This is a genomic window from Streptomyces pyxinicus, from assembly GCF_024753135.1.
Classification (GTDB): Bacteria; Actinomycetota; Actinomycetes; order Streptomycetales; family Streptomycetaceae; genus Streptomyces; species Streptomyces pyxinicus.
This window is the reverse complement of record NZ_JANUGP010000036.1, coordinates 1-57671: the sequence shown is the minus strand read 5'-3', so window position 1 is coordinate 57671 and position 57671 is coordinate 1. Positions and strand designations below refer to the sequence as shown.

Below are 57671 nucleotides of genomic sequence, written 5' to 3'. Positions count from 1 at the left end.
GCCATCGGCCAGCTCACCTCGGGCTACCGCGCCCCCACCGCTCGCCGGGCCTCGCTCACCGGCCCGAAGGCCGCCCCGGGAGACCGTCTGCCCCTCCTCCTCGGCGAGGAGCCGGTGCTGAGCGGGGCTCCCTGGGCCCGCGTCACCGGCCGTTCCCATGCCGTGCTTCTGCACGCCGGCTGCAGCAGGCCGGCCGGGTGGAGCGGCACGTGCGCGGCGATCCGCGCGGCCGTGGGCGACGCGGCCGAGGTGGTCGAGGCCCCCAGCCGCCCGGAGGGTCCCCTCGCCGCGGCCCTCGGCCGCCGTTCCGTGGCGGCGATCGTCCGCCCTGACGGTCACCTGTACGCGCTGGTCACCGATCCCGGTGCCGTCAGTGTCCGCACGGCCCTCGACCATGCCCGCCGCTCGGCCCTGCCCCACGACGGACAGGCCTGACCTCCACGCCGCTCGGGCCTTGCCCCTCGACGGGGGGCACGCCTTCGCGGGCGCATGGCGGCGGCCCCCGCCGTGTCACCGGCGGGGGCCGCGGCTGGTGACGGCTGGCGGGTTCAGCCGGCCATCGGCAGGGCGTGCTTGCTGTGCGGCCGGATGATCTGGAGTGCGGCCGCCTTGTTCACCGCGTCGAGCCGGGAGACCGCGTCGAGCTTGTCGAAGATCTTCCGCAGGTGGCGTTTGACGGTGCCCTCGGTGATGCCGAGGCGGGCGCCGATCTGCCGGTTGCTCAGGGCCTGCGCCACGAGGGCCAGTACCTCCGTCTCGCGCTCGGAGATCGCCGCGGCCCGCTGGACGGCGGCCCCCTGTCCGGGCCCGGCGAGCGGCGGCATCGACACCGTGACCACGGCCCGTCCGCTGCCGGGCCGCTCCCGGATCGCCGCGAGCAGCGACTGCCGGCTGGCGCTCTTGTGCAGATACCCGCGCACTCCGCAGGCGAGCAACTGCCTTACCAGCACCGGGTGGTCGTCCATGCTCAGGACGATGACGCGCAGCCCCGGCCGCCCCTCGAGCAGCAGCCGTACGGTGGCTCCCGGGTCCTCGTTGTAGGGCATCTGCACGTCGATCAGCGCGACGTCGGGCCGTAGCTGGGCCGTGGCCCGCACGGCCGCGCGGGCGTCGCCGACCTCCGCCACCACCTCGATGTCGGGCTCGCTGCGCAGGAGTTCGACCATCGCCTCGCGCAGCAGGGTGTGGTCGTCGGCGACGAGTATGCGGGTGGGGGCGTCAGACATGGCGGGAGTTCCTCTCCTTGACCGGGACCCACAGCGTGATCCGGGTGCCGCGCCTGGGGGCGCTGGTGACCGTGGTGACGCCGCCGACCGCCTGGATCCGCTCCCGCATGCCGAGCAGGCCGTTGGTGGAGCCGCGCCGGGCGACGGTGGCGGGGTCGAAGCCGTCCCCGTCGTCGGCCACCGAGGCGTGCAGTTCCCCGGCGTCCCAGGTGAGGTGGACGGCGACGTGTCCGGCGTTCGCGTGGGCCACGGCGTTGCGCAGGGCCTCGCGGACCGCGAGGAACACGGCGTCCGCGACGGTGGCCGGCAGCAGACCGTCCATGCCGTCGACCCGCAGGTCCACGTGCGGCTCGCTGATCTCCATCGCCCGGACGAAGGAGCGCAACGCGTCCTCGACCGAGAACCCGGCGGCTGCCGGCGGCGAGTCCCGCAGCGCCGAGGTCACCTGACGGGTCGCGCACAGCACGTCCACCACGGCGGCCCGTACCTGCCGCAGACGCTCGGCCGCGTCCGGGTCGGACCCCGCCGCCGTGGTCTCCAGCATGTCCAGCCGGCGCAGTGCCAGAGCCAGTCCGCTGCCGATCCGGTCGTGCACCTCCCGTGCGAGCACCTTGCAAACGTCTGCCTGTGCCGTCTCTGTATCCCTCACCGGGTCCTCACCCTCCCCCGTACGGATCCTGGCCGTGTAGGCCCTGCACACAAGAAGAATATAGAGAACTCTCTTTTTTTCCAGCCGGATTCGGCCGGATCACCCCCATAGATGGCAAAGAAAAAAGAGCCTTCTCTTTGCTTCAGGCGGGTGCCGCGGCGATGCCGTGGCAGACCAGGGGCCACAGCCGCGACACGGCACCCGCCGCCCCCCGGAACACCTCGTGGTCCGCTCCGGTGCGCGGATCCATCTCGACGGCCGCGAGCAGGTGCATCGCCAGTCCCGCCACCACGGGCGGCCGAACGCCGTGCCGCAGCTCGCCCGCCGCCGCGGCCTCCGTCAGCAGCTGCCACAGCGTCGGCGTCCAGGAGGAGTGCCAGGCCGGAACGATGTCCGGCCGCTCCCGCGCCAGCAGTGAGCCGGCCCGTACGACGGTGTCCTCGTCCAGCAGCCGGGCGAGTGCCTGCAGCAGCCCCCCGACGGCACGCAGCGGGGACCCGTGTGCCACCGCGGCGTCCGCGGCCCGCTCGCCGGCGGTGTCCGCGGCCCGCCCGACCACGGCTTCGGCCAGCTCGCTCTTGCTGGCGAAGTGGAAGGTCAGCGCGCCCATGGAGACCTGGGCGGACCGGCAGATCTCGACCAGGGTGGCACCCTTGTAGCCCTTGTCGCCCATGACGTCGGCCGCGGCCCTGATGAGGGCTTCGCGCGTGCGCTCCGCCCTGGCCTGCATTGCCATGCATCCTCCGAAGTCCGAGGCCGATCAACAAATCAAAGAGATCGCTCTATATTATTCTGCCAGCTCGGACGGCTCCGCAACCGACCGGAACGAGCCATGCGACGCGGGCCCGGAAACAGAAAGAGGCCCCCTGTCCCGTAGGGGACAGGGGGCCGGGAGGAGACCGACGGCCGGGCAGCGCCCCAGGGGCGTGGCCGGCCGGCCGAGGACGACGGAGGACTACGGCCGCCCCGCGAGCCGCGCGAGCGGACCGGGGCCGGCGTCGACGGACAGCACCTGCCAGATCAGGTCGCTGCGGTAGTGGTGATCCCTGCCGAGCAGCTCCAACTGGCGCCGGCCCCAGCGGCCCTCGGTGCGCGCCAGCAGCGCGAGGCACTGCTCCCAGTCGGCGTCCCCGCGCGCGGGGGCGGCGAGGCCGTGTTCGGCCAGCACCCGTCTGAGCTGCCCGCTGGCCACCGGCACGGGATGAGCGGCGTGGTGCACCCCCCGCACCGGGGTGCTCGCGGTGACGGCCGCCGCCGCCAGCCGTGCCAGATCGTCCACGTCCACGAGGGAGAGCAGTCCGGTGCCGCCGTCCCACTCCGGCGGAACCCGCGCGGTCAGCTCCGCGAACGCCGGCCCGACCCACCGGTCGCCCGCGCCGACCACCAGGTTCGGCCGCAGCACGAGCGCACCGGCCGCCAGGGCGGGCCCTTCCGCGGCGAGACGGCTGCGGCTGGCCTCGGACACCGGCTCCGCGCCGACCTCGTCGACGTCGATGCCGCGATGCGGGCCGGCGCCGTAGACGGCGGCCGTGGAGAAGTGCACGATCCGCTCGATCCCGGCCCGGCGGGCGGCCGTCATGACGGCGGTGGTCCCGTCCAGGTTGACGGCCCAGGACCGCTCGGCGTCGCCGCCCACGCGGGAGACGGCGTGCACGAGGGCGTCGGCGCCCTCGAAGGCGCGGTCGAGCGACGCCACGTCGGTGACGTCCGCCCGGACCCGCTCCACCACACCGGCATGGCCACCGGCACCGTCACGGCCACCGGCGCGGTTACGGTCCCGGTCACCGGCACGGCCACCAGCGCGGTCACGGTCACAGTCACCGGCACCGTCGCCCGGAGCGCCGGCGGCCTCGCCGCGCGCCAGGGCCCGCACCCGCAGGGGCTCTCCGCCGGGCCCCGCGCACCCGGCCAGCCGCCGCACCACCGCGGAACCGATGAACCCCGTGGAGCCGGTCACCGCGACGGTCCACGGCCTCACGTGCCCGTCTCCGGCCCCCGCGTCCCGAACTCGAGCTTCCCGATCACTTCGGGACGGGCGACCGCGGGCAGGAAGTACTGCCACAGCTCGGTGATCCGCTCCGTGAGGTCGGCGTGGCCGGTACTGATCCGGGACAGCAGCTGGGTCCCGCTGTAGGCGCCCACCAGCACCCGGGCGAACGCGCCGGGGTCCACGCCCTCGCGCAGCTCGCCGAGGGCGTCGGCGACGATGAGTTCCTCCTTGAAGCGGGTGATCCACAGCTGGTAGGCGGTGTCGTCCTGGACGCCGAAGGCGCCCTGCTCCACGGCCAGCCGCACACCGGCCCGCAGCAGCACGTTGCTCCGCAGCTCCTGGGCCAGTTCGAGGGTGAGGTCGACCAGACGCTGGAGCCCGCTGCGGCCACTGAGCTCCGGCAGGTCCGCGGCCTGTTCGGCCATCACCGCCTTGGCCACGCCTTCCTTGGACCCGAAGTGGAAGTAGAGGGCTCCCATGGTCGACCCGGCCCGCTTGATGATCTTCGTGGTGCTCGTGCCGGCGAAGCCCGCGAGATCGAACTCCTCGGCTGCCGCTTTGACGAGAGCCGCCCTTGTCCGCACGGCACGCTCCTGCTGAGGCTGCGCCACTGGATCCCCTTGCTAAATAAACAGAGCACTCTCTTGGCTAGGTCGAACCCCAGGTTACGCACGGTCTTCAGGGGTGTCCAGCGCGCCGACCGACGGCACACCAGGCGAAAAAGGCTCGATCCGGAGGGCGTTGCCCCACAACCCTTGGCTGCTCCGTGAGTGACCCTTTACCCTCCCTTAATCCAAAAAAACAGAGCACTCTCTATGTTCGTGGTGCTGCGACTGCCAGTCGCAGCGCTCACATACGCTGCAGGGGGATTCCGTATGTCCAGCACCATCGAACACGTCCACACCACCGCCCCGGCCTGGATGCCGGTGGCCCAGGAACGGGTGCACAAACTCAGCGCCGCGGACGTCCTGCTGACGAAGTGGCGCCGGCAGGCGGACGACACCTTCACCGTCCACGCCGACTGGCCCCAGGAGCACGGTTTCTACAAGCCCCGGCACGGCCTGCACGACCCCATGCTGCTGGCCGAGTCGATCCGCCAGTGCATCCCGCTCCTCAGCCACGCCGCCTACGACGCCCCGGCGGGCCACCGCCAGTCCTGGAGCCACTTCAGCTTCTCGCTGACCCCCGCGGCACTGGCCACCACCGCCGGCGCCACCTCCGTCGAACTCCGCGTCACCTGCGAGGACGTCATACGGCGCATGGGCCGCCTGGCCTCCATGCTCATGAAGATCGACGTCCTGCGCGACGGCATCCAGGTCGGCACCGCCCAGACCCGCTTCGCCAACCACGCCCCCGCCGTCTACCAGCGCCTCCGCGGCACCTACGCCGACCTCGCCGACGCGACCACCCGGGCCCTGCCGCTCCCCCCACCGGCAGCGCCCGCCCAGGTCGCCCGCGAGGACTTCGCCGACGTCGTCCTCTCACCGACCGACTCACCCCGGCGCCACCAGATGCGCGTCGACCTCAACCACCCCATCCTCTTCGACCACCCGGTCGACCACGCACCCGGCATGCTCCTCCTCGAAGCGGCCCGCCAGGCCAGCTACACGGCGGCACAACAGCCCACCGCGATGCTCGCCATGGACGTGGTCTTCGCCCGCTACGCCGAACTCGACACCCCCTGCTGGATCCACACCGACCCGTTCCTCACGGACCAGCCCGGCCGGCACCGCGTCCTGATCACCGCCGTACAGAACGACGTCTGCGTCTTCTCCAGCGTCATCACTCTCCTGAACCACGCCCGCCACTGACCCCACCCGGCGTGGCGTCGCGGCGGTGGTGTTCCTATGATTCGGCGGTGATCTTCGGCGTGGCGGGCCTGCCGCACGCCTCAAGGGGGAGGGGTTTCGGATGGCCTTGTCCAGACGGCGGAGGGCTGCCGCATGGGTGGTGGCATCGATCGCCGGTGCGCTGTTCGTACCGGGACAGGCGGCCGCCTCGCCGATCGGCACTCCCGCGGACTTCAACGGTGACGGCTACCGCGACGTGGTCCTGCCCGCACCGGCCGCGACGGTGTCCGGCAAGGAGGGCGCGGGCGCGGTGGTCGTGCTCTACGGCTCCGCGAACCGGGTGTCCGCGCAGAGGCGTGTCGTCATCACCCAGGACACGGCAGGCGTCCCGGGAACGGCCGAGACGGACGACTTCTTCGGCGCCGCGACCGCGTTCGCGGACCTGAACACGGACGGCTACGCCGACCTGGTCGTGGGGACGCCGTTCGAGGACGACGGCACCACGGCGCAGGCCGGCGCGGTCACCGTGCTGTGGGGCGGCCGCACAGGACTCTCCAAGGCGACCACCCTGCCCACCCCCGTCACCGAAGGCGCACGTTACGGTCTGGACGTGGCCGCGTTCCCCCGCGGCAAGGCGTTCGCACACGTCCTGGTCGGCGGCTGGGGCGGGTCGGTGCTCTACCGCGGGCCGTTCGGCACCTCCACCGCTCCCGGCGGAGCGCCTGGCTCGGTGCTGACCGACCGCGCCACACCGAGCCTGGCACACGTGACGCTGGGTGACCTCGACGGGGACGGGAGGCCGGAGCGCGTGCTGAGCACGGTCCGGCTCGGTGGCCGCAGCGGCGGCGACGTACTGGTCGACCACAACCCGGACGGCCTGTACGAACCGCAGCGGGGCGGGGACGGGCTCGTCGCGGCGGTCGGCGACATCAACGGCGACGGCTACGGCGATCTCGTCGCCGGTGACCCGGACGACGCGCACGCCACCGCGCCCGACGGCTCGCTGGGCGGCCGCATCTCGATCTGGTACGGCTCCAAGAGCGGTGTATCGGCCACGGCAAGCCCTGTCCGGATCGACCAGAACACGCCCGGTGTGCCGGGAGCGGCCGAACGCGGCGACAAGTTCGGCTCCTCCCTGACCATGAGCGACCTCAACCGCGACGGTCTCGCCGACATCGTGGTGGGAGCACGCGGTGAAGCGATCGGCACCAAGACCGACGCGGGAGCCGTCACCGTCATTCCCGGCCGCAGGAGCGGCACCCCGGGCAGCGGCTCCTACACGATCACTCAGGACAGCCCGGACGTACCCGGCGGCTCCGAAAGAGGCGACGAGTTCGGATCGTCGCTGGCCGCCGCCGACCTGAACAAGGACGGCCGCCCGGAGCTGATCATCGGCGCCGGCGGCGAGGACGGCTACCGCGGAGCCGTGTGGGTACTCCCCGGCGGCGCCTCCCGCCCGGCCACCGACCACACCGCCATGATCACCGCCAAAGCACTCGGCCTGAAGGGCGACTCCGTATACCTCGGCGCCGACACCGGAACCTGACCGACCCGCCGACACGTCGTACGGGAACTAAGGGCTCGGGCCGCCGTATGCGCCGGGTACAGGACCCTGGCGACGTCGCAGGGTGAGACGCGTGAAGCGAGTGGAAACCTTCACGCGTCCGCCAGGTGGCTCACGACCCGGTGCCTGACCGGGCAGGGGAGTTCCTCAACCACGATCACCACGAACATCAGAATCCGCAGCCCCCGTAACGCCGTCACCGGCGGACACGCCCTCGTCCACAGCGGCGCGCCCGGCCCCGATCGCCTTCTCGCCGTTGGGGAACACACGGGTCACCATGCCGTGCGGATGGCTCGCGCGGGCGCTCTACTGGCTCATCCTCACGGCCTGCCCGAGGACCGTGGCGTAGACGGCTCCGGTGCAGCCGTCGCGTGGTGGCAGTGGAAATGCGCACCGATGTCCTGCTGGGGCGCCTGGAGCAGGACGTCCTCGCTATGCGTCGGCTTTCGGCCGTTCGTCTCAGGGTTCGCGGAGTGCGCTTGCCCCTTGGGTGGGTTGTGCGGCGCGAATGTGCTCCCGTTTTCCGCGTATTCGCCCATCTGAAGAGGAGGGGCGGATTCCGGCCCGTATGTGAACGGATTCGGTGGGAACAGCACGGAAATTTGTGCGAATCCTGTGACAACGTGTGCGGGCCCGGTGACCGCTGGGGTTGCCGGGGTCCAACTTCCTGCGGGGGGAAGCATGCATACGCGTGCCTTCGGCACGTCTCTTCGACGTGCCCGGAAACGATCCGGATCGGCCGCGACGATCGCGGCGGTGGTGACGACCGCACTGGCTGCGGCCGTCCTGCCGGCCGCGAGCGCGACCGCGGCCGACGGCAAACCCATCTCCGCGTGGGGCAAGAACAGCCCCGACTACGCGATGCCGGCGGTGAAGGTGGGCCCGAACCGGCCGGTGACGTCCAAGCCGTCGAAGAACCCGACTGACGAGGCGTGCGTGCCATGGCTGCGCGAGCAGCGGGCGCACGCCAAGAACGCCGCGTCCGGCAGGGCGGCGAAGCCGGCCGGTGTCGCGGCGGGCGCCTCGGTGCTGAACCTCGTGCCGGAGGGGCAGGGCAATGTGCCCTGGCACCGTTACACCAGCTTCGCCATCACGGACGCGCTGACCGCGAAGATCGACTACTCGACCGGCAACCTGATGCTGACGGCGACGGACTTCGATATCGCCGGCGTCGGCCAGCGCCTCCAGCTGGCCCGCACCTACAACTCGCTGGACGCTCCCTTCGGACGCGTCTCGCAGCGCTGGTGGCAGCAGTACGAGCGCTACCTGTCCGTCTCCAGCAGCGAGGTCGTCTTCTACGACGCCTCCGGCGCGACGGTCCGCTTCAAGAAGAACAGCGACGGCTCCTTCACCACGCCGAAGGGCTACTCGCAGGACCTGAAGAAGAACTCCGACGGCACCTACACCCTCACGAAATGGACGTCGGGCGCGAAGGAGACCTACGACGCGGGCGGAACGCTGACGAAGATCACCGACCGCAACCACGGCGCCGTCACCGTCACCCAGAACACCGGCGGCGGCTTCAAACTCACCGAGACCCGCTCCGGCCGCTGGATCGACCTCAACAAGGTCAACGCCACCGTGTGGCAGGCCAAGGACAACTCCGGCCGCACCGCCGCCTACGGCCTCGACGCCGGCGGCAACCTGACCACCACCACCGACACCGAAGGCAAGACGACCACCTTCGGCTACGACACCTCCGGCCGCATCAGCAAGATCACCACCGCCGAGGGCCGGGTCACCGTCTTCTCCTACGACGACGTCAACCGGATCACCTCGATGCTGCGCGCCACCGGCTTCAACGCCTCCGGCAGCACCGGTCCGACCTGGACGTACGCCTACACCAGCGACTCGGCCAGCGCGGCGGGCAAGACCACCGCCACCGACCCCGAGCTGCACGCCACGCAGTACGAGCACGACGGGGACGGCCAGGTCACCGACGTGACGGACGCGCTCACTCACAAGCGGTCCACGAAGTTCGACGCCAACCACAACATCGACACTGCCACCGACGCCATGGGCGTCGGCACCACCCCGGGCAACGTGGTCGACTACGGCTTCAACTCCCGCAACAACCTGGAGACCGTCGCCCTGCCGACCGGCGGCAAGACGGTCAACAGCTGGCAGACCATTGCCGGCGGTGACGTGCCCAAGGACTCCACCAACGCCGACGGCGAGAAGACGTCCTTCACCTACGACACGGTCGGCAACACCAAGACGGTCGCCCAGACCGGCACCGGCGGCGGCAACGTCACCTACGACTACAACCCCGCCACCCCCACCTGCGGCGGCTTCGAAGGCCAGCGCTGCGACCAGAAGACGAAGATGACGTCGTCGAAGACGGTGCAGACCGACTTCCACTACGACGCCAAGGGCAACCTCGACTGGGCCAAGGCCCCGGCGCCCCTGGGCAAGACGACGTACACCTACGACGACCTCGGCCGGACCAGGACCAACACCGACGCCCGCGGTGTGACCGTCACCTACACCTACGACAACCGCGACCGTATCCGCATCGTCGACACGACCAACAAGGCCCGCGTGCAGTACTGGTACGACGGCGACGGCAACCTCTCCCAGCGCACCGACGGCACCGGGACGGTGAAGTACCAGTTCGACCCGCTCCAGCGGGAGACGGTCCGCACCCTCCAGGACACCTCCCAGACCCTGCTGGCCTACACCCCGGCCGGCAACGTCGACTACTACCAGGACCCGGCCGGAAAGGTCGACTACACCTGGAACGAGGTCAACAAGCTCACGGAACTGAAGGACCCGCGGGGCGCGACGACGACGTACAAGTACAACAACAACGACGTCCGCACCACGACTACCTACCCCGGCGGCACCGTGCAGAAGGTCGACCCGGACAACTCCAACCGGCCCAAGAACATCAAGGTGACCTCCGCCCAGGGCACCCTGGTGAACCTGGACTACACCTACGGCTACGGCACCAACAACGCCACCGACGGCAGCAAGATACGCACCATGACGGACAACGTCACCGGCCGCAAACGCACCTACACCTACGACGGCGCAGGCCACTTCTCCTACGCTACCGAGATACAGGACGGCAGCACCGTCGACTCCTGGCAGTACTGCTACGACCTGGCCGGCAACCTCACCTCCCAGGGCACCGACCCCGGCTGCCCCCGCACCACCACCTACACCTACAACGACGCCCAGCAGCTCACGTCGAAGTCCGGCACCACCGGCCCCTGGTCCTACGACCCGATCGGCAACGAGACCGCAGGCTCCTCGGCCGACGACTACCTGCGCACCGGCGAGATCTGGACCGACCACTCCCAGATGTCGTCGATCACGGTCAACGCCAAGACGTACGCGGGGCAGTACGGCTCCACCGACCAGAGTGAACGTATCCGCCTCGGTGACACGCTCTTCCACAACGGGCCGCTCGGCCTGTCGGCGAAGTCAACCGCCGGTGCGGACATGGGCTTCAACCGCGAGCCCGGGGGCACGCTGAACTCCATGACGACCGGGGGCAAGAGCTACTACTACCTCACCGACGCGATCGGCTCGGTCATCGGCCTGGTCGACGTGGACGGCAACAAGGTCGACACCTACACCTACAGCCCCCGAGGCGTCCGCCTCCTCGCCCAGTCCAACGAGCCGGTCGACCAGCCCTACCGCTTCGCCGGCAACTACCAGGACCCCACCGGCCTGTACCACCTGCAGGCCCGCTACTACGACGCCAACATCGGCCGCTTCACCCAGCCCGACCCCTCCGGCCAGGAACAAAACCCCTACCTCTACGCCGAAGGCGACCCCGTCAACCGCATCGACCCGAGCGGTCTGATCACCGGCTCCTTCAGCGGAGAGGTCTGCTTCGGCGTCTGTGTCGGCCTCGGCGGCAAGACCGACGGCGACACGGCCAAGCCGACCGTCTCCTTCGGGTTCGGAAGCCCTGGTGCCAGCGCTGAGATCTCCGCGGACACCGGTGACATGGACAGTGGCTTGTCGGGCGAGGTGTCCTGCGGTTACGGGCCCGGAAACGTCAAGGTCTCGGGTGATGCGAGTGGCGCCGACGTCGGATACGGAACTGGGGCCAGTACGGGGAAGTGCTCGGTGCGCGGGCAGTACACCTTCTAGACGCGAGGAGCATCAGTGAACGTCGCTGTCGGGATCTTCATGGTCGTGTTCGGTCTGTCATTCGCCGTCTTCGCTCCTCGCTTCTCACGGGCGAGCGCCGCCAGCTCCAAGGAGATGTTCGGGACGACCGGCGGAAAGCCGATGCGGGTCTGGAACCGGACAGTCTTCACGGTGATCGGAATCGCCCTGGCCCTGTTCGGCATTCTCTACGCCATCGGCGCGGTCGGCTGAGCGGAACATCACGCACTCACGGAAGGAACCAATCACATGATGCTCTACGCGATGACACTGGCCGAGCGGTGGGACGGCCCGCCATGGTTCAAATGGGCCTGGCTGGCGCTGGCAGCGGTGGGCGCGGTGTTCGTCTTCACGATGCTGGCGCGCCGGGGCGGGCGCAAGTAAATCCTGTCGGGGTCGAGTTTCGGTGGCCCCGGCGCATGCCCGGGCCACCGAAACCGCAGGGCCCGGAGCAGTGCGGTGAGCGCGCGGGCCAGGCATTCATCCTCGAGCAGCCCACCGTGTCCCTCGGCCAGCTGCTGGGCCCCATCGATCAGGGTGCCCACGAACGTTCCCAGCTCCAGACCGGCCGCGCCCCGGATCAGATCGAGTGTGGCGTAGCTGGTGAGCCTGCTTATTGATCTTGTTTGTGGTCTGCTGTTGCTCAGTTGTACTGAGCGGTATGCCTGTTCGCCGGGGGAGGCTTACGCGGGGCCATGGCGCTGACTAGGCCGTTTCTGATGGCTCTTGGACGGTATCGCGGAGCCAGATGACGATCGCGGTGACGGTGAGGGTGCCGTTGAAGATGTAGGCGCGCTTGTCATGCCGCGTGGCCACGGCTCGGAACTGCTTCCACTTGTTCACGCACCGCTCGACCGCGTTGCGGCGGCGGTACTGGGTCTTGTCGAAGGCCGGGGGGCGGCCGCCAGAGCGTCCGCGGTGCCTGCGGTGGGCCCGTTGGTCGTCGGGCTGCGCGATGGTGGCTTTGATGCCGCGCCGTCGCAGGTAGGCGCGGTTGTCGCGGCTTGAGTACGCCTTGTCGCCACGCACCCGGTCCGGCCGGCTGCGTGGGCGGCCTGGACCGCGGCGCCGGATGCGTAAGCCGTCCAGCACCGGGGCGAACATCGGGCTGTCACCCCGCTGGCCGGGCGAGGTCAGCCAGTGCAGCGGGCGGGCGCGGTCGTCGGAGAGCAGATGGACCTTGCTGGTCAGCCCGCCCCGCGAGCGCCCCAACGCCTCGCGCCCATCTGCCTCCTCACACGCCCCGCCCCTTTTTGCGGGTAGTCGGCCGGGGGCTTGCGGGGCGCCCCGGCCGCGTGCTGGTGAGCCCGGCAGGACGTCGAGTCGATGTTCACGGCCCACTCCTGCCCGGACGCCCGGCGGGCGAGCGCCCCGTCGGGGTCACCGGCATCCGCCTCGATCTGCAACTCCTCAAGGACGGCCTTCCAAGTGCCGTCGGCCGACCAGCGGCGATGACGCTCGTAGACGGTCTGCCAGGGACCGTACCGTTCCGGCAGATCAGGCCAGGGCACCCCGGTCCGGGCCCGGAACAACACCCCGTTGATCACCCTGCGGTGATCCGCCCACTGCCCGCCCGGCCTTCCGTTGCCGGGCAGCAGGGGCTCGATCTTCCGCCACTGCGCGTCCGTAAGCTCATGTCGCCGCACCATACGGGCGTCCTGCCCGGCAAGCCACGAGATCCACCCAGCCCACCAAGAGCCATCAGAAACGGCCTAGCCGTCCCATCCAGGGTGAGGTTTCTCCGAGATGCGGAGTGTGGTGACAGAGGGTCAGATAGGACTCATGAGAGGAACATCGACCATGGCTGCCCCCAGAAAAGTACTCGCTGGAGTTGCGTGAGCGTGCGGTACGGATGTACCGGACCTCCGACCCGAAGCCGCAGATCAAGAAGCTGGCTGTCGATCTCGGTGTGCATCCCGAGGCCCTGCGCGGCTGGATCCGGCAGGCCGAGGCCGAGGCCGAGGCCGGCGAGCGCGACGACCGGCTGACCACCGACGAGCGGGCCGAGCTCGCGGCGCTGCGCAAGGAGAACGCCCAGCTCAAGCGGGCCAACGACGTGCTGCGGACGGCCTCGGCTTTTTTCGCGGCGCAACTTGACCCGACCCGGCCCAGGTGACGGCGCTCCTCGACGAGCATCCCCGCCTGGGAGTCGAGTGCGTCCTGCGGGAACTGCACATCGCCTCCTCCACCTACTACCGCTGGCGCCGCGCGGAGAAGGAGCCGTGCGAACGGCGGCGCCGCGACATCGAACTGACCGAGCGGATCAAGGAGATCCACGCGGACTCCGGCGGCAATTACGGCTCGCCGCGCGTGCACGCCGTCCTCAGACGCGAGGGCACGCGCGTGGGCCGCAAGCGGGTCGAGCGCCTGATGCGCGAGGCCGACATCGCGGGCATCAGCCCGCGCCGGAAGGGCTTCACACGCCGCGACCCCAAGGCCACGCTCGCCCCGGACCTGGTCGAACGGGACTTCACCGCACCGGCGCCGAACCGGCTGTGGGTCACCGACCTCACGATGATCTTCACTAGCGAGGGGCCGCTGTGGCTCTCGGCGCCGCCCATGGGACCACACGTACCCAGACCGGCTGTCCAGGGCCGCAGTTGCGCCCCGGCATGCGGGCAAACCCGACAGGAGCCAATAGGTGTTTTCTCTCGTCCGGGTGCGTCGCGGCTGTAGCGGCACGGCATCCGGGCCGGCCGCGCAGCCACGGCGTCAGGCGCGGCCGCCCAGGCGCCAGCCCCCAGGCGCGGGAAGCACCTCGGTAGTGATCATCTCGCCCAGCTGCCACCCCAGGCAGGACCGTGTGCCGAGCGGCGCCTGCAGCAACTCGGCGGTGTGCGGGGCGGCCATCGGCAGGCGCCGGTGGCGGCCGCGCGCCGGCCGGTCTGCCGGGGGCGGTTCCGCGCGGCGCGGCCGAGGCAGGAGGGGGTGCTGCACGGCCCAGATCCTGACCAGGTCCAGTACCTCGGCCACCGGCATCCGCCATTCGTCCACAAGCAGCGCGACCTGCTCCAGCCAGCCGTTGCCGTCCTTGTCGGTCAGGGTGCGCCGCAGGCGCCGCCGCTCCCGCGCGGCCAGCGCCTGCGCCAGCCGGACAGCCTCGGGGTAGAACAGCAGCGGTGCGACACGCAGTTCGTCCCGCCCGGTCCGGCCCAGCACACGTCTGCGGGCCTGCCACACGGGCGGGTTGAGGGAGGGGATGTTCCACCAGCACGACGCGAGGGCGTAGGCGTCCGCGAACATCGCGCGGCCGCCCGCGCCCAGCCGCCGCTCCAGCTGCAGCCGGAGCCGGTGCGCCTGAACGACCTCGGGCAGCGCGGCGAGATCGATCGCGCCGACTTCTTGCTCGCGCCGGTTGTCCAGCCAGCGTTCGTGCCGGGCGCACACGTTCCAGGTCGCATCACTGGCCAGATACGCCTGCGGGCTGGTGCCCTTGGTCTGGGCGCACAGCGCGCACACCCGTACCAGGAAGCAGCCGCGCCCGTCCCACGGCCAGTCCCACACCGGCGGCCCGTCCCCCTCCACCAGCCGGTGGCTGCGCAGGTTCGGCAGCGCGAACTGCAGCTGCGCCACCAGCCTGTTGGACATGACGGCCAGCCGCTCCAGCGCGGCCCGGTTCAGGTAGCCGTCGCTGCACAGCGGATCACCCACCACACCGCCCTTGCGCAGCGGCGCACCGAGCATGTGCCAGAACTCGTCGTACGGGATGGTGTTGAGGTCCGCCAGGCGCTGTGTGTACGAGCCGGTCGACTCACCGCCGATGAACGCCAGCTTCGACAGCCCCAACCGCCTGGCCGGCCGCCAGGTCTTCGTACAGCGGGACCTGGCCGCGCCGCTGCCGGATTCCCGGGCTGCCGCCATGCGCCGCCGCCTTCCCTCACCGCCGTGCCCCGGGCACGCCCACCTGCCCGCGGCCGCCTGCCGGATCGCCGCACCGGCGCGTCCGGCCCGGCAGGCTGTCCTGCCCGCTCCTTCTCTACGGCTTCCTGCGGGCGCCTGCGTCCCGTTTCACCGATCACGCCCCGCACGGCCCGCGCATTGGCCGAAAAACGCCGGACACGCCGCGGCCCGGGCGTGGCAAGCCGGTACATTCTCGCGATCTCAAGGACCCGAGGCGGGGTTGGGGGCGGTATTGAGGCTACGCAGTCACCAGACCGAGGCGCTCACCGCGATCGCGGCCGCCGCAGCCGCGGGGCATCCGCGCATGACGGTGGTGTCCGCCTGCGGCTCCGGCAAGACCCTGATCGCGCAGCAGGCCGCGCGGCGCCTGGCCCCGCAGGGCACGGTACTGGTGCTGATGCCGACCAAGGCCCTGGTGACGCAGACCGTCCGCCGCTGGCGCGAGGCCGGCCAGCCGGGACTGGTGCTCGCCGTGTGCTCCCTGAGCCAGAGACAGAGCGGACTCGCCCCCCGCGAGGGGCTCATGATCCGCCATCAGCGAGCGATTGCCCGCGCGATGCGGGTAGGCGGCCCCGTCACCGTGTTCGCCACCTACGACTCGCTGCACCGCATCCGCGCCGCCCACGACCAGCACGGCCTCGCTCCCTGGGACCTGGTCATCGCCGACGAGGCCCACCGCACCTGCTCGGCCTTCGGGGACGGCTGGGGCACCGTCCACGACGACGCCGCGATCCCCGCCAAGATCCGCATCTACATGACCGCCACACCCCGCGTCTGGGACACGCCCGCCCCCGACGAGCTGATGCCGTTCATGGAACGCCCCCCGCTGGCCACCATGGACCACCACGAGATCTTCGGCCCGACCGTGTTCGAACTGGGCATGTCCGAGGCCATCGAACGCGGGATCCTGGCCGACTACCAGGTCGTCATGCCGATCGTCGAGGCCGACGACGACGATCTGCACGCCATCCTCGCCGCGCGCACCCCGCACGCCAGTGCCCACCACAACGGACTGCGCAACGCAGCCCAGCAGGTCGCCGTCCTGCGCGCGATCGCCGAGAACCGGCTGCGCCGCGTCCTGGTCTTCCACAACCGTGTCCTGCTGGCGGAGGCCTTCGCCGCCCACCTGCCGGCCACCGCGCGGGAGGTCGGCCAGGACCTGCGCATCGAGGACCTGTGGTCGCGGGCGATCCACGCCGAACTATCCGCCGACTGCCGCCGTGACCTGCTGGAGGATTTCGCCGACCCCGACCGCTCCTGCGCGGTCCTGTCCAACGTGCGGGTGCTCAACGAGGGCGTCGACATGCCCGCCGTCGACGCCGTGGTCTTCGCCGCCCCCCGCTACAGCGTCATCGACGCCGTGCAGGCCATCGGCCGGGGCCTGCGCCAGCAGCCCGGAGAAGGGAAGAAGACCACCCTGGTCATCCCCGTCTACCTCCGCCGCGGAGCCGATGTTGCCGATCTGCTCAAGGACTCCGCCTTCGCGAGCCTGGTCAACCTCCTGCAGGCGCTGCGCGCCCACGACGAGTCCTTCATGGACCGCATCGCCCTGCCCACCGCGCCCCCTCCTCCGCCACCGCCGCGGCACGCGCCGTCTACTACGCCCAGCCCGAGCGCGCCGCCCAACTGGCCCGCGTGCTCGGCCTCGAACTCACCCTCCCGGCCATCGGCAGCTGGGAACAGGCCCACGCCGCCGCCACCGCCTACCGCACCGCCTTCGGACACCTGGACGTCCCCGCCCACTACACCGGCCCGGACGGTTTCGCCCTCGGCGAGTGCCTGGCCAACCTCCGCCTGCGGCACCTGCTGGACCGGCTTCCCGAAGAACAGCAGCAGGCCCTGGACGCGCTCGGAATGCTGTGGACCGTCCCCGTCCAGACGTTCGAGGGCATGCTCGAACACGCCCGGAGGCGGGCGGCCGGGCACGGCCACCTCAGCGCCCCCGTCAAGGAGACCATCGGCGGCCACAGGATCGGCGCCTGGCTGGCCGCCCAGCGCCGCCATGCCACCACCGGCCGGCTGCCCGAAGCCCACCACCGGGCCATCGACGCCATCGACCCGTACTGGAACGCGCCCTGGCCCCGCAACTGGCGGCGCAGCTACCTCCGTGCCCAGAACCTGATCCGCCTCATCCCCTGGCGGCCGGACACGCCCTTCGACACCGAGACGGCCGACGAGCACCGCTCGACGGTCGACTGGATCCAACGGCAGCGGCGCGCCTTCTTCAGCCTGGACGAACAGCAGCAGAACCTCCTGCTGCGGCTGGGTATCCCGCCCCTGCCTGACGGCGTGTTCCGCGACAGCGCCCACGACCCCGAACGCCACGCCTTCTACGAAGGACTCGGCTACCTCGCCGTGTTCCTCGCCCGCGAAGGTCATGCGAACGTACCCCGGCACCACCGCGAACCGCGGCGGCCCGCCGGCGCCGCAACGCAGCCGGCGCCCTACGCGCTGGGGGAGTGGATCCACCGGTGCCGCAAGCACCCCGAGCAGCTCACCGAGGAGCAGCGTCAGGCTCTCCAAGCCCTGCGCATGGTCTGGGATCCTGCTCTGGGACGCCGCAAGCGCCCCAGGCCGCCCCAGCCCGGGACACCCGGCTGCCCCGGCTGACTCCCGCCCCTTCGGCTGCTCACCGCCTGCTCCTCGCCCGCCCCCTGACCGCCGGCGCGGAGGTCCTGGCTGTCGCCACGAGGCGGGCAGGAGCAGGCGAACGGGTCACAGACGCACGACACCACCGAGCGGGATGGATTTCAGCAGCTGAAGGGTGATGCGCTCCTGCCCGGACCGGATCGCCGCCTGCGCCGCCTGGCAGATCAGATGGGACAGCGCCCGCATGTTGCCGCGGCTGAGGGTATGCAGTTCTGGGGACAGCTCCAGCAAGTCACCACGCTGGTGCCGGTACAGGCGCAACGCCTCGTCGAACTTGTCGACGACGAGCGCACACGTGAGTATCCCCTCATCGCTGAAGCCGATCCGGCCGGTACGCAGCACCGGATGATCCCCCCACGCCTCCTCGCCCTTCTCCAAGGGAGTGTCGGTGTCCCGGGTGAGCGGGTCGACGATCGAACGCGCCCCGCGCCCGCAGTAGATGAACGTCGCCCCCGTCTCCTCACTGATCTCATCCAGGTACTGGAACGCCAGTTCCGCCTCCACGGCGGTACGCAGCCGCTCGATGCCGTCGATGAGGACGAGCAGCGTACGGGCGTTGCGCATCGCGCCGATGACCGACGCCATCGGATTCCCGCTGTCGCGCTCCTGACCCAGGAAACGGGCGAACGCACCAGCCCAGTTGCGCATGTTGCCCCGGGCCGACGGCGGCACGCTCAGCATGATCACCGGGATGCGGTTCTCGTCGGGCCCGTACAGCTCCGAGATCCGCCGTTCCCAGTGCACACCGATCCACTTCAGCAGCGCGCTCTTGCCGGTGCCGCGCGGGCCCTCCACGATGATCCCGATCTTGCCGCCGTCGCGCTGCCGGTTGGACAAGACCTGCTTGGCCACCACCCGCAATGCCCGGGTGATCGCCGGGGTGACCACGATGCCCATGTGCCCGTGATACAGCAGCCGCGGGTCGTTGTCGGTGACCGTCGTGCCCCTCGGGGCGCAGTCCGCCAGATCCGGCGGGTTCAACAGCCTGGCGGCCGCGGTCCGCCAGGCATGGACGTTCTCGGGCCACAGGGGCGCCGGAGGGGCCAGCAGCAGCTGCTCCGGCTCGCTCAGGCTGCGCAGCAGCCGCTCCCCGTCACCCGCCAGACCAAGCTCCATCGCCGCTCCTCTCCGTTCGTCGTCGCTCCGGCGGCCGCCCGGCCCACCGGACCAGGAACCACCTGTCAGACGGGCTCACGCGCTGCCGGGGCCGTTGCCGCCGCCGTCGGCGGAAGACCGGCGGACCTTCGCGATGGCCCGGCGATACCGGGCGACCAAGTCGTCACCTTCCGCTTCCGCACTTTCCGCGCGGTCCGTCCCATCGGTCCGCTCACCCTCCCACTCCACGAGGGACATGTCCGGGGCCACCGGCCCGTTCTCCCAGTCGAGGTCCCCTGCCGCGCCCGTCGCATACAGGCCGGCATCGTCCAGGGCCAGCGGATCGGCGTCCAGCTCGGCGGAGCGGGCCAGCAGCTCGGAGGCATCGAGCGGGGCGCGCCCCGCATACGGGTCGAACTTCGCCGGGGGCGCCGGCGGCGGCAGCGGGGTGTAGCCGTCGGGCACCTGCACCCGTCCGCTCTGCTGCGGGCCGTCGGCCGCGCGGTCTAGCAGTTCGGCAAGCGCCTGCGCGATCGCCTCCTCGTCCTCCCAGCGGCCGCCCCGCTCCAGATGCTGGGCGGTGGCGATGTCCCACAGGAACTGCGTGAACGGCCGCCCGACCAGGTCCTGGTGCACCCAGACGGCCTCCACCCACTCGTTGCGGTGGTGATCGCGCAGCCACACCCGGGAGGGGTCGTTCGGCGTGTACCGCAGCTCCCACTGACCCTTGCGCTTGCCCTGCAGCCCCGACGGGGTGTTCCGGCAGGGGTTCAGGCCCTTGCCGGGAGCGCGCTCCGGGTGGTCGTAGGTGCGGTTCTTGAACCGGATGCCCTGAACACCCACGCCCACCCACGCGGTCGGCAGCAGCCGCAGGTAGTCGTCCCGGGTCAGCGGGATCGGCAGGTAGCCCTCGACGGCCACGCACGCGGCGTACATCTCGTTCGGCGTCAGCTCGGGCAGATACGCATCGTAGGGATCGGCGAGCTCGGGGTGCGGCTTGTTCTGCCACTCCAGCGCGATCCACTGCTGCAGCATGTCGTCGACCTCGGCCAGCGTCCACAGCCGCTCGCCGTCCACCGTCCGCCGTACCCGCACCGGATCGTTGCCGGTGTAGGTGTTCACGTGCTGGCTGAACATCGATTTGACGGACCCGAAGGTGCGCTCCACGATCGCCTTGTCCTGGCCCGTGCGCTTGCGGGCCGGCCGCACCGAGATGCCCAGATATTCGCAGGCGTCGAAGAAGGTCCGCCCCGCGAACACCGTGCCGTGGTCGATGACGATCAGATCCGGGATGATCACCGGCCGCGCTGCGGCGTGCGCGAACCGGGCATCGGCCTCGACGAGCTCCTCGAACGGCAACGTGGAGACGCTCGCATGGACGGCCGGATCGAACCCGGGCCGCATCGGCACCGGCACAAGAGCCTGCGCCAGCAGCTCGCAGGCGTCCACCGCCTTCGTCGCCCGCCCCTTGCGGCGCACGGCACCCACCACACCGCCCTGGCCGTCCTGGTCGCGTTTCTTCCCGCGTCGGCGCGGCTGCTTGGGGCGCACCACCGCGGCGATGATGCTGCGGGTCGCCACGCACACGGCACAGGTCAGCTCGACCCGGGCCGGCTGGCCGTCATCCCCCAGCACCCAGATGTCCAGGTCAGTGGAGTCGATCTGCACCAGCTCGCCCGGCATCGTCGCCGACGTCACCGAGTACGGCGGCACCGGCCCCGGACCCGGCCGGCCGCGAGCACCCCGGCTGCCCTGCAGATCCCGGGCCTCGATACCCAGCCGCTGCACCAGCTTGTACAGTGTCGGCTCGGCCGGCACCTTCACCGACTCCCCGTGCGCCGCACGCACCGCCCGCCGCAGCCCCTTGAACAGCTTGCGCGCGTCACTGGGCGCATCCAGACGCTGCCGCTGGCGGTCCACCAGCATCAGCAGCTGGTCCACCACCCGCGCATCGGTCTCCCCGTACAGGCGCCGCTTCTTGGTACTGCGCCCGTCCACCAACGAGGCCACGCTGCGCTTCTTGCAGTACGCCAGCCGTTTGGCCTGCACGGTCTGCCAGGACACCGACCAGCCCAGCACCGCATGCAGCTCGGCCGCCTTGGCCTGGTACCGGTCGATGAACGTGGTGGTGTCCGGGTCGTACATGGGCCGCGGCCGCGTCCCCGACGCCGCGCCGGGCGGCAGCCCGGAGTCGACCTCGACGACCGCCCGCCACCAGTGCTGCGCCGCTTCCGCCGCAGCGACGGGGACACCTTCCAGGGCGGCGAAGTCAGGCAATTCGGCCTGTACGACGGGCTGTCCCGCCTCGTCGAGGACAGCGAAGTCGGCGGCCGCGGCCAGCATGGCCAGCAGGACCGAGACCGGTGCCCGATCACCACCGTCGGGCACCAGGCACACCGTTGTCCCGTCCAGGGCGGCCACCGTGTGCAGGCCGCCGTCCCAGCTCACCCGGTCCCCCCGCACCAGCACCCCGCGCGGGGCGCGCCGCACCACCAGCGACGCCCGCTCCACCACGGCCGTGGTCATGACCGCTCCAGCGCCAGCGGCCGGCGCACCGCGTCCGGTTCCCCCGCAGCCAGCGGTCCCACCAGCGTCTGCGGCGACAGCGGCACGCTCCAGTCCATCCCCAGCCGCCGGTGCCACAGCATGTGGTAGAGCCGCGGCAGGGCCAGCATCCGCGCCACCCCGCACGTCTCGACGCCCTCCAGCAGCGGCCGGGGCCGGGCGAAGGCATGGGCCAGCGCCGCCTCCACCTCCTCATCGCCGTAGCGGGGATGGCGACGGCGCGACACCCACCGCAGATTCATCAGCGCCGCCGTTCCCGGCAGCCGCGGCGTGGCGAGCTGCCAGCCCGTGTGCTGGCACGCCTCGCGCACCACCTCCAGCTGCCGTTCGAACCTCGTGCTCGGCCCCGTCTGCGGCGGGCACATCACCACCAGCGTCTGCCCGGTCCCGGTGCGCGCGAAGAAGTCCGGCACCAGCTGGCGCTCGCGGCCCTTCTCCCGCCACAGCAACTGCGCCGACCAGGCGCTGAAGTCGGCCACCGCCGGATGGAAGTCCAGCAGCATCGCCGTCGACAGCAGGCCCAGCGACCGGCAGCCCACATGCCGCCGGTTCGTCGCCGCCCACCACCAGGTGACGATGCTGCGCTGGGAGGGATGCCGCGACGGCTTCCACACTTCGCCCCGTTCGGCGAGTGCAACACCGGTCATCTGCTCGACCGGCCGTGTCCGCTGTATCCCGCGCTGGTCCTGGTGGACCACCCGTAACTCCTGTGCCATGAACACTCCCTCAAGGCCGGCCGCCGGCGACAGGCTGCCAGACCTCATAGCACACCGCCCGCCTCGCCTCCCCGGCCGCACGGCACGTTCCGGACAGCATCCCCGCCCCGCACAAACCGGCCCGCACCGCACTGCACCGCCAGGCTCCCGCCAGCGTCAACTCCCCTCTGTTGACAAGTGATTCGCGATTCGCGATAAATGAAACATGCAGCGAGCGGAGGAGTTGCGGCGCCTGTCGGCAGGCGTCTTTGGCAACCGCTACCGGGCCGAACTCATCGCTGCCCTGGCCGCCGCCGGCGACGACGGCGTCTGCCTGGGGGACCTGGCCCTGTCCCAGCAGGTGACGTCGAGCGTCTACCTGCCCTCGGCGCACGCCCTGATTGCCCTCGGCCTGGCCGAACGGCTCCCCCCACGGGCGGGGGAGCGGCGGCGCTGGTACAGGCGCCGCGGCAGCGCCCAGGCCTGGCAGTCCCTGGCCGCCACCGTGGCCCGGCTCAAGGAACACCACACACCCGCCGGCGCGGTCTGACCCGCACCGGTCACACGGCACGCCGACCGAAGGAGGCCGGTCATGGCACCCGCAGCACCCATCAGGACCGTCGTCGAGGACGCCTCGGCCGGTCTGGTCGGCGAAGACGCGCAGACCGCGGAGATCAACCTCGAAGGCAGCCGGAACGTGCTCGTCTTCTACCGGCGTGACCCTGTGGAATGCGGGCGCCGCCGCCACCAGGACGCCGCCCCGCTGGGCATCGGCGACATCGCCGCCCTGCTTGAGCTGCCCTCCGGCATTCCCGTCCCGCAGGCCTCACTGCCCCAGACGCTGCAGGCCAAGCTGTCCCGCCTGCCGCGCGGCGCCGTGACCCTCACCGGCGACCAGGTCTGCCGCCAGGCCGTACGTCCGCTGACCGTGGATCTGGTCGTGATCCGCGCCCGCAGCACTCACTGGGAAGGCGGCCTGGCCCGCGCCAGCTGCTTCCGTCCGTTCGCCCGGCGCGCCCTGCTCGTCAGCCCGCCCGCCGCCGCGCGTGACGACCTCCTCATGCGCGCCGCCTACCTGGGTGTCGGCATCCTTGAGCCCACCGCCCAGGGCCTTGCCTGGGCGCTGCTGCCCGAGCCCTACCGGCCCCGCCGTCACACCGCCGTCGCCTGGCACTTCACCGAGCAGCTCCACGCCCGCCTGCCCTGACGGCGCTCAGCGCACCTGCTGCGCGCCCGTCTTCGGCACAGGCAGTTCGGCCCAGGCGGCCAGCTCGGCCGGAGCAGCGAACCTCTTCTCCTTGATCCGTTCATTCCACACCGCATAGCTGCTCAGCGCCTGCCTGCAGCGCCGACGCCACCACGCACCGCGGTCTGCCGCGTCTAGGGCGCACATCTGCCGCACCCAATCCGTCAACGTGCACGCGTTGTGCCCGGCTGCGGCGGTCTGCTCCGCCATGGTGTGGAACCGGCCCAGACTCGCGCCCTGGCACTGATCGCACCAGCAGTCCGGCACCTCGTCGGCGAGCCGCTTGGCCAGGGTGAAGCCGAGGAAGAACTCCATCAGGTCCGGGAACAGGACTGCGGGGCTGCCCGGACCGCCCCGCGAACCCTCGTCCTTCGGCGCCGGCGGCGCGGTACGGCGCATGCTGCCATCGGCGCCGAACGCGGCGAACCCGCCGCCCCGCGCCACGCACCCGAACGCGCTCAGGCCCGCACGCAGCACCCCGGCACCCGGCACCCGCTCCACCAGCCGTACCAGTCCCGACACGGCACGCGGCACATCCGCCGCCCCGCCGCCCACGATGAGCGCCTTGGGGCCCGGGTACCGGCCCAGCGCATCGGCCAGCCGCTCCAGCGAGCCCGCCTGAAGCCAGTGCACGTCGAACGGCACGGTCAGCACCACCCGCGGATCGCCCAGACGCCTCACGCGGTCAACAGCCGCCTCCAGCGCCCCGACCTGCCCGGCATGCAGATACCCGGTCGGCGTCAGCGCGGCGTCCGCGAAGGCCAGATGCGCCAGCATCTGGTGCTCCAGCGGATCCCCGAACAGCGGCGCGGGCCCGTCGTCCACGGCCGGGAACGGCGCTTCCTCGGTGGCGGCGGCATCCCGGTATCCGGCCTCGTCCACCAGCAGCGCGGCTTCGAACCCTTCCTCCCGCGGCTGCCCCGCCCGGGCCAGCGCGCCCGGGCCGGCCAGCACCAGCCCGCCCACGGCCGCATCGACCCGGTCCCGGTAACGTGCCGCGCGCCGGTATCCGGCGTGCAGGAGAACCCGGCCGGCCACGGCCGCAGGAACCTCACCGCCGAGCAGGCCCGCCACACTCGCCGTCATACCGCCTCCAGACATGCCGCAAGAAAAGAACTCAAAGCGCCTGAAAACGTCGCCACCGTCGCGTGCAGGCCGCCCTCGCCGCTCGGCTTACACACAAGCCGGACACGTCAACTCCCGGCACGGTAACACCACTTGCACCAGGCAAACCGCTCATCACGCATTCCCGTGACAGCACCCCCAATATGCTGCCCCGGGCCAGCCGGACCGCAGTAACGGGCGACATCTAATCTGTGCCTCGGAACATTTCGCGAGCACAACGGGGCAGGGAACGGCGTGGCTGACGCAGAGCAGACCAACTACCTCTACGAGCGGCTGACGGAGAAGAATTTCCAGCGGCTGTGCGGAGCACTGCTCGCCCACGTGTACCCGGACACCCGCTGCTATCCGGTAGGCCATTCCGACGGCGGCCGGGACATGACCCGCACCGAAAAAGACGCAATGGTCGTCTATCAGGTGAAATGGACAAGTAAGCCCCAGCAGAGCCCGGTGGCATGGCTCAACAGCGCCATCACCGAGGAAGCCGACAACATCCGCCGGCTCGTCGCCCAGGGCGCCACCACCTACATCCTGATGACGTCGGTGGCGGGTACCGCCGTACCCGCCAGGGGCTCCATGGACCGCCTCGACACCGAGCTGGCCCGGCACGCCAAGACCTTCGGCGTCCCCATCCAGGTGTGGTGGCGCTCCGACATCGACGCACGCCTGGACGCCGCGCCCACCGAACTGAAGTGGGCCTACTCCGACATGCTGGCCGGACACGATCTGGTCCGCTACCTCATCCACGGCGCCGACACCGCAGCCCACGACCACGCGCTGCGAGCCCTGGTCATGAAAGTCATCGCAGCCCAGTGGGAGGAGGATGCGAAGGTCAAGTTCAATCAGGTCGAACTGACCACACACCGCCTCGACGACCTGTTCATCGACGTCGAAGCCACCCGCCTGTCCGACACCGGCGCCCTGCACGGACTTGCCGAGCAACTGCAACTCGGCCAGGACCCCCACGAACTGGACGGAGCCGCCCAGTACCTGCTACACGCCCGTCGTCCCTTCACGCTCGTGCGCGGCGCACCCGGGCAGGGCAAGTCCACCCTGGGCCAGTACGTATGCCAGCGCCACCGAGCCGTCTACCTGAACGAAGCCGACGACAGCCCTGCTGCACCCGCACACGAACCCCTGAACGTCCCCCGCTTCCCGCTGCGGGTCGACCTGCGGGACTATGCGGCCTGGCTCGCCGGGCAGGACCCTTTCCACGACGAGGAGCGCCCTGCCAAAGAGCGCCTGCGCGCCGACGGCCAGCTGGAGAACTTCCTCGCCGCCTTCCTCGCCGCCCGCAGCGGCGGACGGCACGCCGACGCTGCGCTCGTGCACGACATCGTAGAAAGACTCCCCGTCCTGATCGTCCTGGACGGCCTCGATGAGGTGGCCCGCAGCAGGACACGCCAACGCGTCGTCGACGAGATCGACGACTTCACCGCCCGGCTCCGCACCGCGCTGAGCCCGCAAGTGATCGTCACCACCCGCCCCAACGCAGCCGGCCTGGCCGAGCCGTCAGCCAAACTGTTCGAGACCATCGCCCTGACACGGCTCAGCCCCGCACTGCGCAGCACCTACCTCCTCAAGTGGGCACGCGCCCGGTCCATGCCCGACCGAGACCGCATCGCCCTGGAGCGGACCTTCCGGCACCGGTCCGCGGAACCGCACATCGCCCAGCTCGCCGACAACCCCATGCAGCTGACCATCCTGCTCTACCTGATGCAACGGCGCGCAAATTCCGTGCCCGGCAACCGCACCGCGCTCTACACGTCCTACATGGAGACGTTCCTGGACCGGGAAGCGGAGAAAACCCCGACGGTGCAAGAACACCGCGCCGATCTGGAAGAGGTCACCGCTTTTCTGGGATGGCACCTGCAGGCACGCGCTGAAGCAGAAAGCGGAAACGGCCAACTGCCCACCCGGGAACTGCAGAAGGCCATCATGAACTACCTCTTCGACGTGGAAAAAGACGAGTCGATGTTCCGCGACCTGTTCACCGCCGTCACCGACCGGGTATGGGCCCTGACCAGCAAGGTCCAGGGGACCTTCGAGTTCGACGTACAGCCGGTCCGCGAATACTTCGCCGCCCGCTACCTCTACGAGTTCGCTGGCGCCGACCAGAGCGGCTTCGATGCCGGAGACGTCCTGCGCAGCCTGGTCAGGCGCGGATACTGGCTCAACACTCTGCGCTTCTACGCTGGGTTCGCCAGCCCCAACGAACTTGCCGGCATGGTCGAGGTACTGGAGGACGAACGCGACGCCCGGACCCACCCCAGCCAGATCCGTACCGCAGCATGGAGTCTCCTCGCCGACGGCGTGTTCACCGCCAGGGTGCGTTCCCAGAACCGGGCCGCCACTTTCTTCCTCGACGATTTGAGCGTGCGGCTCGTCTATGACGAGCTGACACGCACCCACGAACTGTCTGCCCTCAGCGGCGACCGCGGCGGCCGCCACCTCGCCGCCGAACTGCGACGCCTGGTCGCACGGGAACCTGCCTCGCGCGCGACCACCGAGCGCATCCAGCTGGCGTGGCGCCTTGACGAGCCCGCAGCCTTTGACGCGTGGTGGCATCCCTGTCTGCGCGCCGCGGTCGGCACTGAGAACGAGTACACCTGGCTGACCATCGGCGCAGGTACCCAGAGTCTGAGCCGTGCCGACGACGCGACGATGAACCGCCTCGCCTTGACGGACTCGCACGCGGCAACGGCTGCCCTGGCAGCAGGCGCCAACCCTCCGGCCGGCTCCCCGGCGGAGGACAAACTGGTCCAGGCCGTACTCGACGGCCACGCCAGCGACATCGACCATCCCGTCCCCGGCTACGCAGGCGATCTCCTGCGCGTTCTCGGCCCCCGATACTTCATCACCAAGGGCTCACCCGACAAAGCGGCCTCGGCGCGTGAGAGAGGCTACGTGCCAATCCCTCGTCGCGTGACTGACCCACAGCGCACAGCAGTGTTCAGGCGGCTGTGCAGCCGGGACGAACGCTTCACGCTCGTACAGAAGGCCATGCGAGCCGGCAAGGGACAGAGCGCCACCACCTCGGTATGGGGCAACACCGCCCGCGCCGTCAGCGACCTGTTCGGGCCGTGCTGGCTGGCTGCCGAGATCGCGGTCGTCGGTGCAGCCACGGACCGCCGCGCTTTCCTCACCAGCGGTGACATCACGCGGGACTCCGACTGTTTCGGCACGACGCCCGACTACGGGCGCCTTCTGCAGGAACTGCGCCGCAATCGCTCAGAAACCCGCTGGTGGACCGACACCTTCACCGACAACCCCGACCCGCTGTCCCGCGCCACCTGGGTGCTGGCACTGCTGAGCATCGCCGACCACGACATCGTCCTTGAACATCTCGGCCACGTGGACGAGGCGGTCAGCAAACTGCCCGACGAGACACTGTCCGCCCTGCGAGCGAGCTCCAGCCGACTGGGCGCCTCGGCCCTCGGCCGAAACCTGCCCAAGGAGGTACTGGCCACGGCACGGGAGCACAGCCTGGCCACCGTCAACCTTCTCACCCACCACGTCATGCCACTCCAACGACAGCGGCAACTGCTGACCGTGGACGAGCCGACGCTGACGGCCATGGCACAGTACGGCAGCGCAGCCTGGCCCGCCCTGCAAGCACTGTCCGAACGGATGAACAACACCCCCTCCCCGAGCCTGCTGGAAGCACTCAAAGCCTACGGACCCGCAGGAAACGCGCACGCCACCCTCGGGATGGACCAGACAGAGGCCGTAGCAGCCGTACTCGACGCCCCCTTCGACTACCCCATGGCCTGGGTCAGGGCCGCAGTCAGGACAGCTGAACGAGCAGCACTGCAAGACAGCACGTCCTACCTGCGTGACGTAGCCAGCCGTCAGCAGTGGTTCACCCCGCACGACGCATGACCGACCGCCTCGGCGGCGCAGCCCGTCTGCACCCCGAGGACCAAGCCCGCACAAAACGGAGGAACCCACCGGACACGTAAGGCCACAGCGACGGGCTGGGAGCTGCGGCGTGCACCGTTCCCGGCTCCGGAACACCCTGCCGCCCCGGTGAGGCCAGCGGCGGACGAGAACTGCGCACCAGGCCGGTCCGTCCGCCGCGGAGCACGGGTGTGGCCGCTCCGCGGCCCCGGGAAGGACACCCGTCTTCATCCCCGCGGGTGACGGCAGTTGGACACCAGACCTGAGGGCACGGTTGGCTGAACTGCCATGGAACCAGCCGTACCCCGGCGAGCCAGCCGGTGGCAGAACGCTGTCCGGTTGCTCCTGCTGATCGCGACCGCCGCCGAACCCGTGACCGGCGACGCCTGCGCGCCCCCCGACGCGGTCGGGGTGGTCCGAACCCAAGTACTCCTGCAAAAACTCGACTTCTGGGTGCGCTCCCCTGACTACCTCGCCTGGGAACTGCTGGTGGAGTACGAAGCCCACCCCGACGATCCGGCCCTGTGGCAGCTCGCCCGCACCATCCTGTCCTCCGACGAACCCGATGTGCGCCGCTATCCCATGCTCCGCCACCGTTTCGGAGCCTTCGAGCAGATGGACGAGGCACTGAGCATGCTGATCGAAAGGAGCATGGTGACCAAGCGACACACCCCGCGCGGCGGTCAAGTGGGCCAGCACGACTACTACCTCCGCGCCCGGGGCCGACAGGTCGCCGACACCATCGTGCGCCACGAACCCGACCTGTCCTGGTACGTCGAGCGCACCCAGACGGTGGTCAGCCTGTTCAAAGGCCTGAGCCCCAGCGGCGTCAAGAACCGCCAGTACCTCCAAGGCGACTACGCCGACACCCCTGTCGGCTCCTACATCGTCTCCATCACCGAGCAGGCCCGCGGTCGCCTGGAAGAACTGCGGCCGTCGGCACCAGGCAGGAGCCGGTGATGGAGCAGCAGCAGCTCTTCCCGGTGCACCAGCAGCCGGGCCCGACCGCTATCGTGCCCGCACCCCGCCAGCAGCAGTGGGCAGCAGCCCTGGCCGCCGGTGTGCCCGCACCCGGCGAGATCGTTGCCGCGGCCGCTGAACACACCGGCCACGACAGCGATGTGGTGGAGAGCGTGCTGCGCGACAACGGCGTACGGCTGTCCAGCCCGCTCGCCGCCAGCCGCCACCTGCACCTGGCACGGGTACGCGTCGACGGTGTCAAACCCGGCGGTGAAATTCTCTCCTGGCAGCAGCACTTCACCCCCGGGCGTGTGGGCGATCACCTATCCCGGCAACAACGTCGGCAAGACCAGCTGCCTAGAATTCGCCGTCTGGCCGCTGCGCGGCGCGCCCCGCCAACTCCCCGACGACGTCCGCACCTGGATTCACCGCATCGAAGCCGACATCCGCACCGGCCACCGTGCCCTGCGTATCGTGCTGGACACCGTCGATCCCCGCCGGCCCCGCTGCACCATCCGCGCCTGCCCCACCCTCGAACAACTCGACGACCTGCCCGACAACGACCAGCGACTGGTCGGCAGTGTGCAGGGCCAGAGCAACGTCAGCGCACTGATCGACGACGTGATGCGCGGTGACCTCGGGCTGGAACCCACCATGATGTGGGGCGAGAAAGCCGGACAGGACGGCGAAGGCGCCGCCCAGACCTACGGCTGGGCCTCCTACTTCGGTGCCCTCTACCTCAACCTCGGCGGAGCCAACCTGCTGTTCGGCGACGTCGCCACGGCCGGGCTCCCCGGCCAACTGCTCGAACTGTTCATCGACGTGCCCTACACCGCCACCCTCTCCCGCATCGAAGTCGCCATCGAACAGCGGCTCAAGCAGGACCGTCTCACACGACGCCGGGCGGAGGAGGCAGCCCGGGCCCGCAGCAGCGAGCGCGCGCAGTGGGACAAAGAGGCGCGGGCGCTGCGCCGGAAAGCCGCCACAATGCGCCGCCAGGACCCGGTCGCCGAACTCGCTGCCCGCCGGACACAGCAGCAGGAAGCCACCCAGCAGTGGAAGGCGGCCATCCGCCAGGTCGAGCGGGCCACCGAAGCCGCAGAACTCGCCAAAGAAGCACGCATCGAGGCGAAACGGCTCCACCTGGATGCCGTGGAGACCCACCGGGCCAGGAAAGTCATGGGCCTGGCAGAAATCGACTGCTGCGGCCGCTGCCAGCGCGACCTGGGCCCCGAACGCAAGAAGAACGAACTGACCGACGGCATCTGCCGCTCCTGCACCCGGCCACTGCCCGAGACCGATACAGCTGATCCGCACGCAGCCGAAGCCGAACTCGCAGACCTCGCAGGCCTGCTGGCCCGGGCCGAGGAGGACGAAAAACAGGTCGCCAAGGCACTCAGACTGGCCCGGGACCGGGAATACCGTGCCCGCAAATCCTGCACCAAAGCCGGCCAGCTGGTGGAGCAGACCGCCGATGCCTCCCAGATCCACGCCCAGCTCACCGAGACGGAACAGGCCCTCGCCCGCCTGGAAGGCAAACTGGAAGCCACCAGTCCCCAGCCCGCCTCCAGCCTTCAGCACGGCCCGGACACCGCCGTCCTGCAGGCCGTCGCCGCACAGCTGACGCGCTGCGTCGAACAGTCCGGCAGCGCCTTGTTCGCCGCACTCGACCAGGAAATCCGCGACCTCTCCGCACGCTTCGGCGTGGCCAACCTCGACTCCGTCCATCTGCACCGCACCGGGGTCATCACCGCCGTCAAGGCCGGCGTGAGGATGCGGTTCGTCAAACTGACACCAGGGGACCGGCTGCGCATGCGCATCGCCACCGTGATCGCACTCCTGCGCATCGGCGGCCGACGCGGCACCATCGGGCACCCCGGACTGCTCTTGGTCGACTCCATCGGCACGGCGGAGACCACCGTTGAGGACGGACGCCGCCTGGTACGCGAACTCGCGGCCGTCGCCCAGGAAATGCCCGGCCTGCAGGTGATCCTGACCACCGCCCAGCCCGACATGGTCAGCGGCATCCTCCCGACCAACCAGGTCATCACCTCATCGCAGGCGAACCTCTTCTAGACAGCCGCACCTGCCGGCGCTTGCCCTGCACGAACCAGCAAGGAACTGCCATGCTCGCCGTGGAGACCACCCTGGCCGCCTGGAGCCGCACCGCCACTGGCGAACAGTTGGACAACGGGCCCAGCCTCGACGACCTCGGAGGCCCCGCCGCAGTCGCCGCCGAGGCCACCGAACTTGCGGCAGGGCCCCTGCTGGGGATCCTGGCCAACGCCACCGCCCGATCCCTCACCACCCACCTCGCCAGCACCCTCACCCCGATCACCCAGGCCCTCCAGCACGGACTGACCCACCCCCACAGCCCCTGGACTCTGGCCGAGGCACTCGACACTCTGTGCAACCACCCCGGGCTGCTCGCCGCCATGGACCCCAAACTCCTCAGCCGCCTACTGGCCCACCACGCCGGCTCCGCACTGACCCACCAGTCCGGCACCCCCCACCTCGCCCGCCCCGCACTAGCCGGTCTGCTCCACCTGGCCGTCACCGGCCACTGCAACCGCCACCGACTCCTGCTGATCCTGACGGACCTGGACGCCACCGAACCCCCCGACGCCCTGGAGATGCTCCCCGTCCTCCTCGGAACCGCCCACAGCCACTTCGGTGACCCAGCCCTGCTGACCGTCCTGCACCGACTCGAACAACACCCCCACCTCCCCGAACCGGTACGCACCGACGCCTGCTTCGAACTCGCCTTGGCCCAGATCAAACACGCCGCCGAAGCCGACAACGGCCCCCAGGCCCAGGCCTTGCTCGACCACGCAGCCCTCCGGCTCAACCATGTGATCGACCACTCAGAAGCACGCCCCGACGCCCTCGCCTGGCTCACCGCCATCCACACCGTCCTGGCCTTCACCCCCGACCGCCACCACAGCCTCGACGACCTCATCGACCGCCTCCACCGCGCCACCTGCCACCACCAGGCCTGGAATGCCCGCCTCGGCGAGATCCCCTGGCTCACCGCCCGCGGCAGCAGCCAAGCCGCCTGGCACCGCCTGGCCGCCCGCATCCACACCACGGCAGCCCATCTCACCCAGCCCAGCTGGTACGACGCAGCCCGCACCCTCGCCGACGTCCTCGACATCTACCGTGCCATCCACGCGGTCCGCGCCGCCGGCCCGGCGCCCGGCCTGCACACCCTCATCCATCCCGTCATCGTCGATGCCTTCGCCCACAACGCCGGCCTGCTCCACCACCTACGACAAGCCCTCGAACACGACTTCGCCCACCACCCGGACGCCGCCGCCCTCCACCTGTCCGTCAACGACAGCATCAGCAGTTTCGGACACCCTGAGACCCAAGCCGTGCCAGCCCACCGAGAACAGGAAGCCGACTGGGCGGCCTACCCTCAGCTGCACGGCCTGATCACCCGCACCCACACCCACGCCCCTACCCCCACCGACCCGCTCATACTGGACAGCCTCGAACGCAGCCTCGTCCAGCGCCTCCAAGCAGCCCGCCCTCATCCCGCCGACCAGTTCGACCGACACCTGCGCAGTCTGTATGACCAGCTCAGGCGGCATCGCGACTTCGTCCCGCCCATCGACGGCTACCTTGCCGGACTGGTCGAGCACTTCCTGAAATTCCTCTACCTGCGCTTTGACGCCCAGCCCAACCTCTACGCCGACCGGACCGCCTACCTCGGACCCTGCCCACCCAGCCAAACGACGCGCTACTGGCCCGAGGCGGCGCTCCAGAACGACTACCACTGCGACCTGATCGGCGCCTTCCCCCACGGAACCATCCACCGCGAACGCCCCGACCGGGGCGGCGGCCGCAGCGATCTCGAATACGAACCCCGGCCCGGCATCCGCTTCCCCATCGAAACCAAACGCCGCATCGCCCCCTTCACCCGTGCCGAACTGCACGCGTCCTACCTCGCTCAAACCGCCAACTACACCGCCACCAGCTTGCCCTTCGCCCTGCTCCTGGTCGGCGACCACAGCGGGCACAACCGCGGCTACTCAGACATCGACGACCGAGTCTGGACGACGCTGCACGCCCGCAGCCCCACCGAGATTCCCCGCCTCATTGTCATCGGCGTGCTGCCCATCGGCCGGGCCGTACCTTCCCGCACCCGGTGACACGCCGCCGCACCACCCACAGCCGATGGGGGCTCCGCCCGTTTTCCCCTACTGGCTGCCGCCGAGTTCACGACGTCACCACGATGGACCCCCCTGAACCCATCCTTATGGACCCGCCGGGACCTCACAGACGCTGCCTGCCTCCGCTATCTCGGATGGGTGCGGTTCCTCTGAAGGGATGATCGGTTCGATCTCGCGGGTTGTCGGGCCGATTGGCTGTTACGAGGCGTCGGCGTAGGTGAGGTGGGTGCCGCAGGTGGTGCAGCGGAAGAGCATGGCGGTGGCTCCCTCGCCGAGGTGGGTGAGGAACTGTTCGAGTTGGGCTGGGTCGCGCCAGCCGTCCATGCGGAGGTCTTGCCTGAGCTGGTCGAGGGCCTCGGGGTGGGCTGCCAGTTCGCTGTATCCGACCTCGCCGATGAAGGCGGCCGCGTCGTGGCAGTGGACGAGCCAGTGCGGATCCTGCCAGGCGTGGAAGCCGGGAGTGCGTCGGGTGACTTCGTGGAGGATCTCCTCGCTGACGCCGTCGAGTCCGTAGGAGTCCATGAACTCGCCGGCGAACTGTTCAGCTGCGCTGCCGTCGGCGATGCACCAGGGGCAGAAGCGTCCGCTGACCTCTTGGGCGGTGTAGAAAGTCGCGGTGCAGATCCACTCCATGGCGCGGTTGCAGCACACACATGTCTCGGCGCTCTCGCGGATGGCCCCGCTGGCGAGCGGATCGGGGTGATAGCGGAAGGCAGGAAGGTCGGAGCTCACCGGTGCAGTCTGGCCACAGGGTGGCCCCGCGATCAAGCGGTAAGGGCGAAGCTCTGCTGGTCGGGGGCTGGGTAGAGGCGCTGGTGTTCGCGGGCGGCGTGGAAGGTCCAGTAGTCCTCGAAGTCGCCGTTGGAGATCAGCGCCCGGAGTTGGAGGACGGCTTCGGCGCTGTCGAGTCCCCAGCGGGCGCCGGTGATGTCGAGGCGGTCGGCGATGAGGTGGCGGCATGCGCCTTCGACGGCGCCGGTGGCGATCGGCCAGCCGGCTGCGAGGGCGGTGTCGTAGTGGAGCTGGTCGAGGTGGCCGGTGAGGTAGCGGTGGCAGGTGGTGACGGCCTCGCGGCGGGTGGCGGGAAGTCGTTCGGCTGCGGCCTGGAGGGTCATCTCGTGGCGGCGCGGTCGGCGTGTCCGGCGAGGATCGCGGTGAGTTTGTCCGCGGCCCAGGTCTCGGCCTCGCGGCTGCCGGGAGGGTGGAAGGCGTGGGTTGCCGTCAGGCAGTACTCGGCGACGTGAACGAAGTCGAGCAGGACGTGCAGGCGGATGCCGCGGCGGGCGGCTTCGTCCTGGATCAGGTCGAGTTGGTGGCGGGCGCCGTCGACGAGCACGATCCAGTCCCGCAGATGCTGCGGGTCGCGGGCCTGGGCCTGGGCCTGGTTGAAGGCGTCTGAGACGACGCGTTGCGGGGAACGGATCACCGAGGCGGTGCACCATTTGCGCTCTGCTTTCGGGCCCTGCCTGACCGGCCGGCTGTCGCTGCGGCCGCCGGGCGGATGCACGATGTCGTGCGGCCGGCGCGGGGCGGGCGTGGTGTCGAAGACGCAGGCCACCGTCGCCATGCGCTTGCGGTTGGGTTTCTCTCCCGGAGCCAGCCGCCCGGCCGCCGCGCTCTTGGCCGCGGCCCGGTGGGTGGCCTCGCGCAGGGCTTCGGGGCGCATCACCACGCCCTTGCCGTCGACCTGGAGGACCAGCGGCATCTCGCGGGTGCAGGGGGTGGGGATCTTCGCCGTGTAGTAGGCGGCGATGTCGACGGCCGCTGCGACCACCAGTTCTTCGAGACGGCGCTTGCCCAGTACTCTTCCGCATCGTCGCTCGATCGCGGCTTGGGCCTGGTCGAACGAGCCTCTCACGGCTTCCAGGACCGCGAGCCGGGCCAGGCCGCGGGAGTGCCGGCCGGCGGGCAGCGACAACGCTTCGTCCGCCGGGTGGACGTTGGACACGCCCCGGCCACGACAGGCGATCCGGGTCACCCGCACCGACCCGAACACACAGGTCAGCCAGCGGGAATGGTTGGTCTCCCGCCAGGTCCGCGGCTGTCCTTCCGGCCCGCGCACCACCGGCCGTCCCGCGCTGACGCGGGCCGCGGCTTCTTCCGCCCTCGCCCGCAGGTCGAGGTGATCCTGCATCAACTGCCGCAGCAGCTCGCGCCCTTGCTGTTCGAGCAGGCCCTTCAGTTCGTCATGGGCCATGTCCCGCGCCGGGGCGTCGGCCAGCGTCGAGACAAGGCGTTCGAAGGCACCACGGGAGGCTGCATACCCATCAGGCTCGGACAAGGCGTCGTAGGGTTCCATCTGGGGCTCTTCTTCGGTCTTCCTGCGATTCGTTCGGTTGGCGCCTTCGAATCTATGGAGAAGAGCCCCTTGGTCACCGGGAGTTGACGTGGTCGGCGTTGCCGTCGTGGCGGGCCAGGGTGAACCGTCCCGGCGCGTCCTCGTCCAGCCAGCCCCGTTCCACCAGCCGTTTCGGCTTCCCCCGCGTCCCCTCGATCTTCGCCGTGGTGGCCTCCAGCCCGATCCGCGGCACGATCTGCTTGGCCTGCAACGGACCCTGAGCATCAGCGACGATCTCCACGATGTCCCGGTACACATCCGGCAGCACCTCGGCGGCCAGGCCCTCCCGCCACGGCGGAACCGCCATCACGCCGATACCGTGAGGCACCGGCGCTTCCCTGGGCTCCGGCGCATCGTGTGCGTCCGGCGCTTCCTCGGCGGCCGACAACTCCGCCAGCACCTGCATGACGGTCTCCCGTGTAATTTCCCACCGCGACAGATCCGCCCGGGCCTTCTCCAGCCGCACGGCCAACTCCGCAGCCTCGGCCTGGAGTTCTTCCACCCGCTGACGAGCCCCGGCCTCCCGCGCCTGGAGCTCTTCCGGCAACGACACCATCGCGCCCCACCTCCACCTCGCCACAGTAGAAGTACGACGACACCGCCCACACGTCAATCAGCGTCTTCCCAGCTCAGCTATCCCTCGAAAGGATCCGCACCCAAGTGGGTTACCGGATGACACTCAGGGCTGCACCGGGGCACACAGCACGGCGACCGGACCGAGCGTACTGCCCACCGTCCATTGCCCAAGGTGCCCCAACCGGCCCTGCCCAGCCGGGCCGAAGGCGGCCTTGGCCGGCAACCGCGAGGCGCAGGAAGCAGTGCGCGTACCGTGTTCGCTTCCCGGAGCGGTTCAACTCGACATGTACTACAGCGTCTGGTTGGTGTGCCGTGTGGTGCACGACCTACGTCACCCTGCTGCCACAGCTTCCCCCCGTGCCCGTGTCCGTCTATAGCTCGAACTGGAGGTCGACGAGGTCGGTGAGTTCGACTTCGAGGCCGTGGGCGCGGCGGCCGTTGTCGCGGAAGTAGACCTCGCCCAGGGCTTCGGCGGCGATCTGGCGGAGATCGTCTTCGTCCATGCCGGCTTCTTGGGCTTCAAGGAGGCGGGCGGCGTGATAGGGCGGCAGGGCGAGGGTGAGGTGACGTACGCGGGCCTGGTCGGTGGTGCCGGGGGCAGCGGTGTACCCGAACCGAGCCTGAACATCGATCATGATGCCGTTGGTGGTGACGGCGGCCTGCTTCGCCCGGGCCCGGACCTGCGGCTGCCAGCGTGCGCGGACCTCGCGTTCCAGGCGGTCGGCGAGCTGCGGCCGGGGTGATTTGATCTGGTTGTTCACATAGCGCTCGACGGTGCGCTGGCTGATGCCGGAATGTTTGATTCCGCATTGTCGGAGGGGTGTGCGAGGCTGAGTTCACTGAGTCGGACATAGGAAGGCGGAAGGCGATGCGGACCCCCATCGTGCGCGTTCGGCATGCCACCTCACCCCCGCCCAGCGGCTGCCGCTGGTGCGGCGACCCGCAGGACAGCCACGGCTCGCAGTGGATCGCATCGGTCGGCATGCACACCTGGGCCGAACCCACACGGGAGCAGCGTCTGCAAAGGATGCGGGCCCGGCGTTCGGCGGCGCGGGCCTGACCTTTCAGTCGTCCTCGTCCCACGGGTGCGGGCCGGCGTCTTCGGCGATGGAGATCGCCTTTTTGAACACGCTGTGCAGGGCTTCGGGGACATCGGAAGGCTTCTCGATGTACTCCATCAGGAAGCCGACAAGCTGCTCCTTCTTCGGCGGGGCATCCTCGGACCCGTTCCTGAACAGGGCGTGCAGGCTGTGACTGAACTTGGGCTCCCTGCGCAGAGCGTCGATCTCCTGCGCCGTCCACACCCGGCCTTGCGTGGCCTCCTTGTGGGGCCACTTGTCGTTGGCGACGCGTGCCCACAGTTCTCCGCTGAAGATGTCCTCGAACTCGTTCGGGTTCCCCAGGTAGATGCACTCGGCGGGCTGGAAGCCGTTGATGCTGAGACGGTCGTCGTTGAAGAACTTCTGCTTGTCGCGCTTGGAGTCCCGGTCGACGATGAAGGCAACGGTCCGCTTGTGTTCCTTGAGGAACTTGGCGAACTTGAGGGAACCGTCGTTGCCGCCGCACGACCACAAGGCGATGCCGGCGGACTGGATCGGATAGCCCATCGCGATGCGGAAGAGACGAGGGAAGGCCGCGTACTCGGTGGGCCCCTCCACGCCGATGAAGCACTTCTCGTGCAGCAGCACGCTGTTGCGGAACCCGAGCGAGGCGGCCATGTTGGACATGAAACGGCGCACCTCCTTGTCCGTGCCCTGCGCCGTCAAGGACTGGATCTCTGCCTGCCCGTCGCTGCTGCCGAGGTGAACCACATCCTGGATGTCCACCCCGTCGATCAGGTTCAGCGAGTGCGTCGCCACGATCACCGAGGAGTGGGAGGCCCGGGACGACGTCTCGATCATCTTCATGATGCGCCGCTGGTGCTCGTAGTCCAGATGGGTGTCCGGCTCGTCGTAGGCGATCACGATGTCGCGCCGGGGCGGAGCCTCCTCGTTCGGGATGGCTTCCGCGGTCTCCAGCAGATCTCGCGTGCTCTCTCACAGTGCCAGGGCGATGCGCCGGGAGCGGCCCGCTCCCGCTGACTTGAGCGGTACCTCCCGCTGCCCGTTGATGGACGCCGTCATCTCGATGGCGCCCACCGAGGGCTTGAACTGGATGCGCGGTTGCAGGCTCAGGCTGTCCAGGCCGCAGCGCTTCTCGACCTGCCGGCGCAGTCTGTCCGCATCCGCCTTGAGGAGATCACCGAACTCGTCCTCCAGCTCGGTGATCTTCTTGAGCGTGGACTCGTTCTAGTCGCGCAGCTTGGCGGTGAGGATGCTGCGCACGACCGTCTCGGGGGACTCTGCCGCGTCACCGCGGAAGTAGACCATGCCGGGCATGATGTCCTGGATCTCGGCCGGCGCGGAGACCCACTCCATCACCGTATCCAGGCCCGCCGCGTACTGCTGCAAGGGCTCAAGCCAGCTTGCCTTCGCGGTGGTTCGGCCCGTGGCCTCCACTCCCACGCTCAAGGCGAGCTCCTTGAGGTCGGCCAGGTTCATGCAGTCCAGTGCCCGCAGACGGGCATCCCCGCATACCGGCAGTTTGGCCTCCAGGCCGGTCTTGCCGTCCGGCGTGAAGCGGCGCCGGATCAGCAGGGGCGAGGCGAGAGCGTGCTGTTGCGCCTCCTGGTCGGACAGCTCGAAGGCTCCTTCGACGCAGATCTCCTGGGCTTCTGGACGGGGCTGCACCTCGTCCGCTTCGCAGTCCCCGAAATGCGACAGGTCGCCGAAGTGGATCTCGACCGCAGGCTCGTCGAGAAGGAAGGCGATGGCATCCAGCACAGCGGTCTTACCGCAGTCGTTGTGCCCGGTGAGAACCGTCTGCTTGCGGATGGGGATTCCCTGGATGTCGACAAGGGAACGGAAGCCCTTCACGCCGAGCTCAACTAGTTTCAACCGGTGCCGTCCTTGCCGTTCTCACTCCCACCCGGGCGTGTCCATCGCCGTTCAACACCCGTGTGAGGTCCCGTACATGCTGCTCCTTGCGTCACTCTAGTCGTCAGATTTCCCAGAGCACATCGATAGCTGTGCGCAGCGCGCCACCTGGACGCGAACAGGCCGCATATCCCGCTCCACCGTGCTACGGACCACGCGGTCATCCTTGTCCGAGGTGAGCATCGCGGCACGCCGCTGCCTCTTTGCGGCTCGAGTCCGTGCGGCTGCCGCCTGCGTCGGTCATCGCCGGGATGGCCCGGACCGGAGGGCGGCGCCCGGTGCGCCACGTCCGTGAGGCGAGAGCGGACCGGGCGCACCGGGGTTGGCCGGCCGTCCGACGATTCTCTCGCCCGCCAACTGCGCTCTTTCCGCCACCGATCAACGACCCTTGCGCCGCGCCATGACGCAGGAAACGAACGGTTCGCCACGCTCGGCATCCGGTCATTGACCAGCGGTACCGCCTCGGGAGTACACCAGTACTCTGGGCGCGTGGCGCCCCGCCAATGGAGCGTGCAGTTGGGGGATGTGTGAGCTTCGAGGAAGAAGTCGTTCAGGCTCTCGGCAGGGACCGGGCTGACCGTGTTCAGGCGGCAGCCCGGCAGTTGATGACGTTGGCCGACGACGATGCCCAAAGCACGCAGGCCGTGGTCCACATCAATGTGCCGCTGCACGCCCACAATGCCCATGACGCGACAGCCGAGCTCACCGACCTGCTCAACGCGGCCGCACCGGAGGAGACCTGGACGTTCGTCACCGTCTCCCATCCCGACGGCACGTGGTCGGGCAAGGCGAGCCCGTTCATGCAGGACACCACCGCGCTCGGCTCACGGGAGTGGATTGCCCATTTCGCCCTGACCGACCTGCACATGAGGATGGCGGCCTGGCGGCTGACCCAGCTGTGGCGTGCCGCCGAACTCGCCGAGCAGACTGTGGAAGCCCTGGGCCGCTGGCGGCTGCTCGTCGCGGCCGCATGCTCCCGCTCCCTGCTGGAGGGCGCGGCCGCCCTCACTCACGAAACGACCCTCCTCCACGAGGCATGGGACACGTTCAAGAAAGCCGGCCCGCCCACCACCGACTCCCTCACGCGGTTCAGCGCCGACCTCAACAACCGCCTGGCCAAACTCCAGTACGCCTCACGCGTCGGACAAAGCGCCGGCCGGCCGCCCGTGCTCCAGAGCACCAACGTGATGACCTACATCAACAAACTGGCCAAGAACACCACCACCGTCGACGTGCTCGACCTGTACGAATGGCTGTGCGACGCAGTCCACCCCAGCTTCGGCTCCGCCACCACCCACACCGTGCTACGGGCCTCGGACCGGCCCAAAACCCACGCAATCGAGCACTACGCACGCCGCCCCTTGAAGCCGCTCGCCGCTTCCGGCTACGTCATGCAGCCGACCGTCGCCCACGCCGCCGCCGACGCCCTTGTCCTGGCCGCCGAAGTGGTCGACAGCAGTCTTTCGCTCGTGAAGTGGACCATGGACGACATCGGCCTGACGGCAGAGATCCACGGCCTTAACCGCCTCTCCTACGCCGGCGGCAGCGACCGGTCACCCCAGCGCAGTGACACCTGCCCGTGCGGCAGCGGCCGCAAGTACAAGCGGTGCGTGCATCGGTGGGGTCAACCGAGCACCCCGCCCTCACCGACCGCTGAGCAACAGGAAGCCAGGCCACAGAGCTAGCCTCGGTCCAGGTCCGTGGAATGGACACGAAAGGGCCTGTGATCATGACGCCTGCCAGGCTTCGGGTGATGTCCTCCTGGTGGCGCCGCCTTCAGGGCATCTCTTAGCGCCACCGCGCGCAGGAAGCAAGCACCGCTCACCCGAAGGTGTGACGCCGTGAGGTAGATGCTGGAATGGTTGCCTCAACAACGTAGTGTCATATGCCTTTTGACCTGTGCAGTGGGCAACTCACAGGGCAGAACAGGCGAGAGGACGGCATCACGGGATGGCGGAGACGGACCGGAGTGAGCAAGGGCTGTGCAGGACGGCTGACCCCGACGCCCTGTTCGTCGAAGGCGCCGCACAAAACCGCGCCAAAGCGCTGTGCAGCGGCTGCAACGTCCGGACCGAGTGCCTCTCCTGCGCCCTGGACCAGCGCATTGAATTCGGTGTGTGGGGAGGCATGACCGAGCGAGAGCGCCGGGCTCTGCTGCGTCGCCGGCCGACGGTCACTTCCTGGCGGCGCCTGCTGGAAACGGCCCGTGTGGAGCACGGGCGCCAGCCGTCGTGGAGCCGGACGGCACGGCGTCCGGGGTGCAGCGGCTCACGGCCAAGACCACAACCGGATGGCGACAGTTGGCGGCGGCGACCACCGCGGCTGGGCCATTTGTTCACAACCCTTACAGGTGTGTGGGCCCTCTCTCGGCGTACCGCTGGAGAAAGACGTGAGCGGCCTCGTTGATATCTTGGACGGGGTCGGGGCGGCCCTGGAAGTCGAACCACTCCCCGTGAGTGCGCCTGGCATCGAATTGCTCATGCAGGTAGCGCTCGAGAGGGAACCCGCCGCGAGCGCTCCAGCGAAGTTCCAGTGTGGTAGCGGAGCCTGACTGCAACGACTTGATCCGCTGCGCTATGTCCTTCGCAACGCCGATCTTGATTGAGTCGGGGATGGCGTCGGTCGACACGGCATACACCCACCGGTCATCGAAGCGAACCTCTTGGCGCACTGAACGAGGCAGGGGCTGCTCCATCAGCTCGATCATTTCCTCATACTCGCGATCCATCCGCTCCTTGATCGCGACCGCCAGATGGTTCAGCTTGTCTCGGGCCTGCTCGGCAGTGATCGCTCCAGCAGCAATCCGATCGAGGAGCTCAACCACGGCCGGGACCTCGATGTCAGTGCCCGAGCTGGGAGCGTCTCTTCGCGTATCCCTGCCCGGTCCAAGTCCCCAGTGCAAGGCGACGTTTTCGATGTGGTGGCTGCCGAAGTCCAGGTGCACGGTGAAGGATTGAGCCACGGGATTCCTCTCAGACCAGGGGCGGTGTGGTGCCGGGTGGGGCCATAGTCGTCGATGCCACTGACACCGATGGTCGTGGCGCCGTTGAACGGCCATCGTGACGGCCTGAGGCGGCCCCGCCAGCGCCCGGCCTGGAATCCGCTACCTGGCTTTCAACGCCAACGCCGTGCCTGTACGAACCAGGGCCGTCCGCCAGGCGATGTCCCAGTTCATCGACCGCGGCGCACTCGTTCCAAGTGTCTGCGTTGGATGCCTGTGCGGCATGGCGGTGTCTGATGGGCTATGGCGCGAGGCTCCGGTGATCGTTGGGGGCGTCAATCGAATTGTGCGTTGGGCGACCATGTCAGGGCAGCCAGTCCTGCGGGACCGCCGATGTGCAGTCGGTGGCCGGCCGTGGTGGTGTGCACCACGCTGGTGACCGGTGCTGCTGTGATGAGGGAGCGGGCAAGTCGTCCCGTATCGGGTTCCCACAGGCGCAAGCCAGTTGCGGTCGCGGTGACCAGCAGACTCGCACCGTTGTCCCGTGAGAGGGGAATCATGGCGTACGTCGATGGAACCTCGAACTCATGCAGACACTCCCAGCTGCCCGAGTCCCACACAGACACTCGTCCGGAGGTGGCGATGGCCACCGCTGTCGGAGTGGATGGCAGGGGAAGCAGGCAGACGGCACGCACGACGGCAGTCGGCGCCATCAGAGGAACTTCCTGCATGATCTTCCCGGTGACAACGTCCCACACGGTGACTTTCCCTCGCCCCAGACCTGCCACGAGGCATTGACCTGGGGGAGAGGGCAGCATCAGCAGGTGTATGACGGGAGTGCTCGTCGACAGCGCGGTGATCTGCTTCGACTGCAGGGCGAGCGTGTTGATCCCCCGGGAGTGGGCCAGGACCAGACAGGTTTGTCCAGTGGGAAGTCGCACGGTGACACTGGCGTGGTAGCGGGAGTTGTCCGCGATGTGCTGGACGGTGTCGAACTGCGGTTCCCACCGGCAGATACGGCCACGCTGGCTGAAGACGAGGGCGGGGATGTCGCCCTGGCCGGGGACAACCTCCAAGACGCCAAGAGGGCCTTGTGTTCCCAGACGGTACAGCGGCTGATGACTGACCGGATCCAGGAGCGTGAGGTCCATGAGCGTGGAAACGGCCACCAGCTGACGGCCGTCAGCCGTCTGCGCGATCGCCATGCCGGGCGTGGTCACCGTAACTCCGAAAACGTCCGGGCGCGTGGAGGTGGGCTCAACCTGGTGCAGGAGGATGCCTTCGTCGCTACTGGCGACCAACGCCACGGAATCGCCCTGCACGCGCACGCCCGCCGCCCGAGATCCGGCGCGGGAGAGAAATTGCGATACCTGCCGAGGCCGTGGGCCCGAGGCATCCCACACGGTGATCATTGCGCCGTCCCAGACTCCGAGGAGGCTCCGGCCACCGGGAACCGGGACCTGCAGCACCTTGCCTCCTGGGGAAAACCCGCTGGAGATCAGCCTGCCGCCGAAGGGATCGAGTAGATCGACTTCCTGGGTTTTGCGGACCACGGCAAGAACGTCACCACCCCCCTCTGGGCCGGCAACGGCTGCCAGCGAACGCACGGTTGTGGGCTTGAGAGCGACGGGCCGGGCCTGCCGGGTGCGTGGGTTGAATAGGAGCGGGGCGCCCTTGAACCGCCTGAACAGTCTCCAGCTTTCCCCAGCCGCGTCCCGCACCCAGGCACCTCCCGTGAAGACGAGCCGGTCTTCGGGCAGGCGAATACGCTCGTGTGTCTGCTCCGACGGGGCCCAGGCCAGCATCTCGCGCGAGGTGGCAATGGCCAGCAGCCAGCGGTCGAACCCCTCTCGCAGCACGTGTACTTCGCGGGCCTGCGCCAGGGGCAGCCAGGCCAGCCGCTGTCCTGAGACAGGGTCGAAGATGCCTGCACCTTGCGAGGTGGCAGCAGCGAGGAAGGCCCGGCCGCTATTCCCGGCCAGAACGGTCAAATCCCAGACGCTGGGGCAGCTGATCTGCACCAGTCGCTGCCCGCTGCTGTCCCAAATGTCGATGCCGTGCCGGGTGCCGGCCGCGATCAGCCCGCGCTCGCCCCGGGTGTTCCACGTGCACAGTGTGTGCACGTGTCCTGCGGGGAATCCCACGACATTGCCGCCTGGCCTCCAGAGGACGGCCGTCGCAGTCAGCGCCGGGGCTTCCTCCCACGTCTCGGGTGGCTGGGGCACGCGAGCACCGTCGGAGAGGCCATGGCGGGTGAGCGCGGCGAGCTGGAAGCGGATGCTGGCCGCGCGCGAGGCCACGTCCGTAGAGTCGTCCACGTACGGCTCGATGAGCACCGCTGCGGTCAGAACACGACGGGACGGATCGTCCACGGGGAGTGGGAGTCCCAGCCGGGTGCGCAGTGTTCCGGAGGTCTCCCGGGCGGCGAGGGACAGCGGCATGATCGCGTCGTCGAGCGCGTGACCGGCTTGGGCGTGGGCTGCGGTGTGACGCCGGACATAGGGGTGCGGCGTCAGGGGATCGGCCGCGCGGGCGAGTTGGGCGCATGCCCCGGCGATCGCTCGATGGACCTCCTCCGGTGACCGCAAGGCACCTCCTGCAGGCGCATCCAAGATAGCTGCGCCTCCATGGGGTTCAATCGTGAGAAGTGATTCGGGTTCGGAGAGGAGCACCTCCACCACCCGCTGGTGGGCGGGCCGGTAGGTGACCCGGCCGTCCTCCTCGCCAACGGCGAGGTAACCGACGAGGCGGCTGTGGCGCACCATGCGGATCACCGCATCGATTTCCCCGGCGGACGGTGCATCCGGGCCGATGACCGCAGCCGCCGCCGCTGGCCATACCTCCGCCCACGGCAGCCCCGCGCCCTGGGCGAACGCGGTGGCACGCAGTACCGCCAGCAGCAGCCCAAGGCTGATGTCCTGGTCCTTGGCCACTTGCCGCAGGTCGTTGCTGAGCAGTGCCGTCGTTCCGGCCTGCAACCGGCCGCGCCAGAAGGGATCGTGTACGTCCTGCCGACCGATTGCGGACCTCAGCTGAGCGGCGGCCAACCGAGCATCGAGGAACGACGGCTTCACGGCCTGCGCGATCACCGCCGCCACCTCGGCTGCCGCCGCGCCGTGGCCGGCATACGGGCTGTCCTCAGCCGCCTGCAGCACCATCTCCACATAGGCGGTGATGTCGGCGGCGGTCTGCCGCCCGTCCGTGCGCAGCAGGTCCAGCGGCACGCGGCTCTCGCCCAGCCCCGCTTGCAACACGGTGTGCAGGAACCCCAGCAACTGGTCGGCGGCCGCATCCTGCAGCGTGCCGTCCCCATCGTCCTGGGCCGAACTACGCATCCCCAGCACCAACCGCACCGCCGGCTCCCCGTTCGCGGCACGCAGCCGGGCCAGCGGGGCGATCACGTCGGACAGGCACGCGGTGGGCTCCTGCGCCTCATCCAGTCCGTCGACCACGAGGGTTACCGGCTCCGGCGCATCGGCGCAGGCAGCGGCAACCTGGTCCAGCAGTGCCTGCAGAGGGAGTTCGTCACCAGCGCCTTCGGTGCCGAGGGCAGCCAGAAGATCCTCGATCAACGCCAGGGACGACTTTCCCCGCGCTAGCACGGCCGCGTCCACCGCACGCGGCCGCGGCCGCAGGGGTGCGGGGACCGTCTCGACCATGTCCGCGAACCGGGAGATGAACAGCGGATCGCTCAGCGTGACCAGCCGGGCCAGCAGTGCCGACTTGCCCGAGCCGGCCGCCCCGGTCACCGCCAGCACCCCAGCCCCTGTGTGGACGAACTCCACCAGGGCCTGCATCAGCGTCTGGCGACCGCTGAAATACCAGCCCGGATCATCGTCATCGGTACGGCCCGAGGCACGGGCCAGCCAGTACTGCTCCAGAGTGGATGCCGACAGCGACACCGGCTGCCGGGACGCCTCCACGACCTGTTCCCGCGGCTGATAGTGCGGGTTGGGCAGGCACAGGCTCGGCTCATGGCGGCGCGAGTCCGGCCACACCCACAGCGCCCGCAGCAGGCCGGGGTTTTCATCCCCGACCGTGTTGAGGAGCTTCTCCCATTCCTCGAACGACAGATGGGGCGCAGTGAAGCCGGCCGACTCATCCCTGGCCTTGTCCAGCGCAAGATTCAGCAGCTGCGTGAACTCGCCCTGGCGGGGCTCCTGCTCGAAATTACCGCTGGTGATCACAGCGAGGGTCTTCAGGTCGCGCCGCTGCGTGCACAACTCCTCAAACAGCACGCCCAGCTCGCTTTTGAGGCTGCCGGCGAAGCACGAGTCGACGAGCACCAGCACGTGCTCCGCCTCGCTGTCCATGACCTGCGTGATCAGTTCGCTGGTGGGAAACGCGGTGCCCAGCAGCCGGTCGGGGGAGGTGTGGCCGAAGGTCAGGTAATGGCGCCGGGTCTGGCCGCGCAGGCCGTGCCCGGTGATGTAGACGACCAGCGCCTGGTCCCACTGCGCCTGCGCGAGTTCCTGCTCGGTCAAAAACAGCCGCAAGTCCTCCGGCTGCGTCAGCTCCTTGGGCTGTGCGACCTCGAACCGCCGCTCTGCCTCCATCGCGGGGTCGGCCAGCCAGCCGGTGATTGTCTCCACCTGCTGCTGGATCCCCGCGGTGAAGGCCTCATCCTCGGTGAAGTACTCGTCGACCGCCACGACCACCAGCCGCCGAGGCCACGGCGTCACCCCGTTCAACTACGCCCCCTCACGCACGCGTTGCCAGAACTCTAACCACCCCAGCCGGACCGCGGCCGCGACACGGCCGGATAGGATCCCGGCAGCCACCAGCCCCGCATCCTGCGGGGCGCAGGCCCAGGGGGAAGGATCAGCGTGCACATCGTTGGTATCCACGGCATCTGGCAGGGCAACACCAACGCCGTGAAACTCTCGGCTGAGTGGGCTGGCGCCCTGACCAAGGGCCTGCGCACCCACCACGGGCCCGCCTGCCCCGTCCCCCCCGCTGACGGTGGCCTACTACGGCAACCTCTTCCGCACCCCGAGCAAACGCCTGGGCGCACAGGACGCCACCCCGCTCGTCGATGACACCGACCCCTTCACCGACCAGGAAGAGGCGTTCGTCCTCGACACTCTCGCCCTGTACGCCCCACCCGGCCTCGATCCCGAGCAGCTCCAGACCGAAACCCTCGGCCCGGGCATCCCCTATATCCCCCGACCCGTCGCCCAGGCCCTGGTCGCCGTCGACCACAAGATCGGCCGTGACATGGGGCGGCGCCTGCTGGTCTTCGTCCGTCAGGTCTACCGCTACCTGCACCACGACATCGGTGAGGGCATCCGCGCCGAGGTCCGCACCGAACTGCACCGCCCCGGGCCCCGCTTGGTCATTGCACACTCCCTGGGCAGCGTCGTCGCCTTCGACATGCTCACCCGCGAGGACACCGGCCCCGGCCCTGACGGCCTGACCGCACTCGTCACCTGCGGATCCCCCCTGGCCTGGCCCACCATCCGTCATTCGCTGGGCCAGGACGGCGCCCTTGCACTGCCCGACGGCATCGACTGGCTGAACCTCCACGCCGCCGGTGACCTGGTCGCCCAGAGCGGACTGGGGGCCGTCGCTCCGGTCGTCCGTGACGAACTCGTCCGCAACGGCATCACCGATCCGCATACTGCCGTGCGCTACCTCGAGAAGCAGCCGCTCGCCGACCTCATCGTCGAAAGCAGCGCCTCGTAAGCCAGTCGCCGCCCGCAGCCCTCCACAGGGCATCGCGGCGAGACCATCGCGCGACCGTCTGCCAGGGTTCCGTGGATGCTGCACTCTCATGCTGAGCCTCTGTTCTGCTCAAGGTATTCGGACCCCTGGCTAGCCAAGCAACAGGGATGTTGCATCGGGTCGTCATGAGGCCCGTCGCTTTGAAGGGTGTCGCCTCGTCGGCGGAGGGGCGGGTTCTCTGGTCCGAGCTGCGGGGGTCAGGGAGGCCACGATGTGGAGCCGAGCGCGATGCATCAGCACTCTGACCGTGCTCTGTGAAATGCCGAGGAGCTCAGCGATCTCCTGGTTCGTAAAGCCGGCGAGACTCAGGCGCAAGACCTCTCCCGCTCGCCCTGACATTGCCGTCACTAGGGCCAGCAGTTCCATGCGGGCATCGGCGTCGTCGTTCGCTGCTGCGTCTGACTGTTGCTCAAGGAGCGGCGCGAGCAGTTCGCTGTCGACAGGGAACTCTCGCCGTTGCTTTCGCCATAGGTCGATTGACCGGTGCTTCGCGACTGTCATGGCGTAGCCCATGGGGTTGTCCATCGTCAGCACCCGGTCCCATTTTCGGAGGACCACCTCCAGAGCGGCCTGCGCGACGTCTTCAGCGGTGTGATCAGGGACGTATTGCCGCGCCACCCGTATGAGTGCGGGAATGGCGCTTCGCGCGAACGCCTCGAAACACGCCGGCGAGGCCGGGGAGGTGTCCTCACCGCCGCCGACCTCGCCCCGCTGTCCGTCCTTAAAACGAGCCGCTGTCATCCGTAGTGCCGTTGGTCCCCCGCAGGGTCTCGGGCCGCTCATGCTGGGGGTCGCGTGCTCGGGCGGCCAGTTGCCGGAGGTCCGACCAGAACTGCTGCAGGGACACCCAGCGCAGCCGCAGGGCCGTCCAGCACCGCTGGATGATCAGCCAGAGGACGTGGATCAGTGCGGAGCTGATGATCGCCAGCTGGGTCTTCACCGCGGCCGAGCTCCACTCCGGAGCAGCCTGCTGGACCAGAACGCACCCGCCCAGCGAGAGGGCCAGCAGCGCATATCGCGTCTGCGGCCCCAGCCCCCACCAAGGAGGCTTGATGATCTGCATGTGCTTTCCCGTGTCTGTCGTTGATCTTGTTCTTGTTCCCCCCGGGCCGCGACGACGGTTGACCGGGGACGGGAAGAGAGTGGAAGTAGGACGCGCCGGATTTCCAGCCAGAACGGGCATAGCCACCCTTTCGGGTGGAGGGCAGCGGAAAGAGCAGACGGGATGGGATCTCGTCTGCTATGCGGCAACGATCTCCAGTTAAGGGTCTGGCCGCCGATCACCCCTCGTCGTGAGCCATCGGCAGCCAGACCTGACGACAGACACGGGAAGTGCAAGTTCGTCGCTCTTCATAACGTGCTTGCGAGCTGCTCCGTTTACTCGGAACCGTGGAAACTTCGAAGAAGCTGCACTACTGGCCAAGCAGAGTCTCTCTGACCAGCGAAGCTGCCCGCAGGCCGAACAGGATTATCGAGGTTTCTGAGCAGAGCCCAACCTCATCCGAGGATGTGGTCAGTGAGAGCCCGCTGCAGCTAAGAAGCAGGCCTCTGACCTGCTATTTTCCTGGTTCACCGTTACTCTGGGGCTGCTGTGATTCGGTGGAATTGATGCAGGCTTGGCAGAGGCTGGCGAGCCACAGCATCAGGATAGGGGCTGGCGCCGCCGGGGCAGCGTCCTGATCTTGGCTGCGTCTGCATCGCACTCTGAGGGCGGCGTGCTCCAGTGTCAGCTGATTGAGCGCTGTCGTGTAGATCTCCGTGCGGCGCTCCAGGGGGCGGCGTACTGGCGGGAGCTCAGCGTGCTCGCGCTTAAGTGCGTACGTAGGCGTCAGCGCTCTGGGCTGCCTTGGTCCGCTGGCCTCTGCCTGTGCGACCTCGGCTTGGAGCGGTCCTTTAGATCGGTGTGCTGGTGGGTTTGGTGCCAGCGCTTAACGTCTGCCTCGATGGCCAGCTGGGAGACGTTCAGTCGCCCATTGGGCCGGCGTGGGGTGCCGGCGAGGAGACGGTTGATGGCGGTGGCGATGTCGGCTGCGTAGGCGGCTCAGTCCCCGGCGATGCCTACTGTCGCATCCAGCGGGGTGTCAGTGCTGTACGCCATCATCGGCGCATGACCGCTGCCTCCTCGCCGAAAGCCAGGGCTACTTCAGCTGTTGAGCCGCCACGCACGGGGGCGCTTGTTCTTCCGGAGCCGCTCGTCGGTCTGTGCCGCGCAGTTCAGTACGAGCGTCAGAAGAAGTTCTGGCAGGAGCTCACGCAGCAGTGGCGTGCTGAGGTTGCCGCTTCGCTGGAACAGGTACGCGCGAAGATCGAGAAGCAGAACGCTGCCAACCGGGAGCTCCGGGCCAACATCCTCAGTGCCGTGCAGGCTGCCCCTGATCCGCGCGAGCTGTCGGTGGCCGACGTCATGGTGCTGAAGAGCCAGTGGGCGGACACGGTGGATGCCGCGAGCGTGGGCGTGCGGGATGCAACCGACAGAAGATGGCGCTGCACTGTAGAACCAGGACACGGCTCGTGGATGGCTCCGCCGAAGGACCGCAGCCGCACCGACCGGCCCAGCATGTGCCCGAAGTGCTCCGGCGCGGCGCCGCGGCCAGGAGAGCGACCTGCCCTCGAGCGGTCCGTGGCGGCCATTTCCGCGCTGGCTGCCGAGCTCCACCCCGACTCTGGCGCGCCAGCGGAGATCAGCTACGGCAACAACAAGCCGGTGACCTGGTGGCATCAGGTTCCTGCCGTCCGGCCTGGGACCGGAGAATGGTATTGGGCGACCCATATCTGGAAGCAGCCCACCAAGAGCCGCACCGGCCGGCGGAGCAGGAACGGGAAAGCGGCTGGGATCAACGGCTGCCCGGTCTGCAATTCCGACCAAGCCGACGCCTCCAACAGCCTGGCTGCGTGGTATCCGGAGCTCGCGGAGCAATGGGTGCGTGGCCCGGCGGGCCGGAACGCGCACAACACCCCTGTCGGGTCCAAGATCGAGGTGACGTGGCGCTGTACGTCCTCACAGGGGGAGCATGAGGACTGGCTGGCACCGCCCAACCGCCGCACGGCGAAGGCGCTGCGGTCCGGTTGTCTGAAGTGCACCAAGAACGTCTCCGCCAAGGCGCTTGCGCTCTACCACGAGCTGCGTACCCACCTGCCAGCCTTGGAGCTCGAGGCGCCGATTCCACTCGACCCGGTGCCCGGCAAGCGGTACCGCGGCGTGCGGGTCGACATGTGGGAGGAGGCGTTGCAACTCGTTGTGGAGTTCGACGGCTGGAAGACCCATGGACCTGAGTCCTGGCGCGACCGCGCAGCCGACGATTGCCTGAAGACCGAGCGTCTTGCCGCCGCCGGCCAGACGGTGATCCGGGTCCGCGAAGACCTTGACCCGGTCGGACCTCACGATGTCGTTGTCGGCTCAGGCTGGAGCGCGTGGAAGGTAGCCGCCGCAGTCCTGCTGCGCGTTCACCAGCTCGGCTTGCACCCGCTGCCCGACCTCGCCAGCTACATGGAGCACGGCACGGATACAGCGGCGGCCGATGTGGAGAAGGCTCTGCTAGGTATGCCGTACCGGCCCCGCCGGTTTCCCAAAGCTCCGAAAGCGGCCGCCGTACCACGGCAACTCAAGGCCACCGAGCCACATGCGGACAGCTGGCTGACACCGGTGGGCCCTCCGTACCCCAATCCGAAGAAGCGAGCTGGATCGCTGCGGGACTACCAATGCAGGTGTATGACGGTCGTTACCGGGCTCCCACAGGCCGACGTTACTCGCGGGAACACCAAGAGCTGCGGATGCCGACAGGATGCATCCCGTGCCTTCCCGCGAGGCCGGGCGGATCGGGAGCTGACCCAAGCGGCTCGCCAATGGGCGCGGAAGACGGGGATCGAAGTCAGGGAAAATGGCCCGTTGGACGCTCGAGTCTTGGCCTCCTACCAGCTCCACGCTGTCGGCATGGCGAGTTTCCTCGGCGACGACAATCTCATTCCCGAGGGCGCCGTACGTGGATGGGTCGATGATGAGGAGATCGCACTCGGTGCACGCGGACGTCCGCCCCGGCACACCTGGCTCGGCTACGCGGCTTCTGTACTGGCCCAGCTTGCGAAGGCTCCGGACGAGGACGCGTAGGACATGGTGGACGACCCGAACCAACCGTTGCTTCAGTTGCGATAGCCACGCTTGAAGTCTGCCTCGTGCCGACAATCTCCTTCTTCGAAGATGTCGATGCGGCATAGGGTCCGTCACCAACAGCACATGGGATCGGGTACCCGCCCGCCTCCTCAGGGTGCCGGACGCGTAAGCCAGTCGGTGAGGCGCGTGCGGACATTCGGAACGGGCAATGGCGTGTGCAGTCGCCCCGCTCGGGCTGCTCTTCGATGTCAGGCGTGTCCGGGAGGCAAGGGCGAGCTCAGGGCGGTGGGGTGAGTGTTGATCCAGGAGAGGCCGCCGAGGTCGAGGTGGTGGCGGGCGCGGGTGACGGCGACGTAGGCGAGGCGGGCGTCGGTGTCGCTGACGGGTTCGGGGATGGGGCGTCCTTGGCTGTCGTGCTGGTTGGTGTCCCTGGGCGGGGGAAAGTCGTCGGCAATTCGGATGGTGGGCCATTCGCGGCCTTTGGCGGTGTGGGCGGTGGAGACGGTGACGTCGGCGTGGGTCTCGTCAGTGAGTTGATCGACTGCGGTGAGGATGGCGTCGGGGCCGTGAGTGTCGACGAGGTCGACGAAGGGTTGGAGGTCGCGTCCGGCGGGGTCGTGCGCGGCGTAGTCCTGCAACTCTCCCCAGGAGGCGAAGAGTACGAGTTCGGGGTGGGAGGTGCGGCGGCCGTCCTTCAGGTCGCGGGCCGCGAGGGCGAGTGCGGCGAGTTGCCGGCCGCCGCGGGTGAGGGCGACGCGGTGGCCAGCAGTGAGCAGGCGCATGACTTCGGCCATGGCGCCGATGTTGGTGCGGCACAGCACTGCGTCCGGCCGTTTGAGGCTGCCGGCGTCGGTGGGGATGGTGTCGGTGCCGGTCAGGCGGATGGGGGCGTCGGCCAGCGTGAGCCACCGGTTGGCCTCCTCGGCGATCGCGGGGCCGAAGCGGAAGGAGCGGGTCAGGGTCAGGGGAGTGGCGTCGAAGCCGGTCATCACGTCCCGGGCACCGCGCCAGCCGTAGATGGCCTGGGCGGAGTCGCCGACCATGACGAGCTGGGCATGGCGGCGCTGGGCGGTGAAGACCTCCTCGAGGACGGGATTGGTGTCCTGGGCTTCGTCGAGGAGGAGGAAGTCGGCGTCGATGGTCGGCTCAGTCAGAGCCCACATCTTCAGGTAGTGGTCGTGTTCGAAGCGGACCACACCTGTCTCGGGGTTGTGCAGGTCGGCCCAGGCCTTGAGGGCGAACGGCAGGACCTCGTGGGCGAGCTGGGCGTGTTCGCCGGAGGAGTTCAGGCCGCGCAGGTGCGGTACGTGGTGGCGGGCCAGGGTGCGGTCGGCGGAGTGGCAGTAGCGGGTGACGGTGCGCAGCACGGTGTGGGAGAGCGTCCGGGGGCTGATCTCGTGATCGCCGATGCGCAGCGGGCGGGTGATGCCGAGTGCTTGGCCGGTCTTCCAGGCCGGCTGGCGGGGGCTGTTGAGCCGGCTTGTGTAGCGGTGGCCGAGGGCGGCGTAGGCCGTGGCGTGGGCGGTCTTGCACACCACCGTGCGCGGGAAGCGAGCGGCGGCGTCGCGTGCGATGTCCTTGTTGAAGGCGAGATAGCGGCCGCGGCTGAGGGCGCTGGCGGCGAGCAGGGTGAGCGTGCTGGTCTTTCCCGTCCCGGCGCCGGCCTGCAGGACGAGATGGTGACCGGCCCGGAAGGCGTCGACGGCGTGGGCCTGTTCGTCGGTGGGCGTGTGCAACAAGGGCTCCGCGGAAGATGAAGAGGATCAGGGGCGCCTGCAGCCGCCGCGTCGGGAGCGACACGGCAGACGGGGTTACGGCGCTGTGCGGGCGGGATGGTGCCGGCGGCTGTGCAGGAGGCCGGCCACGCAGGCCAGGACTTCTTCGGGCTGTTGGTCGGCGAGCAGACTCTCGAGTCGGACCTCCAGGCGCCGGGGCGCGTTCCTGCTCGTCCCGGGCCAGGGCCGCGGCCACCCGCCGCCGCAGCAGCTCCTGGGGACGCTGCCCCAGGACGGCCGCAGTTTGGCGCAGGGCCCCCACGGCGGCGTGGTCCAGGGCGACGTTGAGAGGACCTGGCCGTGTCGGTCGGGGTAGTGCGTGGTCAGGACGTGGATCGGCAGGCGTGCGCCCAGCTGGCGCCGCAGCGCGTACAAGGCGCCACTGGGACTGCGGGCGCTGCAGACCGCCATCAGCCGGGTGTGGTCCGCATCCATGGCCAGCCAGCTGTTGTGGATATACCGGCGTTCGCTGGGGTCGGCTGGCCTGGTCAGCAGGATCTCGACGGCGTGGTGCGACGTCACGGCCGGGCCGCCTGCCGAGCGCGGTCCGCAGGCCGGGGGCGTCGGGTAGTGGTGGGCAGGCGGGTGTGGATGTGCTCGTGGTGGCGCAGCGGGTCGAAGGGCTCCCAGTCGGCCACCGCCACGTCGGCGGCCGTAGGTGCGGCGGCGTGCTGCGGGCAGCGCTGCGCGCGCCAGCGCAGCTGCTCGGCGTAGGGGACACGGTTGAGGTCGTAGACCGCCATGACCTGAGCGGGCAGGGCCAGTTGACCGCTTGATGCGGTGGCCGGGACCAGCGCCCAGGCGCCGGCCGGAGCGCCGGGGGTGAGCAGCGGGCTGGTGCAGCGATCGCGGCGCCGGGTCTGCGCGACGCACTGGATCTCCTCCACCGGTCGGGAAACGAGGTAGCGGAGATACAGCAGCTGCACGATGGGCCGGGCCGGTCGGCAGACGGCCTGCTGGGACGCAGGGCCGTCCGGCGAAGCCGGGGGAGGGGTGAAGACGCCGGCGTCGATCAGACGGCGGGTATTCACGGCCAGAGACCGGCGCAGTCCGGCGAGTTCAGGGGGAGTGGGGGGAGTATCCCGGGCGGGGCAGACGACGGCGTGCGGCAGACGACACCAGCTGCTGCCGTCTCCGGCCGGGTGGGCCACGCCGGAGCTTACGTGCCAGCGGCACACGGCGGGCACTCGGGCGGCTGGCAGTTCCTGGGGATGGAGACGGACGGCCCGCTCAGTACTGCGGTGATACCACTCGATCCGGTTGCCGCAGTCGCGGCACCGGCCGCTTTGGCCGCAGCGCAGCAGTCGGCTGGCGCCGTCGGGGCAGATTTGCAGGGAACGGCGCACGCGGTGGGCGAGGATCGGGCTGCCGTCCCAGCGGCGGGGGGCGGGAGGTGTGGAGCGCATGCGCGCGAACCTGCCAGCCAACACGCCGCATTTACGGCAGCGCTGCCGCCGGGTCACCTACCTGGCCGCACGCAGTGCAACGGGAGTGCGAAAGCCCGATTGTGTGTTCGAGGTCGCCTCGCTGGTTTGAGTGACCCGCGGCGGCCGCTCGGACCGGGTATCAGCCTTCGCTCGGCCCAGGCAGGTCGTGCCCGCGGCACAGCGTGCTGAAGAGCTCGTCGAGCGGGGTGCCCAGCGCGTGGGCGAGGGCGTGCCAGGTCTTCAGGGTGCCGATGGTGCGGCCCTGCTCGATCTCGATCAGTGTGCGTCTGGCCAGGCCGCTGCGGGCGGCGAGCTCGTCATAGGTCCATCCGCGCACGGCCCGCAGGCGCGCGAGCTCCAGGCGCAGCGCGGTGAGGTCCGGATCGGGCGGCAAGATCGTCACCCGTCCATCCGACGGGGCAGACCCCTGCCCTGTCAGTGCAGACCTCTGCCCTAATTCTGCAGGTCGCGGCGCCAGCGATAGGGCAGAGATCTGCCCTATGGTGAGTGGCCGCCCACAGCCCCCTGATGGGCCCGGCGCGCAAGCACAGGGAGGAACACGCGCCCATGAGGCAGCGCACAACATGCCCGGCGACGCCACGCGCCTGGACCGTGGAACTGCGCTCGCACCCCGGCGGGCTCGTCCTGGTCTGCCCGCAATGCCCGGACGCCAGCGGACAGGTCGCCGCGGCCTCCGCCCGCTCGGCCGCCCTCACCCACCTCGCACGCCACGCACGCAGCGACATCCTCCCGCCCCACCTGAGGATCTGCCAGTGCCATGAGCGCGGCTGCCGCTGGCACCCCCGTCACCGCAGTTGCGACGGCCCCATCCGCCTTCTTCTCACCTGTGAACGCGGCGGACGAGTATGGCGACTCGCCGACGCCTGCAGTACCTGCGCCGCCGCGACCGCCCAGGCCGCCGTCGTGCCCGACACCACCCCCGCCCGCACGTCGCCGCAACCGTCCACCGCTCGGCGGCGCAAGCGGCGCGCCAGAGGCCCGGGTGAACAGACCCGCGTACGCGAAATGCTCAACTACCTGGCCGCCGCACTTCCGCCAGGTGTCTCGCCCGCCGCACGCCTGCTCGCTCTGCAGTGCGCCCTGCGCATGAACGCCACCATGCACGTCCGGCTGCCCCAGGGCATCCCGCGCAGCCTCCGTCTCAACGGCCCCGGCCCGTGGCACGAGTTGGAACACGCGCGATGGCTGCGTATCGCCCCCGCATGCTCCGCCGGCGAGGTCGTCGCCGAACTGCTCGACATCACAGTGCTCGGCCAGGCCCCAGCCCGCCCAGACCGTGTGCAGGCCGCGGACTGGGCGCTGCGCGCTGGCTCCCCGGCCGGGGCAGAGGCCACTGGGTCACTGCTGCAACTAGCCGTTGTCTACCTCGCGGCACATACCGATCCCGAAACTGGCTCCGGCCTGACCGAACTCGACCAGATGACGCGCGCCTGCGGAACGCACCCCACGGAGCTGCCCGACATGCTCGACCGGCTGGTCCGGACCGGACTGGTCAGGTCATGGCAGGCCTGCCCGGACTCCGGGGACCTGCACTGGACCTGCCGGTGGGCCGATCCTCAGGCCGCGCGCCTGGCCGTCGCGAGGTAGGCGAACAGTTGCTCCTTGGTCACCGGGATAGCGGGCTACGCGGGACGGGGGCAAGCGGCCATTCGCTGCGCGGACTCGCGTCGACCGCGTCGAAGCCGAGCTCTTCGTAGAGACCGGCGACGAACTCGGCAGCTTCGAGAGGGGCGCTGGCGCAGGTGAGCGCGCGGCGGTTCGGCGAGCCGGCGGGCGCTCCGTCCGTGCTTCCGACCAGGTAGAGCTCGACGGAGGTGCCGCCGCGGCGTGCGCGCCCGGCCAGTTGCATGAGCCCGACGAGGATGGCCGCCAGGACCTCAGCCTTGAGGACCCGCAGGTCGGTGCGCAGCGGCAACTCCCGCTGGCGGACCGAGGCGGTTGCGCTGAGGGGCGGGCATGCCGGCGGGTTCGGCGCTGACGGTGCCAGCGGCGATGCCGCAGGCGTTGATACTCGCGTACATGGCGGCCGGCTCGACGCGAGGCCCCGCTCCAGCGAGACGGACGATAGAGACCTCGGCGAGCCCGATGCGCCTGACACACGCTCACTGCTGCGGCTGGGGCTGGGGATGGATAAA

At 69.5% G+C, this 57671-nt stretch carries 43 protein-coding genes and 4 pseudogenes (1 of these 47 running past the window's edge); 21 read left to right on the top strand and 26 right to left on the bottom strand.

Annotated features, from left to right (window positions below):
• Positions 1-435 carry the 3' end of an FAD-dependent monooxygenase gene (locus NX794_RS31635; protein ID WP_258783024.1) on the top strand. 1137 nt of this gene lie to the left of the window's left edge, so 435 of the gene's 1572 nt are visible here — the last part of the coding sequence; its start codon lies off the left edge, out of view; it ends in the stop codon at positions 433-435.
• Between the two features lie 113 nt (positions 436-548).
• Here NX794_RS31635 and NX794_RS31630 read toward each other — a convergent pair whose 3' ends face one another.
• The 5 genes from NX794_RS31630 to NX794_RS31610 form a co-directional block, all read right to left on the bottom strand.
• Positions 549-1226 carry a response regulator gene (locus tag NX794_RS31630; protein ID WP_258783023.1) on the bottom strand — a complete coding sequence of 226 codons (678 nt, stop codon included), beginning with the start codon at positions 1224-1226 and terminating at the stop codon, positions 549-551.
• Complete coding sequence (locus tag NX794_RS31625) at positions 1219-1836, bottom strand: sensor histidine kinase (protein WP_258783022.1); 618 nt, start codon at positions 1834-1836, stop codon at positions 1219-1221. The genes NX794_RS31630 and NX794_RS31625 overlap by 8 nt, the downstream gene beginning before the upstream one ends.
• Before the next feature lie 181 nt (positions 1837-2017).
• Positions 2018-2611, bottom strand: a complete 594-nt coding sequence (locus tag NX794_RS31620; RefSeq protein WP_258783021.1) for a TetR/AcrR family transcriptional regulator — start codon at positions 2609-2611, stop codon at positions 2018-2020.
• 219 nt (positions 2612-2830) lie between these two features.
• Positions 2831-3853 carry an NAD-dependent epimerase/dehydratase family protein gene (locus NX794_RS31615; RefSeq protein ID WP_258783019.1) on the bottom strand — a complete coding sequence of 341 codons (1023 nt, stop codon included), beginning with the start codon at positions 3851-3853 and terminating at the stop codon, positions 2831-2833.
• Positions 3850-4449, bottom strand: a complete 600-nt coding sequence (locus tag NX794_RS31610; RefSeq protein ID WP_258783018.1) for a ScbR family autoregulator-binding transcription factor — start codon at positions 4447-4449, stop codon at positions 3850-3852. Before NX794_RS31610 ends, NX794_RS31615 begins: the two co-directional genes overlap by 4 nt.
• Before the next feature lie 291 nt (positions 4450-4740).
• On the opposite strand from NX794_RS31610, the gene NX794_RS31605 reads away from it, so the two are divergent.
• From NX794_RS31605 to NX794_RS31585, 5 genes are all read left to right on the top strand, one after another.
• Positions 4741-5676 carry a ScbA/BarX family gamma-butyrolactone biosynthesis protein gene (locus tag NX794_RS31605; RefSeq protein ID WP_258783017.1) on the top strand — a complete coding sequence of 312 codons (936 nt, stop codon included), beginning with the start codon at positions 4741-4743 and terminating at the stop codon, positions 5674-5676.
• A gap of 136 nt (positions 5677-5812) precedes the next feature.
• A complete protein-coding gene (locus NX794_RS31600) occupies positions 5813-7201 on the top strand; it encodes an FG-GAP-like repeat-containing protein (protein ID WP_258783015.1) in 1389 nt (462 codons plus the stop codon).
• A gap of 879 nt (positions 7202-8080) precedes the next feature.
• Positions 8081-11326: an RHS repeat-associated core domain-containing protein gene (locus NX794_RS31595; RefSeq protein ID WP_428986000.1), complete on the top strand. Its 3246-nt coding sequence runs from the start codon at positions 8081-8083 to the stop codon at positions 11324-11326.
• 15 nt (positions 11327-11341) lie between these two features.
• The gene (locus NX794_RS31590) at positions 11342-11557 is read left to right on the top strand and encodes a hypothetical protein (RefSeq protein WP_258783013.1); all 216 of its coding nucleotides are present in this window, start codon (positions 11342-11344) and stop codon (positions 11555-11557) included.
• Between the two features lie 36 nt (positions 11558-11593).
• Positions 11594-11728, top strand: a complete 135-nt coding sequence (locus NX794_RS31585; RefSeq protein WP_258783011.1) for a hypothetical protein — start codon at positions 11594-11596, stop codon at positions 11726-11728.
• A gap of 321 nt (positions 11729-12049) precedes the next feature.
• Here NX794_RS31585 and NX794_RS31580 read toward each other — a convergent pair.
• Positions 12050-12993 (bottom strand): IS5 family transposase gene (locus tag NX794_RS31580; RefSeq protein ID WP_428985999.1). Its coding sequence is split into 2 segments (ribosomal slippage): positions 12050-12574 and positions 12577-12993, totalling 942 coding nucleotides; the frame shifts between segments, so codons are not numbered across the junction.
• 155 nt (positions 12994-13148) lie between these two features.
• Between NX794_RS31580 and NX794_RS31575 the strand changes: the two are divergent.
• Together NX794_RS31575 and NX794_RS31570 are read left to right on the top strand one after the other, a co-directional pair.
• A pseudogene (locus NX794_RS31575) lies at positions 13149-13427 on the top strand (transposase); the annotation flags it as partial.
• Between the two features lie 29 nt (positions 13428-13456).
• Positions 13457-14020, top strand: coding sequence for an IS3 family transposase (locus NX794_RS31570; RefSeq protein WP_258783008.1), 564 nt, complete (start codon positions 13457-13459; stop codon positions 14018-14020).
• Between the two features lie 36 nt (positions 14021-14056).
• On the opposite strand, the gene NX794_RS31565 is transcribed toward NX794_RS31570, so the two are convergent.
• A complete protein-coding gene (locus tag NX794_RS31565; RefSeq protein ID WP_258783007.1) occupies positions 14057-15205 on the bottom strand; it encodes a hypothetical protein in 1149 nt (382 codons plus the stop codon).
• Here NX794_RS31565 and NX794_RS36125 point away from each other — a divergent pair.
• Positions 15105-16571, top strand: a pseudogene (locus tag NX794_RS36125) (DEAD/DEAH box helicase family protein); the annotation flags it as partial. The gene NX794_RS31565 and the pseudogene NX794_RS36125 overlap by 101 nt on opposite strands.
• A gap of 308 nt (positions 16572-16879) precedes the next feature.
• Positions 16880-17854 carry a helicase associated domain-containing protein gene (locus tag NX794_RS31550; protein WP_258783004.1) on the top strand — a complete coding sequence of 325 codons (975 nt, stop codon included), beginning with the start codon at positions 16880-16882 and terminating at the stop codon, positions 17852-17854.
• Positions 17855-17959: 105 nt separating this feature from the next.
• On the opposite strand, the gene NX794_RS31545 is transcribed toward NX794_RS31550, so the two are convergent.
• The 3 genes from NX794_RS31545 to NX794_RS31535 form a co-directional block, all read right to left on the bottom strand.
• Positions 17960-19009 carry an AAA family ATPase gene (locus NX794_RS31545; protein WP_258783002.1) on the bottom strand — a complete coding sequence of 350 codons (1050 nt, stop codon included), beginning with the start codon at positions 19007-19009 and terminating at the stop codon, positions 17960-17962.
• A gap of 75 nt (positions 19010-19084) precedes the next feature.
• On the bottom strand, positions 19085-21514 hold the full coding sequence (locus NX794_RS31540; protein ID WP_258783000.1) for an integrase: 2430 nt from the start codon (positions 21512-21514) through the stop codon (positions 19085-19087).
• The gene (locus tag NX794_RS31535; RefSeq protein WP_258782998.1) at positions 21511-22269 is read right to left on the bottom strand and encodes a TnsA-like heteromeric transposase endonuclease subunit; all 759 of its coding nucleotides are present in this window, start codon (positions 22267-22269) and stop codon (positions 21511-21513) included. The genes NX794_RS31540 and NX794_RS31535 overlap by 4 nt, the downstream gene beginning before the upstream one ends.
• Positions 22270-22474: 205 nt before the next feature.
• Here NX794_RS31535 and NX794_RS31530 point away from each other — a divergent pair, with 205 nt between their 5' ends.
• Positions 22475-22798 carry a hypothetical protein gene (locus NX794_RS31530; protein WP_258782996.1) on the top strand — a complete coding sequence of 108 codons (324 nt, stop codon included), beginning with the start codon at positions 22475-22477 and terminating at the stop codon, positions 22796-22798.
• A 42-nt stretch (positions 22799-22840) separates the two neighbouring features.
• Positions 22841-23455 (top strand): hypothetical protein, encoded by a 615-nt coding sequence (locus NX794_RS31525; RefSeq protein ID WP_258782994.1) that lies wholly within the window; start codon positions 22841-22843, stop codon positions 23453-23455.
• A 6-nt stretch (positions 23456-23461) separates the two neighbouring features.
• Here NX794_RS31525 and NX794_RS31520 read toward each other — a convergent pair whose 3' ends face one another.
• On the bottom strand, positions 23462-24580 hold the full coding sequence (locus NX794_RS31520; protein ID WP_258782993.1) for a hypothetical protein: 1119 nt from the start codon (positions 24578-24580) through the stop codon (positions 23462-23464).
• Between the two features lie 273 nt (positions 24581-24853).
• On the opposite strand from NX794_RS31520, the gene NX794_RS31515 reads away from it, so the two are divergent.
• The 4 genes from NX794_RS31515 to NX794_RS31500 all read left to right on the top strand — a co-directional run bounded on the left by NX794_RS31515 (position 24854) and on the right by NX794_RS31500 (position 33630).
• Positions 24854-28498, top strand: a complete 3645-nt coding sequence (locus NX794_RS31515) for an NACHT domain-containing protein (RefSeq protein WP_258782992.1) — start codon at positions 24854-24856, stop codon at positions 28496-28498.
• 357 nt (positions 28499-28855) lie between these two features.
• Entirely contained in the window at positions 28856-29476 is a 621-nt protein-coding gene (locus tag NX794_RS31510; RefSeq protein WP_258782991.1) for a hypothetical protein, read from the top strand.
• Positions 29477-29785: 309 nt separating this feature from the next.
• Positions 29786-31552 (top strand): hypothetical protein, encoded by a 1767-nt coding sequence (locus NX794_RS31505; protein ID WP_258782990.1) that lies wholly within the window; start codon positions 29786-29788, stop codon positions 31550-31552.
• A gap of 50 nt (positions 31553-31602) precedes the next feature.
• The gene (locus tag NX794_RS31500; protein ID WP_258782985.1) at positions 31603-33630 is read left to right on the top strand and encodes a hypothetical protein; all 2028 of its coding nucleotides are present in this window, start codon (positions 31603-31605) and stop codon (positions 33628-33630) included.
• Between the two features lie 219 nt (positions 33631-33849).
• On the opposite strand, the gene NX794_RS31495 is transcribed toward NX794_RS31500, so the two are convergent.
• From NX794_RS31495 to NX794_RS31470, 6 genes and pseudogenes are all read right to left on the bottom strand, one after another.
• A complete protein-coding gene (locus NX794_RS31495; RefSeq protein WP_258782983.1) occupies positions 33850-34383 on the bottom strand; it encodes a CbrC family protein in 534 nt (177 codons plus the stop codon).
• Between the two features lie 32 nt (positions 34384-34415).
• Positions 34416-35950 (bottom strand): annotated as a pseudogene (locus NX794_RS31490) (ISKra4 family transposase).
• Between the two features lie 73 nt (positions 35951-36023).
• Positions 36024-36545, bottom strand: a complete 522-nt coding sequence (locus tag NX794_RS31485) for a hypothetical protein (protein ID WP_258782982.1) — start codon at positions 36543-36545, stop codon at positions 36024-36026.
• A gap of 391 nt (positions 36546-36936) precedes the next feature.
• Positions 36937-37356: pseudogene (gene tpg, locus NX794_RS31480) on the bottom strand (telomere-protecting terminal protein Tpg); the annotation flags it as partial.
• A gap of 273 nt (positions 37357-37629) precedes the next feature.
• On the bottom strand, positions 37630-38529 hold the full coding sequence (locus NX794_RS31475) for an ATP-dependent nuclease (RefSeq protein WP_258782981.1): 900 nt from the start codon (positions 38527-38529) through the stop codon (positions 37630-37632).
• A 324-nt stretch (positions 38530-38853) separates the two neighbouring features.
• Positions 38854-39501, bottom strand: a complete 648-nt coding sequence (locus tag NX794_RS31470) for an AAA family ATPase (protein ID WP_258782980.1) — start codon at positions 39499-39501, stop codon at positions 38854-38856.
• A 566-nt stretch (positions 39502-40067) separates the two neighbouring features.
• On the opposite strand from NX794_RS31470, the gene NX794_RS31465 reads away from it, so the two are divergent.
• On the top strand, positions 40068-41225 hold the full coding sequence (locus NX794_RS31465; protein ID WP_258782979.1) for an SEC-C domain-containing protein: 1158 nt from the start codon (positions 40068-40070) through the stop codon (positions 41223-41225).
• A gap of 265 nt (positions 41226-41490) precedes the next feature.
• Positions 41491-41946 carry a WhiB family transcriptional regulator gene (locus tag NX794_RS31460; RefSeq protein WP_258782977.1) on the top strand — a complete coding sequence of 152 codons (456 nt, stop codon included), beginning with the start codon at positions 41491-41493 and terminating at the stop codon, positions 41944-41946.
• Here the strand turns inward: NX794_RS31460 and NX794_RS31455 are convergent.
• Together NX794_RS31455 and NX794_RS31450 are read right to left on the bottom strand one after the other, a co-directional pair.
• Positions 41885-42502: a GIY-YIG nuclease family protein gene (locus NX794_RS31455; RefSeq protein ID WP_258782976.1), complete on the bottom strand. Its 618-nt coding sequence runs from the start codon at positions 42500-42502 to the stop codon at positions 41885-41887. The genes NX794_RS31460 and NX794_RS31455 overlap by 62 nt on opposite strands.
• 314 nt (positions 42503-42816) lie before the next feature.
• Positions 42817-47133 (bottom strand): nSTAND1 domain-containing NTPase, encoded by a 4317-nt coding sequence (locus NX794_RS31450; protein ID WP_258782974.1) that lies wholly within the window; start codon positions 47131-47133, stop codon positions 42817-42819.
• Between the two features lie 310 nt (positions 47134-47443).
• Here NX794_RS31450 and NX794_RS31445 point away from each other — a divergent pair, with 310 nt between their 5' ends.
• Positions 47444-48166 carry a hypothetical protein gene (locus tag NX794_RS31445; protein ID WP_258782972.1) on the top strand — a complete coding sequence of 241 codons (723 nt, stop codon included), beginning with the start codon at positions 47444-47446 and terminating at the stop codon, positions 48164-48166.
• 162 nt (positions 48167-48328) lie between these two features.
• On the opposite strand, the gene NX794_RS31440 is transcribed toward NX794_RS31445, so the two are convergent.
• Together NX794_RS31440 and NX794_RS31435 are read right to left on the bottom strand one after the other, a co-directional pair.
• A complete protein-coding gene (locus tag NX794_RS31440; protein WP_258782968.1) occupies positions 48329-48946 on the bottom strand; it encodes an RNA polymerase sigma factor in 618 nt (205 codons plus the stop codon).
• The gene (locus tag NX794_RS31435) at positions 48927-49268 is read right to left on the bottom strand and encodes a hypothetical protein (RefSeq protein ID WP_258782967.1); all 342 of its coding nucleotides are present in this window, start codon (positions 49266-49268) and stop codon (positions 48927-48929) included. Before NX794_RS31435 ends, NX794_RS31440 begins: the two co-directional genes overlap by 20 nt.
• A 1044-nt stretch (positions 49269-50312) precedes the next feature.
• Here NX794_RS31435 and NX794_RS31430 point away from each other — a divergent pair.
• Positions 50313-52310, top strand: coding sequence for a zinc-ribbon domain-containing protein (locus tag NX794_RS31430; protein ID WP_258782966.1), 1998 nt, complete (start codon positions 50313-50315; stop codon positions 52308-52310).
• 251 nt (positions 52311-52561) lie between these two features.
• Here NX794_RS31430 and NX794_RS31425 read toward each other — a convergent pair whose 3' ends face one another.
• From NX794_RS31425 to NX794_RS31410, 4 genes are all read right to left on the bottom strand, one after another.
• Positions 52562-54049, bottom strand: coding sequence for a UvrD-helicase domain-containing protein (locus tag NX794_RS31425; RefSeq protein ID WP_258782965.1), 1488 nt, complete (start codon positions 54047-54049; stop codon positions 52562-52564).
• Between the two features lie 75 nt (positions 54050-54124).
• Positions 54125-54610: a hypothetical protein gene (locus NX794_RS31420; protein WP_258782963.1), complete on the bottom strand. Its 486-nt coding sequence runs from the start codon at positions 54608-54610 to the stop codon at positions 54125-54127.
• Positions 54607-55494 carry a DUF6083 domain-containing protein gene (locus NX794_RS31415; protein WP_258782961.1) on the bottom strand — a complete coding sequence of 296 codons (888 nt, stop codon included), beginning with the start codon at positions 55492-55494 and terminating at the stop codon, positions 54607-54609. The genes NX794_RS31420 and NX794_RS31415 overlap by 4 nt, the downstream gene beginning before the upstream one ends.
• 160 nt (positions 55495-55654) lie before the next feature.
• Positions 55655-55918, bottom strand: a complete 264-nt coding sequence (locus tag NX794_RS31410) for a helix-turn-helix transcriptional regulator (protein WP_258782960.1) — start codon at positions 55916-55918, stop codon at positions 55655-55657.
• A 164-nt stretch (positions 55919-56082) separates the two neighbouring features.
• Between NX794_RS31410 and NX794_RS31405 the strand changes: the two genes are divergently transcribed.
• Positions 56083-57123, top strand: a complete 1041-nt coding sequence (locus NX794_RS31405) for a hypothetical protein (protein ID WP_258782959.1) — start codon at positions 56083-56085, stop codon at positions 57121-57123.
• Between the two features lie 19 nt (positions 57124-57142).
• On the opposite strand, the gene NX794_RS31400 is transcribed toward NX794_RS31405, so the two are convergent.
• A complete protein-coding gene (locus NX794_RS31400) occupies positions 57143-57451 on the bottom strand; it encodes a hypothetical protein (protein WP_258782958.1) in 309 nt (102 codons plus the stop codon).
• Between the last annotated feature and the right edge of the window lie 220 nt (positions 57452-57671).

Bases quoted from the DNA above. Each gene is read 5' to 3' on its own strand.
- NX794_RS31545 (WP_258783002.1), bottom strand. From the start codon at position 19,009: ATGGAGCTTGGTCTGGCGGGTGACGGGGAGCGGCTGCTGCGCAGCCTG.
- NX794_RS31435 (WP_258782967.1), bottom strand. From the start codon at position 49,268: ATGCAGATCATCAAGCCTCCTTGGTGGGGGCTGGGGCCGCAGACGCGA.
- NX794_RS31415 (WP_258782961.1), bottom strand. From the start codon at position 55,494: ATGCGCTCCACACCTCCCGCCCCCCGCCGCTGGGACGGCAGCCCGATC.
- NX794_RS31620 (WP_258783021.1), bottom strand. From the start codon at position 2,611: ATGGCAATGCAGGCCAGGGCGGAGCGCACGCGCGAAGCCCTCATCAGG.
- NX794_RS31460 (WP_258782977.1), top strand. From the start codon at position 41,491: ATGGCGGAGACGGACCGGAGTGAGCAAGGGCTGTGCAGGACGGCTGAC.
- NX794_RS31530 (WP_258782996.1), top strand. From the start codon at position 22,475: ATGCAGCGAGCGGAGGAGTTGCGGCGCCTGTCGGCAGGCGTCTTTGGC.
- NX794_RS31430 (WP_258782966.1), top strand. From the start codon at position 50,313: ATGACCGCTGCCTCCTCGCCGAAAGCCAGGGCTACTTCAGCTGTTGAG.
- NX794_RS31405 (WP_258782959.1), top strand. From the start codon at position 56,083: ATGAGGCAGCGCACAACATGCCCGGCGACGCCACGCGCCTGGACCGTG.
- NX794_RS31520 (WP_258782993.1), bottom strand. From the start codon at position 24,580: ATGACGGCGAGTGTGGCGGGCCTGCTCGGCGGTGAGGTTCCTGCGGCC.
- NX794_RS31525 (WP_258782994.1), top strand. From the start codon at position 22,841: ATGGCACCCGCAGCACCCATCAGGACCGTCGTCGAGGACGCCTCGGCC.
- NX794_RS31535 (WP_258782998.1), bottom strand. From the start codon at position 22,269: ATGGCACAGGAGTTACGGGTGGTCCACCAGGACCAGCGCGGGATACAG.
- NX794_RS31440 (WP_258782968.1), bottom strand. From the start codon at position 48,946: ATGACAGCGGCTCGTTTTAAGGACGGACAGCGGGGCGAGGTCGGCGGC.
- NX794_RS31595 (WP_428986000.1), top strand. From the start codon at position 8,081: ATGCCGGCGGTGAAGGTGGGCCCGAACCGGCCGGTGACGTCCAAGCCG.
- NX794_RS31485 (WP_258782982.1), bottom strand. From the start codon at position 36,545: ATGGTGTCGTTGCCGGAAGAGCTCCAGGCGCGGGAGGCCGGGGCTCGT.
- NX794_RS31605 (WP_258783017.1), top strand. From the start codon at position 4,741: ATGTCCAGCACCATCGAACACGTCCACACCACCGCCCCGGCCTGGATG.
- NX794_RS31585 (WP_258783011.1), top strand. From the start codon at position 11,594: ATGATGCTCTACGCGATGACACTGGCCGAGCGGTGGGACGGCCCGCCA.
- NX794_RS31500 (WP_258782985.1), top strand. From the start codon at position 31,603: ATGCTCGCCGTGGAGACCACCCTGGCCGCCTGGAGCCGCACCGCCACT.
- NX794_RS31630 (WP_258783023.1), bottom strand. From the start codon at position 1,226: ATGTCTGACGCCCCCACCCGCATACTCGTCGCCGACGACCACACCCTG.
- NX794_RS31540 (WP_258783000.1), bottom strand. From the start codon at position 21,514: ATGACCACGGCCGTGGTGGAGCGGGCGTCGCTGGTGGTGCGGCGCGCC.
- NX794_RS31565 (WP_258783007.1), bottom strand. From the start codon at position 15,205: ATGGCGGCAGCCCGGGAATCCGGCAGCGGCGCGGCCAGGTCCCGCTGT.